Consider the following 57,671-nt stretch of genomic DNA (forward strand, 5'->3'; position numbering starts at 1 on the left):
TCCCTTTTCCTTCGGGTGATGGATATTCTTTCTCTTCGATCTCTCCTTTTTTAAACAGAACCGGTTCAGAAAAAATAGGACCGTCAAACACGAACGTATGAAACTCGCCATTCTCTCCACAGGGATCAGTATCATCCTTAATATCCTTTAATATCTCATTTGAATACAACTCTCCGGCATATTCAGAAACCGCCTTATTTTTATCAACACAGACTAAAACAGCTTTAAATCCTTCTTCAATAAATGATTTTGCAAGCTGATTGGTATCCTCACCCCAGATCGGAAAAATTGGTTTTATTCCGATTTTATCGAGCTGTTTCTCCCTGTATTCTTTCAAATCCTCAAGAAAAATATCTCCAAAGGCACAGTGAGTGAATCCTTCATTTAACAAGATATTCATCTTCTCTTTCATGATAGAATCGTACTCATTCATCGATGGATTTTCAGGAAGCCTCAAGTATGTAATTGGAATACCGAGAATCTCAGCTTGCCTCTCAATCAATTCCAAGCGAACTCCATGCATCGACACACGATTGGTGGATTCATTCACAGAAACCAGCAGTCGATCTACAGAAAACTGATCACCTTTCAGCAATCTTTGAAGAGTAATCGCACTGTCTTTGCCACCACTCCAGCTTAGGACAGTTTTGTGTTTTTGAGCGTCTGAATTCAAACTATATACTCTAAACAAGTTAAAGATCCGCGAAGTCTTTGGAGACTTCGCGGATCTGGTCATTTACAACGCAAACCGAACTCCTGCCCTTGCGTGAATTCCCATCGTGTTGTATCCGTACACTTCAGTGAAACCAGAATTAAACAGATTTCGAACAGTCCCGAATACCGTTAATGATTGATCGAAAACTTCATATTCAGCGTATAAATTAGCAAGTATGTAAGAATCCAAAGCCACTTCTTCGGGAGCGTAATTATTTGCAGGATTAAAGAACAGATCGGTTCGTTCGGTTGAAAATTCTCCGTCTGCTTTCACCATAAAACTGTTTGAAATTCGATACGAAGCGTTCAGTCCGAAATTGTGTTTTGGTAACCGTATCAATCCTCTCGAGGACTGTTTATTACCGGAATCATCAAGTGTAATTGTCTTACCATCCAGGTAATTGTAGAAACTTCCAAGTGTAATACTCTTCCCAGCAAACCAGTTTATCTGAATTTCCACTCCCCGTGTCTCTTCTCTGTCTCGGTTAATATAACCGGCCGATCCGAAGGCGATCAGATTATCAATCTTACGGTCAAAAAAGTGAGATTCAATTTTTAGATTTTGATTCAGCAGGTAGCTCTCAAATCCTATCTGGATACTTCTGCTCTCTTCTGGTTCCAGATCCGCATTAGCACCAAATTGGCCAAAAAGCTGGTCTAAAGTGGGTGCTTTGAACCCGGTTCCAAAAGATCCAAAGAGTTTAAGATTCTCCGATATTTGATAGGATGGCGAGAAACTGTAGGTAGAATTCGTGCCATACTCAGAGTGAATATTCATACGAAAACCCGCTTCTGCGCGAAGTCCGTTTCCGGCATCGAACAACAATGTACTGTAAGGACTTGTAAATGAAGCAGAGACTTCAGAAAGTTCGTTCTCTTCATCCGCCGGTAGTACCCCTTCTTGCCAATTCAAACCGGCCATGATATTTACAGACTGATTCAACTCATAATTTAGAAATGTATCAAAATTATGAAATGAGCCTTCTAACAACGTCTCCCCAAATTCCGATAAAAATTCACGTTCCGTTTTAGTAAACTGATAAGCAGAATTGAGTTGAAAATCTCCCATCTCCGCTAAAACCTGTACTCCCGGATTCCACATATTCGTATAAAATGTGTTTGGTGCGTCCGTAAATGCGTCAGCATCATAGTCACCTTCAAAAACAGAGTACTTCAGAAAAGGTTTGATGGTGATTTCCTTCACAGGCCGAACGGAGATATTTCCATAAAATGAATCTTTTTGATACCCGTCATTTTCAAATGATTCTGAACCTTCCGGGGTAGTAGCTGCACTGATTCCATCACTCGACTTTCTGCTGTAACCGATTGAATAGTTCAACCGATCTTGAACCGATCCACTGACATCCGCTGATCCTCTGAACGAATTATAGGCACCATATTCTATTGTTCCGTTTGGTTGAAATGTACCCCTGGCTTTTTCCTTTGTGATGATATTAATCACACCGGCAAGCGCATCTGAACCATATAAGGTAGATTGATTTCCTTTCAGTACTTCAATTCGTTCCACGTTATGCAGTGGCAGCAGCCGCAAGTCAATGGCACCGCCAATTCCGGAAGGATCGTTTACGGCAATACCATCCAGTAAAATCAGTGTGTAAGATGAACTGGCTCCCTGCAGGAAAAGGTCTTGATTGTTAGCGGGTGATCCCATCGAATTGTTTACCCGAATTCCGCTGTGCTGATGTAAAAGTTGTGCTACATTAATTCCGGAACTCTGCTCGATTTCCTTTCTGTTAATAATTAAAACCGGGCGTGATGTTTCACGGGCCGACACCGAGAGTTTGGAAGCTTGTACAACAATTTCGTCGAACTGAAGAGTTGTATCGGCAGGTTGAGAAGTGGTTTGTGCTTGTAATGATGAGGCACACAAAAAAGCCCCGACTATGAGTATTATGAATTGTTTGCTCATGGTTTTCTATTGAATTTAAAATTAAACCGATGAGCTTCCGATGAAAAAAGGGTAGGGATATATAGAATCCGGATATAGTGATTCTCTATTCCCGGCTCTTCCTCCGAAAGCCTGAATAATGATTAGCAAACAGGCAGGTCTTCTGACTTACTCATTGCCGGCTGCCTTCCCGTCCGAATTTTAGGACAGTGGCATGCAGAGCCAACAAAAAAATGAGTTTACAGCTACGGGGATAGTTCCGGATTCCCCATCCTTCGCATAAAACTATGGAGGACAGGCCACCGGATTCCCTTTTCAACCCGATCATAAATCGGGTACCTGTTGCTATTTTCATGGTAAGCTGATTTTTGCCAGAAGTCAACATCACTTTTCGATCATTTTCTCTTTAATTTTCGTTGATATAGTAGTCATCATTGAATAATAAGTGATCCGGTGAGTACTTTGACCAATGATTACTATTTACGCTTTCTTACTCATCGGATGAATCCCTCATTTTTTAAAACGAATAGAAGGAATTATGAATCAAAAGGAACAGGCTGTTCAGTTTTTTAAATCAATCTTGAAAAATGTAAATCCGAGAGAGTTTCTCCCGGATATTGTTAATTGGGATCCTGAAAACAGAAAGCTCAACATTTATGATGAAAGTTTTATTCTTGATGAAGATCAAAAAATATATGTGATTGGCACCGGGAAAGCCTCTCCAACCATGGCCATCGCCATGGAAAAGATTTTGGGTTCGGATCTTGAAGATGGATTTATCATTGCCCCGCCTGATACTGAGGCTGAACCATCAAAAATTGAGATGATGGAGGGTTCTCACCCCCTGCCGGATGAGAATAGTGAAAAAGCCACAGAAAGATTAATCTCTTTGATCAAAGAGATTCCAAATGATTCGATTGTGATTAATCTTCTTTCAGGGGGAACATCGGCTTTGCTTTGTAAACCGGCTGAAGATTTAAGTATTGAAGGTTTTCAAAAAACGTATAAAATTCTGCTTGACTCTGGAGCAGACATCCATGAGGTGAATACCGTTCGAAAAGCTCTTTCTGAAGTGAAGGGCGGGCGATTACTTTCTTTTTTTAATGACGTCTTACTGATAGATCTGGTCATTTCGGATGTACCGAATGATGATCTTGCATCTATTGGAAGCGGGCCGACCACACCCCAGGAAATTTCTTACGACAAAGCGTTCAAGGTCCTCAAAAAATATATGATCTGGAATGATCTGCCCCATGAAGTGAAAAATCACTTGGCGGATAAAATGGATGAAGAGAGCCAAAAAAGCGGCTCATTTAAAACTAAAGATCTCCCAACCCATCAAACATGGATCGTTTCATCGGCTTCCAAAGTTGCTCAAAAAACAACCTCCATGCTCGAAGAAAAAGGTTATCAAACAACGTTGATTAATCCGGCATGGACTGGGTTGGTCGATGATTTTGAAGACCATATCATGGATCATCTTCAAAATTTATTAGAAACCGAATCAGAAAAGAAAGCAGTGGTTTTTTACGGTGAGAGCACTGTAAAAGTCACCGGAGATGGCCTCGGTGGCCGAAACCAGGAAATTGCCCTCCGGATAGCAAGGCGACTCAAAGATTTCGACCATCAGATGCTCTTCTTAAGCGCCGGAACGGATGGAATCGACGGGCCCACGGATGTAGCCGGTGCGGTGGTTGACCAAAATACATATGAAGAGGCTGTTTCAGACGGAATCAATCCCGATGATTTTATAGAGAATAATGACAGTTATCATTTCTTTGAGAAGGTTGGCGGACACATCAAAACCGGCCCAACGGGAAATAACGTGATGGATATTCAGCTCGTCTTGATTGAAGAATGATTTTGAAAGACATTGTTTTTTTCGAGTCAATTTACGATTGCTAAACATGTAGAAACTTTAGCATGCATCTACATTACTAAATGGTAAGAGAAATACAATGTCTCATTTACGACAGCGCATCCAAAGAATTCAATAACTCTTGCGGACTGTAAACCGGCAGGGTACAATTTTTGAAATCTTTCTGATTTCGAGTCAATATTCCATCCAAACCGCTGTGTATTGCCACTTGGTGAAGAACCGAATCTTCATAGTCTGTAAATTTTCCGGTAATTGCATCTTCCAGTACAGCCCTATTGACTGGTGCAATGTGAAATACTTTGAGAATATTTTTCAAATGCTTGTCGGCTGATTTTTTGGATAGCCCCTTTTGAAGTAAATAATAGAGAGTAGTAACCGTGGTGCCACTGAGCCATCCTTCAATAACATTTCTTTCGGCAATTGCTACTGATGTAAACGAAGAATCATAAAAAGGTTCTCTTTCAAGAAATACATCCAGCAAAATATTTGTATCAAACAGTATTTTCACTTCAAATATTTCTCTTCGAGATGAGTTTTATAATCGTCTTCATTCAGATCACTCTTTTTCAAGATGCCGGAAAGTGAAGAACTAATTGGAGAGATTTTCTTTTCTCTTTTTGATGTAGATTTTTGAGACTTAATCATTGCAAAATAATCTGCCACAAGCTGAGAAACAGAGGTCCCCTTCTCATTAGCATATTTTTTTGCCTCTTTGATGAGATCTTTCTCTAACCGTAATGTGAGTTTATTCTTCATGACTGAATATTTTGTACGTATATAATATATCTAAATATACGTCTTAAGAATAAAAAATGGAAGTTCATAAAAGGCATTATATTTTTTCAATACGGCAATAAGTTCAAAAATGATTGATGTTCCATCGGCTTTACGACTTTTCTAACCGGTAAGAAAAATACAATGTCTCATTCAACAAAGGGATAAATTGAACCTTCACCCTTCCGTAATAATTCGTAGTTTTACACACTTCAGAAGTCAATAGAAAGCTACACATATTTCATGCAAAAATTTACGCTACAGCCGGAGTCCTCAAAACCAACATCGCCGCCTGATTTTCTTAAAGATTTAAATGAACAACAGAGACGGGCAGCATCGCACACTCATGGTCCGCTGCTGATTGTGGCAGGTGCCGGAAGCGGAAAAACAAGAGTACTCACTTACCGGATTGCATACTTATTGCAACAGCACCATGCTCTGCCTAATCAAATCCTGGCACTTACCTTTACCAATAAGGCTGCACGTGAAATGCAGGAACGGATTCAGAATTTGATTGGCGATAAAGCGAAGGGCTTATGGATGGGAACCTTTCACTCCATCTTCTCTAAAATTCTCCGGTTTGAGGCGGAAAAAATCGGCTTTTCTTCCAACTTTTCAATCTATGATACGAGTGATTCACAGAATGCTATCAAACTGATTTTAAAAGAGTTAAATTATGATCCGAGAGAGATCAAACCAAAAACCATTCACCGGAAAATCAGTGATGCCAAAAATCAACTAATTCTACCGGGTGCTTATCAATCACAGTTTGTTCACAGTACCCTTGATGATATCACTGCTAAAATTTACGAGATCTATCAAATACGACTGAAACAAGCGAATGCAATGGATTTTGACGATCTGCTAATCCGTCCCGTACAACTTTTCCAGGAGCACCCGGATGTTTTAGAAAAATACCAGGATCGGTTTAAACATATTTTGATTGATGAATACCAGGATACGAATCATGCCCAGTATAAAGTCACGAAATTGCTGGCGCAGAAATATCAAAATATTTGCGTGGTGGGAGATGATGCACAAAGTATTTATTCCTTTCGCGGTGCGGATATTGCAAATATCCTGAATTTTAAAAATGACTATGAAGATGCCGTTGAAGTACCGCTTGAGCAGAATTACAGGTCAACTAAATATATTTTGCAATGTGCTGATTCCATCATCAAACAGAATGAACAACAGATTGAAAAAACACTCTGGACAGATAATGATGAAGGTGATACGGTAACTCTCCTAAAAAATTTCGATGAACGGGATGAAGCTAATAGAGTTGTAAATCATATCAACAACCTCAAGCTTCGTTATGGATACCAAAACAACGATTTTGCTATTCTGTATCGAACCAATTACCAAAGCAGGATTTTTGAAGAGTCTTTGAGGCGAAAGGGAATTACGTATCAGCTGGTGGGCGGCCTGTCATTCTATCAAAGAAAGGAGATTAAAGATGTTCTGTCTTATTTAACGCTGCTTGTAAATCCCGAGGATGAACAGGCTCTTTTACGCATCATCAATGAGCCAAGCCGTGGTATCGGGAATAAAACCATGAATGATATCCTGAAAAAAGCAAGAAAGGAAGGAAGAAAAATCTGGAATATCATTCAAAATGTTGAAGAAGCAGATCTCTATAAACCAGCAAAGGCCAAAATTGGTGAATTTGTTGAGATGATTAACAACCTCAGGAAAGAGCTTGAATCAGGTGCATCCATTTTAGATGTAACAAAGAAAATGCTCGAACAGAGCGGGTATATGAAAGCTTTGGTTGAAGAGAACAGTGCTAAATCTTTAACGCGTCGCGATAACGTTTTGGAACTCCAAAACGCAATTGCCTATTTCCAAAAAAATAACAGCAATCCAAATCTTGCGTCATTCCTCCAGGAGATCAGCCTTATTACGGATACAGATAAATATGATGAAGATAAACCTGCCGTCACACTGATGACAGTCCACGCCTCAAAGGGACTGGAATTTCCTGCTGTCTTTATTGTTGGACTCGAAGAAAACTTATTTCCAATGGGGCCACGTGATGGCGAAGAAGCAAACATCGAAGAGGAACGACGTCTATTTTATGTAGCAATCACACGAGCAGAAAAACACCTGTTTTTTAGTTACAGTAAAATGAGATATCGGTATGGAGAGGAACAGCGGCAAGCTCGGTCCCGGTTCCTTGATGAAGTTGACCCGGGAATTGTTCGAACGGAATCCGGCTCAACGATCAAGCAAAAGAATCGAGATAACTCCTCATCTTCGAAAGATTCGTCTTCTTACGACCAAAAAATTGAATATGACTGGAAGCAGCCGCTTCATTCAAAAAATTCTAAATCTTCAACCAATGATTACCAATATGAATACGATGATGATCCATTTCAGACGGGAACTCATGTAATGCATCCTACGTTTGGTCCCGGTAAAATTATTCGTCGCAGCGGAACAGGAAAAGACTCAAGAGTTGTTGTATTTTTCAAAAACAGGGGGCAAAAAACCCTGATGCTTCGCGCTGCTAAGTTACAAGTCCTCAATCAATAGGATTTCTGAGTGACGATCCTGAAAAAAAAGTACGCTTTACTAATTCTTCTAACGCTATTTGTGTGTGTGATTCCAAAAATATCGCATTCACAAATTTCTCTGACAACCGAGAATATGGCTCTCGGCGGTGGAGGTACAGCCTACTTAACCGGATTTGAATCACTGTTTGTAAACCCGGCAAATCTTTACATACAGGAAAAAAATTACCGGTTCCAGATCTCCCTTCTCCAGGGCGGACTTTATCATGATACAATACTCCCCGTTCCCAATTACACAGACCGATGGAATCATTTCCAGGATCATACCGGTTTTTTTGATCAACAGACTCCTCTCCCGGATTTAAGCCCAAACGACTACGATACTCTTCTCGATCGGAATTACCCGAGAAATAATACGACCCGGGAATTTTTATCAGAAACCGATTTTTATTGGTTTGGCCTGAAATGGGTACGGCCGGAACGAAGCTATGCTCTGTCTTTTCGAACGAGATACGCTACCCGGTACGAACTCGGACGCGGTTTTTTTTCGATGAGTCCTGTGGACAGGAATGATAATATGATTCTTGATCGGTCCTTTTCTCAAAAATCGCAGGTGTTGCATGAACTATCATTTGGCTATGCTGAATCATTTACGTTTTTGAATGGGCTTATGCCTCAGCTTTCCGAATTCATCATCGGCATTGCACCTAAAGTTGTACTCTCCGGTGCTTCGCTGGACGCCAATTTTACGAACAGTTATGTTATGGATGCGGGTTCTTCAAACTGGATTCATCATGCGGAATATAGTCAGCAAACTTCGGGAGTATTGTCAACCTATGGGCAATCGTTTTTTAACTCCGGCAGTCTTCCCTCCCAATCAGATCATACATTCCGGGATTTACTGCAACCTGCCGGTATTGGTTTTGGGCTGGACATCGGTGTAACCTACCTGATAACATTTGGAGATGATCTTTCAATTCTCCGACAGCAAAATGAACCCACAGAAAAATCTCTGCGAATTGGATTATCCATAACCGATTTAGGAGCTGTTTATCAGTACAAATCACCTTTCCAGTATTCGTCGCAATCTGTAAATCGTACAACGTCTGAAATTGGATCAATTTCTGATACCGGCTTTACGGGAGCACCCAACGAGCATTATTTTTTCCTCTCTCAGGTCAGTGAATTCAGAAATTTATCAGAAGCTTCTCAAAATAATGGTTCATACGAGATGCTTCTGCCAACTTCCATACAAGCGGGAGCTCTGTTTCAATATCAACAGATAAAATTGATGGGAGATCTCAGTTATTCATTATCGCAAACGCCTTTTAGCCACTCAGGATTGGCCAGTTATATAGGCATTGAACTGCGACCTTTGCCCTTTTTGCCTATTCGTGGTGGCACCCGTTTTGCCCGTAAAATGTCTGGTTATTACAGCTTTGGAACAGGGTTGGAAACAAAATACTTCGACCTGAATTTGTCTGTACTACTAAAGAGCCTGAATGCAGCACCTACAACAGAAATTTTAGGAATGTCTTTCTTAGGACTTAAATTCTATTTACAATAGTGCAACCTGTCCAACTGTCATAAAAATATGAACCACTCACAAATTGGCAGAACCCTTTGATAACTTCTGACGTTCTGGTACTAATAACATATTTGGCTCTCATTTTGCCGATTTACGTGCAAAGTCTAAAAACATAAATTTACTAACATTATATGTTCGAACAACGAAATAGATTTCAGACGGCATTTGAAGATAAAAATGAAGGTTTCGATGATTTTGAACAGGCTATTCCTCTGATGAGTGAAGAAGAGGAAAAGAAACTGACTGAATCAGAAATACCGGATGCTCTTCCAATTCTGCCTCTTAAAAATACTGTTTTATTTCCCGGTGTAGTCGTCCCAATTACTGTAGGGCGAGACCGGTCCCTGGCCCTTGTGAAAGAGGCGTATGAAAATGACAAGACGATTGGTGTTGTAGCCCAAAAAGATGAATCCGTTGAAGACCCTGATCCACAAGATCTCTATAAACTGGGAACTGTTGCGCAGATTCTTAAACTGATTAAGATGCCCGATGGCAGCAAGAGTATTGTAATCCAGGGGAAAAGCACATTTGAAATTGAGCAATTCACACAATCAGATCCATTTTTTAAGGCTGATGTGAAGCCGGTAAAACAGAATATGGATCTTAGCGGTATTGAACGGGATGCTTCTATGCGTTCGGTAAAAGAGACCGCGTCCAAGATTGTAAACTTGTCTCCCAATATTCCGTCTGAGGCTTCAATTGCCATCAATAACATCTCCAGCCCAACATTTTTATTGAACTTCATCTCTTCAAATCTGCAGGTATCTCTTGCTGAAAAACAGGACCTGCTGGAGATCACAGATTTTTCTGAAAGACTCGATAAAGTGATGGAGCACCTGAACAAAGAGCTGCAGGTCTTGAATTTAAGCGAAGAGATTCGTTCAAAAGTAAAAACAGATATCGATGATCAACAGCGGGATTTTTATCTTCGCCAGCAGATGAAAGCGATCCAGGAAGCGTTGGGTGAAGACAGTGAACAACAAGATGTTACCCAACTCCGCAATCGCCTTGAGGCCAAAAAAAACATACCTGATGAAGTTGTAGAAGAGGCAGAAAAAGAGATTCAACGTCTCGAAATGACGCCAAATTCATCTCCCAATTATGGAATTATTCACAGTTATGTTGAGTGGATACTGGATCTTCCCTGGGGTGATTATTCCGATGACAAACTGGATCTTAAACGAGCCAAGAAAATTCTCGATGAAGATCACTATGGACTTGAAAAAGTTAAAAAGCGAATCATCGAATACCTGGCTGTACTGAAGCTAAAAGAAGATATGAAAGCGCCCATTCTCTGCTTCTATGGCCCTCCAGGTGTTGGTAAAACATCATTAGGTAAATCCATTGCGCGTGCTATGGATCGGGAATTTGAACGATTTAGCCTTGGCGGTATTCATGATGAGGCGGAAATTCGGGGTCACCGGCGCACCTATATTGGCGCACTTCCGGGCCGAATTCTTCGTGCCATGAAGAAAGCCGGAAAAGGAAATCCGGTGATGATGCTGGATGAGATCGACAAAGTTGGTTCCGATTTTCGGGGTGATCCAACCTCTGCCCTGCTTGAAGTTCTTGACCCTGAGCAAAATGATTCGTTCACAGACAACTATCTTGAATTGGAATATGATCTCTCGAAGGTGATGTTCATTGCCACGGCTAACTCTCTCGATACTATTCCTGCACCTCTCAGAGACAGGATGGAGATCATCAATATCAGCGGATATACGCAGGAAGAAAAAATTGAAATTGCGCGGAAATACCTGATCCCGAAGCAGATCGAAGAAAATGGTTTGACCAAAGATCGAATAAAAATTTCCAAGGCAGCCATCAACAGGATTATTGATGAATACACTCGCGAGTCAGGTGTACGAAACCTGGAACGGCGAATTGGTGCCGTATGCCGTAATGTGGCAGCACAAATTGCCAGAGAAGATATTGAAAAAAAGAGTGTTGGCGTAAACGACATAGAGGATATTCTCGGTAAACAGAAATTTTTCTCTGAGGTTGCTGAACGTACGACCGTACCCGGTGTGGCTACCGGCCTTGCATGGACACCTTACGGTGGCGATATACTCTTTATAGAGGCAAGCGTTAGCAAAGGCAGCGGTAAACTTCACATAACGGGTCAACTTGGTGATGTGATGAAAGAATCTGCCATGCTTGCACTCTCTTATTTAAAAGCTCACTCCGGGAGATTGAATATTCCTGAAGATGCTTTTAAATACTGGGATCTCCATATTCACGTGCCGAAAGGTGCGGTTCCTAAAGACGGACCATCTGCCGGTGTATCGATTTTTTCTGCTATTTCATCCATTTTTACGCAGCGGAAAGTAAAAGGTACTCTGGCTATGACCGGGGAGATCACACTACGCGGATTGGTACTTCCAGTCGGCGGTATCAAAGAGAAAGTGCTGGCGGCCAAGCGGTCTGGCATAGAAAAAGTGCTTCTGCCAAAGAAAAATGAGAAAGATGTCGATGAAATAGAATCTGAAGTTCTCGGCGATCTGGAGATTCAATATCTCGAGCGTATGGATCCACTGCTTGATATTGTGTTGGATGACGAACCTGTTTCAGATCCGCATGAGCGTTTCAAAGTTTCAGAAAAACATAAATCTCAAAACGGATCTGCCGGAAAAACGAAAGACACCAGTACAGAAAGCCTGGTGATGGAATAACCACTATCAGATCAAACAATGAATGAAAAGCCCCGATTTACGGGGCTTTTTTTATTTAAAATCAAAATGGTACGTTTAGGTTCTGAAGCTTAATAATTACACTGAAAAATCACTTGAAAGAAGGACGAATCATACAATCAACCGGAAAGTGGTATAAAATTGCCTCAAACGGTGATACCATAGAAGCAAGATTGCCGGGAAAATTTCGCCTTGATGCGAAAGAGGTCACAAATCCAATTGCAGTAGGCGACTACGTGGAATTTGAAATTGAGAATGATGGAACGGGAAGCATACGTGAAATAAAGGAGAGAAAAAATTATGTGCCCCGACAAGCAACTCACGGGCGCAGGGGTGAACAGATACTTGTCTCAAATATAGACCGGGCCTGGGTTGTGCAAAGCATCAGGCATCCAAAACTAAACACCGGTTTCATTGACCGTTTCCTTGTAACGTGCGAAGCTTACGAGGTGCCGGCCGGAATCATTATCAATAAAAATGACCTCGCCAATGTAAAAGACTCTCGTATGATTGAAGATAAAACGCAATTATATGAAAAACTTGGCTATAAAACGGCGGTAACATCCATTCATGATGAATCATCTCTCCAGGATCTTTCAGAACAGATAAAAGACCAAACCTCTGTTTTCATTGGACCTTCCGGGGTTGGCAAAACAAGTTTGCTGAATGCCATCGATCCTGAAATTAATCTGAAAGTAAACGAAATATCCTCTTACTCTAACAAGGGTAAACATACCACTACTTTCGCTAAACTCGTTGCACTGGAATCCGGAGGATTTATTGTTGACACACCCGGTATTCGGGAATTTGGAATTGTTAACATCGATAAGAGTGAGCTGTCTCTTTATTTTCCGGAGATGGCAGAACCAAGAGAACATTGCAAATACTATAATTGCACTCACTATCATGAACCGAAATGCGGAGTCGTTGAAGCATTTGAACAGGGTGAAATCGATCCCGACAGATACAATTCTTATCTAAACATTTTGGAAACACTTCCTGATTACTAAGCTATACCATATTGTTGCCGAGATCTCCAAAACAATTTTTCTGAACTTATGAAGTGGAATTTATCATCCTTTACTTATCTGAAACCGATAAATTTTCACCGCTACTGTTTTTTTCTTTTGCTGTTCTTTGTAGTTACTACACCAACATACTCTCAAGTTAGCAATGCCGGTGAAATATTTCGGTCCGGCACCGATGGCACAATTTTCTTTAGGGCTTCCCGGAGCTGCACAGGTAACACTCCGGTATTCTCCTGAAGTGGTTATCGACAATGACTATACACTACGGGTATTTGGAATTGGCGGTCTGGTTGGATTAAATCAACTTTTTTTTGATGACCAACTTCCTATTGATATATCGCTCCAGGCCGGTATCATGGACTTAAGCGGATATGCCAATTTAAACGTTTTGCCACCCGATGATGAGCAGATGGAAAACCAGTTTCCGGATTCACACTGGGATGGTCAGGCCATTAACCTTGATACGAATACATTTACTGCAAATGTAATAATTGGAAAAAAATTATCTTTTCTATCCCTGTTTGGCGGTGTTGGATATCAATATGCATCCACAAATATTACCTCAGAGGGTCGCTACCCATTTGTTGTCCCTGTTGAAGATGAAAGAAGTGCCAGTAGTACAACTCATGAGGTTCAAAGCATTAACGTGCCAGTTAATATCACTTTAGATGGGGCTAACAAGATGCATGGCGTTGCAGGCCTGCAATTAAATTTGGAAATATTATCTATATCGGCAAGTTATACAGTTGCCGAATATTCTACAGTAAAAGCAGGCATTGGAATCATGATCAGATCCTGATAGCCTTAGCCGATTTAATTGACCGGCTTTTTTTGATCCTGTTGCAGCATATAGAGTTGCCACAAATCAGCATTGTTCAATTTCAGCAACGGCTGGATAGCAAGCTTACCCGTTTTACCAATATTCTCTTCAAGATATTTCAGCTCTTCAAACTGTGCTTTTATTTCGGGATCTGGCGGGAGATCAAAATCGTTTTCTTTCATAATTAAAATTCCCTTTGCCTTAACAGACAACTCCAGGTAAACCCGCAGGTAACAAATAATATCCCCCACAATTTCAGCTGAAAATTTATTTTCTATCGACTTTAAATAAGTGCCAATTCGAGACTCAGAAATATTTCCTGCCATCAGCAATCGAAGCATCTCCATATCACTATCCAAACCCGTGCCAAGCCACACACGTGTGTTTTTTTCGCTCTTCTTGAAAATGAAATAAAGCAAAGGCGGAAGGATAATCAGAATTAAAAGGGTAACGGTTACCGGAGGCAAAAGGAATTGGTTAAACAGGCCATGAATAAACACAGCTGCCAAAAACCCGGGCAGATAAGTGAATAGATCCGGCCACTCTTTTCGGTCTGAAATATCTTTGATGAGTATCGCGGCAATTGCTGTAGTTCCGCCATGCATCACCGCTGTACCAAATCCGCGAACAAACCAGGTTAAGAGCCCCGCATTCGATAGGGCATTCAAATAGTAGATGTTTTCGATAATGGCAAAACCTGTGCCTACAGCAAATCCAAATATTGTTGCATCCACCGCAAACCCAACTTTTTTGGATTGAATCAAATAAACAACAAACAGAATTTTAAAGAACTCTTCAGATATCGGTGCAACAAATCTGGAATAGATGGATGATTCCATGCCAAGCCAAACAATAAGGTTATAGTTTGCAAATATGGTGATAAGTGCAGAAAATGCCCCCACAACAATTGCAACCACAGTTTGACGAAACGACACAAGTTTAAAACTGTCAATCACCCGCATAAAAATGAGAAACATCAGGATAGGCAGAAAGGCGATTGCTATTTCAAGTACTTCGTAGATATGTTTTGATCTATTACAGGTTAAATATTATCTCATCAACCGTAGTGATATCATCCATTCATCCCCGCGAGATCCGGTATCATAATTCCAGGCTGATCCATAACCCACCGAGAGTGTTGACTCAAGAATAGAAAACATCACCATACGAATATCTAATTGTGCTCCAACATTATAATATCTGCCTCTGAATAATTCATCATCAATATTGGTGACCAAACCGGTAGAGAAAAAGTTAAGCTGCGCCCAGTTTGCGTATAAGTTTAAAAACCCCGCCCTCTTAAATCGTATGGGAGGCGTTGCCCATTCAGCCATCAACTTGGCAAAATTTGTAGCTGGAATAGCATTCAGTTCTGCACCCGGAAATGAGTAAAAGCGACGGTACTGTCTGCTGTTTTGATTGTCGACCCAATTGTTTCCAAATCCGCCAAAATAGAAATTACCAAGAGGTTCCTCCCTTGGAGAAAACGAGATACCTGCTGAAGATCTCAGCCAAAGCGATGAGTGATTAATTGGCAGTTCAAACCCTGCATCAAAATTTTGATTGATACGGGGAAATAGTTTTCCATCTCCATAATTGTTTGAACTGGTCAGCTCCCACTCAAATCCCTTCTCATAATCCACAGCACCCAACGAATTTTGCAGTGCCTGGTACGATACTGAACTATTCAGTGCCACAAATTCGCTGAAAGATGTAGTAATATTTTGGAAATCGGGTAAGCGCTCCATTCCTCCATAATAGGCCGAGGCGATGTCGAAATGCACTGTTTTTTCCACATCTTTATAAAGTTCGGTATTGTATCCCATCCCCACTGAGTAACCTTTTCGGCTGCGTTTTGTGGGACCAAAAAGATCATAAAAATCTGCACCGTTATAATTTCCAAAAAAACGCCAGGATGGGGTTTCGTACAGAAATGAAGCATGAAAATGTTCATCTTCCGCCAATCCCGAATGAGGGGAATATGAACCCGTTATTGCTAAATCGTGCAGTCGCAGATTATCTGTAAAGTTAAACCGGAGTCCGCCGGCCACATAATCTTTAAACCCCTGAACAATGGGATACGCAGAAACCAATGACAGATTCCCAATTGAAGAATAGTCAGATCGACCGGTAATTAAAGCTTCTGTATCCATGCGGTCTGAATCCGGAGGAGGAAGCATCCAATCAATGACTTCAGGGTGATTTTCGACAATTTCCTGTCCTAAAAAATGTATAGAACTAACGTTGCTTACCGGCTCATTCTTGATCTTAACGGGTAAAAAACCGGTTCCTGTATATTCAAATGCGATCAGCGTATCCTCTGAAACCGGAATTGGTTTGAAGTAGCCGGTCTCTACATTTGTAAGCCATCGAATCTCTTCACTCTCTATATTGTACCGAACAATATTAGAGACCCCGCTGTAGTAGGTTGACCCAAAAAGGTATTTACCATCACCTGAGAATTGAAAATTGGACGGGGAACTGACCTGAAAATCAAAGAGTTCTCTCGGCTCAAACGTACCGGCTCTCAATGAATCTGTATGGAGCATTACAAGCCGCTGATCTCCGCTTACATTTCCAAGTGCTGCACTCATCCACTTTCCATCCGGTGAGAGATCGATATCAAAAATATCTTCGCCATAAGGCATGGAATAAATTCTATTCCATTGATCATAAGGAGGAGGAATTCGCACGATCGATGCAATTCCATTCAGATGGCGTACGCCCCACAATGATTTATCATTTTCGTTGAGTACAAGGTCTCCTGTACGAACATCTTCCATCAACATTTCAGAGTTGCCGGTATGTACATTTACGGAGTAAAGATCGCGCCACTCGTTATTGTCGTTAGTGTAAAACAGAGTTGCGGAATCCGGATCGTATGCAAGCGAGCTTACAAAATAGAGCGCCGAACCACGGATATCAGTTATCCGGTTCATCTCCCCTGTATTGGGATTTAATGAGGTAAGATGTGAAACTCTGCCCGGCAGATCTACAGCCATGTAGATACGGTCGTTCACCTCATCGTAAATACCGCTGGAAACTCCGCCAAGTGGCCGCGGTGTAAGAACTTCTCGTTCTGTTATGGGATTTTGTCGAATTCTTTCCAGGTTTTGTTGTTGCCATCTGTTTTCCCACTCAACCCAATTCGACCATTCATTATCAAGAGAAGTGCCATATATATTTTTGAACTGACGGGCGTAAAACGCTTTGCTGTCATTGGACCGGCTTACCCAATCGAGCAGAGACTGCGGACCATACTGAAGCGACAGATAGCTCATAAAACGAGTTCCATACATATACGAGTTTGCACCAACCTGGAAATCGGCGGTTGTGCCTTCCGATTCAAGTCCAACAGCATCATAAATGTAAGATGAATCCCGTACCATCGTCCGAAACATCATTTCGTCGTAGGCTCCCATTACCCGGCCAATTCCGCCAGACATCCAGGTTGTCATGTATTCTGCAATTCCCTCGTGATACCATCTCGGCGCAAAAATTCTTGGAGCTGTTAAATACGTATAAAACATCGACACAGGATTATCGCGGCTTGGATAAACTTTTCCGGCAAACAATGTTCGAAAAAATTGATCCGAATTATTGGGTTTATCCTGGGCTATAATGTGAACCAGCTCATGATTCATCAAAACATTGATACGTTCATTTGCGGGATTTGTCTCATAAGCATAACTGTAGGGCGCAATTCCCATTAGAATAATATTATTAGGAACGGCGGATGCTCCCCCATTTGCAAAATCACCATAATCGGACATGATGACACTTACCGGTTCAGAAAGATTGTAATTGAATTTTTCTTTGTGAAATCGAAGAGAGTTAGTATAGCTGCGAACAGTGTGATTGAGCAGGTATTGATGCCCAAAATTGTAGTAGATGAGATTGAGATCTTCTGTTTCAACGGTCTTAAACTGCCCTGTTGCCCTGGCTTGTAATACAAGTACAATAAAACATCCACTAATAAATATAATTAACAACTGTTTTAGTATATGCCCCATTGTGTACAGGTTTAATCGTGCCTGTTGAATTTTTTCGCCAAGTAAATTTAGCCCTAAAAACTTTTGGTTATTTTTACACAAATACAAATAAAAAAAGAAAAATGCCTCATTTCACTGAGACATTTTTGTCTTTTTGCTCAACTATATTTTTGAATTTTCTTTTAGGCGGCCGACTCCTCAACAAGCCGGCCGATAAAAAAGCAGATCTTTTTAATTAAGATCGGGGCTTGCCAGCAGTTGATGAAAGTCTGGGCTGGCCAGTAATTGATTGAAATCTGGACTTGCAAGTAACTGATTGAAGGCAGGACTCGCCAACAGTTGATTAAAATCTGGACTTGCAAGTAATTGGTTAAAGTCTTGATTTGCCATTAACTGAGCAAAATCGGGACTTGCCATAAGTTGACTAAAATCCGGGCTGGCCACTAATTGATTGAAGGCCGGGCTGGCTACCAACTGGTTAAAATCCGGACTCGCCATCAGCTGGGCAAAATCGGAACTTGCCATTAATTGACTGAAATCCGGGCTGGCCACCAACTGTTGGAAGGCCGGACTTGCTACCAACTGGTTAAAATCCGGGCTCGCCATCAGCTGAGCAAAATCGGAGCTTGCCATCAGTTGATTAAATGATGAACTGGCAAGCAGTTGATTAAATTCAGCACTGGCAATCAACTGGTTAAACGCCGAACTTTCCATCAACTGATTAAAATCAGAACTGGCCATCAATTGATTAAACTCCGCACTTGCTGTTAACTGATTAAAATCAGAACTGGCAATTAATTGTTGAAAATCCGAATTGGCAACCAACTGGTTAAAATCAGAGCTGGCCATTAATTGTGTAAAGTCTGCACTGGCAACCAATTGTTGAAAATTGGAGTTTGCCATTAACTGATTGAAATCTGCAGTTGCAAAAAGTTGATTAAAGTCAGAACTGGCCATTAACTGAGTGAAGTCAGAATTTGCAATCAACTGGTTAAATTCAGCAGTTGCAAAAAGTTGATTAAAATCAGGGCTGGCAAGTAATTGATTGAAGGCAGAGTTAGCCATCAATTGATAAAATTCAGGACTTGCAAAAAGCTGATTAAAATCAGGGCTTGCCATCAATTGTGAGAAGGTTTCGTTTTTGGCAATCGCCTGTAATTCGCCCGTTTCTACTAAGCGCTGAAAATCATCACTTTGTAATATTTGCTGTGTTTCCTCGCTGTCAAGATCTACATCGGCTTCTGTAATTTGTGTCCCCCTGTAGCGTTCTGCCTGTTCAACTCCATCTGTTCCGATTGTACCGGAAACATCACTTTGTTGTGGTTGTTGGAAATCTGTAGTAACAAAAACTACAATTACAACTGCGGCTGCGGCTGCAAGAATTGCGGCTGTCTTACCCGAAAATAATTTTGAATCAGGCATATGTTCCTCCTTTTTGATTTTGTGGATTTTATTCTGTTGTACGTCCTTAGTTTCAGATTTTTTAGCTATTTCCTCTTTAATATGCATTGAAAGTCCGTCAGGAAGCTCAATTTCTTTCTTTAACTCATCCATTTTCTTTGCCATCTCCTGTAGATCATTGTATAGTGAACGAGCTTCTTCGTTTTCTTCAAGGATTGATTGAACTCTTCGGCTATCCCCGGGTGAATTTTCACCGTCGATTTCAGCCTGGATTAATTTTACAATCTGATTGTCCATCGCTTTCAGTCTTTAAATTGAATTCTCTTCGTTGCCCAAGAGACGACCATTCTGTCTTTTACTTTAAGTACACACCAATCCTGAAAAAGTTGGTGAGTTTTTTAAATTATTTTGAAAAGTGTATTTGAAGCGATTCAACGATTTTAACAGAGTCGTTCTCGCAGTTTCATTCGGGCTCCATACAAACGTGATTTTACTTTTTTCTCTTCAATATCCAACACTTCAGCAATCTCTTTATAACTGAGTTCCTCAAAGTGCCTCAAATATATTACAGAGCTGAATTTTTGATCTAACGATTCTATCGCTTCGTAAAGTTGACGGTTTTCCTCTTTTCTGATGACTATGCCAACCGGAGTTTCTCCATCTGTTTCATTGGGAGAAATTCTCTCTGTTTCTGTTACCCCTCTCATTTTATTCAAAGCCTCGTTCATTATAATCCGATAGAGCCAACTATAAAATTTATAGTCTGAATTATAAGACTTCAACTTCTCCCAGGATTTTATGAACCCGTTTTGTGTTACATCTTTAGCAGCTTCAGGATCTTTTACAACAGATAGAGCGGTCCTGTACATGGTCAGTTGATATCGATCAACCAACTCATCAAATGCCCCGTTATTTCCTTCCAGACACTGTGTTACAAGTTCTTTATCACTCGCCCCAACCATGAAGAGCTATTTCTTTAAATTAAAATTGACCCCTAAACATTATTTTTAAACCACTCAAAGGAAAATTGAATAATCTTTTTAATTATTCAATGGTAAAAATCTGATCAAGTCGTGTAAATTTAAATACATCCCTTACGTGGTCATTCATATTCTTCAATCTAACTGTATGTCCGTTTTTTTCCAGTCGTTTATATGTATTCACGAGAATACTTAATCCCATACTTGAAATATAATCCAGATCCGACATATCAATCGTAACCGTTTCTTCACTTTTTGAAAGATGATTAGCTGCTTTTTCAGCCTGACTTGCATCCAAACGGCCTTTAAATTTTAGCTCATTGGCACTTTTCTTTTCGATAGTCAACATTCTAAATCCTCAAACATTTTTAATTATCGTAATTTTTGAGATCCCATTTTGGTGTTCAAATTTCACTTCATCCATCAATTGTTTTACAAGAAAAATACCCAAACCACCCGATCTCTTCTTTTTAATATAATCATCAAAATCGATCTTGGTTGTTTTAGTCAAATCAAAGGGGTGCTCTTCATGATCCGTCAGACATGTTAATATCTGACCGTTAACACTTTCAATAGATATTTCTATGGCCTGACTTGAACCGGAATTGTGCCGAACCATATTTGTAAAAATCTCTTCAACCGAAAGCTCAATATCATGTAAAAGCCTCTCACCCAGATGAAATTTTTCCCCGTTTCCTTCCAGGAAATTGAAAATATTTTCCAGTTCCTTAATACTTCTGCTAAATTTTTTTTTGTTTTCCATTAATTGAGCAAATAATTGTTTAAAGAACCATCTATCTCAATTTAATTGCCAATATAATAGAAAAATTATACCATTTTACTCTTTTAATTTATTATGTTTGTTTTTCCAGGTTCTACTTCAATTATTATTTGAAAATCTATTATTAGCTTTTAATAATATTAATTGTAGTTTTTATTCATAATCCAATGAAATCCAAATAAGGAAACCATGAATTACAGTATAAACGAAAAGTACAACTGCGTAGTTATCAATTTAAAAGGCAGAGTTATGGGCGGGCCAGATGCCGAAACATTTTCAAATGAAATTCACAAACTTATTGACGAGGGTAAGAAGCAGATTATAATCAATTTGGAGGATGTTAAATTTATGAACTCTTCCGGTTTAGGAATTCTAATTGGAGGACTCAATACTGTGCGAAAAAATGATGGAGATATAAAACTGTGCAATGCAGATAAACGAATTTCAAGTTTATTGATGGTCTCCCAGTTGAACACAGTATTCGACCACTATACCAGCCTGGATGAGGCACTTGAAGCCTACAACGACTAATGCAATCATCTAAATTGATTGTTAAGATTTCTACAAGACTCATCGGGGGAAAATTTTAATAAACTACCGGCGGGTCTTGTTTGATTCCCTTTCTCCTCATGGCTGAATCTTATTTTGCTGATCAAACTTTTAAAGGTGTAAAGTCCATACAAATAGGAGATTTTGAAAATTGTCACTTCATAAACTGTATCCTGCCAAATTCAGATTTATCCGATATCAGTTTTGTTGAATGTGAATTTGAGAATTGCGATTTCAGCTCATCTAAGCTCTACGACACCTCTTTCAAATCAGTATTCTTTATTGAATCCAAACTGGTAGGTTTGCGATTTGAAGAGTGCAATGAATTTCTATTTTCAATTGATTTCCGGAGCTGCTACCTAAACCTCTCCTCTTTTTACCAGATGAATCCTCAAGGAATTTCATTCCGGGAATGTAATCTAAAAGAAGTGGATTTTACAGAAGCAGAACTGGCTGAGACCCTATTTGAAAAATGTAATCTCAACTCAGCCATCTTCAAAAATACCAATCTTGAAAAAGCTAACTTTAGATCTGCTTACAATTTTCTGATCGATCCTGAAATCAATAACATTCAAAAAACAAAGTTTTCCTTGATGGGATTACCCGGATTATTAGACAAGTATGATCTTGAGATAGAATAAACCTTGATGCTCTTCACTTTCATCTACACCATAAGTTTGATGATTTCGGAATTTGATATTTGAAATTTTCCCTAATGTGCCTCCAGCCAATTCTCGCCAATTCCGGCTTCTACCTTCAGCGGTACATCAAGTTCAAAAGCTGATTCCATCATCTCTTCAATTTGATCCGGAACTTCATCCATTTCACTCTCGTGGATCTCAAAAATCAGCTCATCATGAACCTGCAAAAGCATTCTGCTTTTCTTTTCATTCTCTTTTAACCAGTGATGAATATTGATCATCGCCAGTTTGATGATATCCGCAGCTGTGCCCTGTATCGGCATATTAATCGCCGTACGTTCGGCAAATCCGCGCACATTCCAATTTCCAGATTTGATATCGGGAATATAACGCCGGCGGCCCATTAATGTTTTTACATAGCCATGCTCGCGGGCAAACGCCTTTGTGTCGTTGATATAGTTCAGAATATTCGGGAAGCGCTCAAAATACTGATCAATCATCTCTTTCCCTTCGCTGTTTTCAATACCTAACCGTGATGCCAGCCCATATGCACTCACTCCATAGGGAATCCCAAAATTCACCTCTTTGGCTTTGCGCCGGTGATCGGGAGTCACATCATCAATCGAGTCGAGGTTAAAAATCTCTTTTGCCGTTCTGGAGTGGATATCTTCATCATTCATAAATGCTTCAATCATCGCATCATCTTTAGAAATATCAGCAATTACCCGAAGTTCCACCTGGGAATAATCAGCAGACATGAGTTTAAACCCATCTTCAGCTATAAACGCCTTCCGAATTTCACGTCCGCGTTTCGTACGAATCGGGATATTTTGAAGATTCGGATTCGATGATGCCAGCCGCCCAGTAGCAGTTACCGTTTGGTTAAATTCAGTATGGATGCGCTCTGTTTCCGGATTGATAAGCGCCGGGAGGGCATCCACATACGTTGATTTCAACTTTTTTAACTGACGATAATCCAGTATAAGACTGGGTATCTCATATTTAACTGCAAGCTTGGTTAATACCGATTCTGCCGTGGAATACTGTCCGGTTTTTGTCTTCTTCCCTGCCGGCAGCTCAAGCTTTTCAAAAAGTATTGTACCGAGCTGTTGCGGAGAGTTGATATTGAACTCTTCACCTGCTTTTTCATAAATTTCTGTTTCAAGTTTTTTCAAATCCTCAGCCAACTCTTCCGAGAATTGTGTAAGCATTTCTTTGTCCAGCCTCACCCCCTCGTACTCCATATCTGCCAGGATTTCCATCAACGGAAAATCCACTTGATAGGCAATCTCTTCCAACTCATCTTTTTTAAGCTGCTCGTTCAGTATTTCGTACAATCGAAGCGTGATGTCCGCATCTTCGCATGCATACAAATAAATATCGTCCACATTCAGGTCTGCCATCGACTTTTGCTTCTTCCCTTTACCAATCAACTCTTCGATGGATACAGGTTTGTAATTTAGCAAGCCTTTTGAAAGTTCATCCATTTTTAACTTTTGGGTGGCATCCACAAGATACGCAGCTACCATCGTATCAAATGCTTTCCCACTGATCTCAATCCCCGCCTTCGATAACATCATGTAATCGAACTTGTAATTATGCGCTATTTTTGTTGAATCGGAATTTTCAAATATTGGCCTGAGCAGTTCAAGAACTTCTTCCTGATTCAATCCTTCCTCAACATTTACGGGTATGTAATATCCCGATCCCGCTGTTGCCGAAAAGGAGATCCCCACAAGTTCTGCCGATACCGGATCGGGACTGTCTGTTTCTGTATCAAAACAGATCTCTTTTTTACTTTTTAAAATATCAACGACTTTTTTAACCCGATCTATGGTGTTGACCAATTCATAACTAACCTTTTCCTCATCCAACTCCTGCTTTGGCGCTTCCTCTTTAAATGATCCAAAAAGATCCACCTGGTCACCATTTTTTTCAGCGACAGGTCCCTCCTCACCAAGATATTTTTGAGTGAGTGTTCTAAACTCCATTCGCTTGAAGAAAAGGCCCAATTCTTTTTTATCGGCACCTTCCCACTCCAGGTCTTCCCAGTCTTGTACATCAGGTACATCTGTTTTTATTGTAACCATCTCTTTTGCCTGGAGGGCCTGATCAGCAAAATCAGTTAACCCTTCGCGGGCTCTTTTTCCTGAGATGTTTGGAGCATCTTCTATCGCCGCTTCCAGTGTTCCATATTTTTTGATCAGTTTGGGAGCCCCTTTTTTCCCAATTCCGGGCACGCCGGGAATATTATCGGATGTGTCTCCAATCATCGCTAATACATCAATCACTTTCTCAGGATATACACCAAAATAATCCTTCACCCCCTCCCTGTCTATGATATTAAAACCCCCATTTTTATTATCGGGTTTCATCATTTTTATATGATCGTGAACCAATTGCATAAAATCTTTATCCGGAGTGACCAACATTACATCTACATCGTCTGCATTGGCACCATTTGCTATTGTCCCGATAATATCATCCGCCTCAAATCCATCTTGCTCGATATTTGGTATTCCCCACGCCTTGAGCATCTCTTTCATCAGTGGTATTCCAACTTTAAGTTCTTCCGGTTGTGGCGGGCGATTAGCTTTATACTCTTCATCAATTTCGTGCCTGAAGGTAGGTTCATGAGTATCCCAGGCCACTGCTATGTGCGTTGGTTTATCCTCCTCCAACATTTTTTCAACTGTATTGGCAAAGCCCAAAATTGGCCCGGTTGGAATTCCCTCTGAATTTTTTAATCGACTGTTGATAAATGCAAAATGTGCCCTGTATGCAAGAGCCATTCCATCGAGTAAGAAAAGTTTCTTTTTTGACATTTGTATTCTTTTAAAACCTGATTTTTTGTTCAATATCAAGAGACCTGACAGAGTGTTTCCGCTCTTTGGAAACTCCTGTCAGAGTCTGGTAATTCTTCAACATCTATACAACTCTGACAGGACTTCGCTTTGCTCAGACTCTGACAGGTTGTATACAAACAACCATGAAGCGTGCGATGGCTCCTACAAGAGTTTTTTTGTAATTATTTAGAACTATTCAAGGACCTTCGGACTCTTGAAGGTTCTCCTTAATTCAAGGCCGGCCCACTCTTTCAACTGTTGAATCTCCTTCGCCCATCGGTCTGTATTTGGTGTTTCCAAAATCAACGGAATTCCATCAAACCGGATATCTTCCATAATTAGCTTGAAAGGAGTCCAGCCAATCAAACCATCACCTAAACTTTCATGGCGATCCACTTTAGAGCCGAGTTCCTTCTTTGAATCATTCAAGTGCATACCCATTAATTTGTCGAATCCAACAATCTGTTCAAACTGAGAAAAGGTCTCTTCAAACCCATCCCCGGTGGAAAGATCATATCCTGCTGCAAAGGCATGAGCCGTATCAATACAAACACCTACCCGATCTTTTTGATCAACTTTGTCAATCATACCGGCAAGATGTTCAAAACGGTAGCCCATATTCGTTCCCTGTCCGGCTGTATTCTCAATAACCGCGTTCACAAATTCGGTTTTATCGAGTGCTTCGTTAATCGACTCTGCAATAATCTTAATGCAATCTTCTTCGCTGATCTTATTCAGATGGCTTCCCGGATGAAAATTCAATTTTTGAATCTCCAACTGTTCACACCTTTGTAGTTCATCCAGAAAAGCATTTCGGGATTTGGTCAACCCCTCCTTTTCCGGGTGCCCAAGATTAATCAAATAGCTGTCATGCGGCATCACAGCTTCCATTGAAAAATTATAGTTATTACACTCCTCTTTAAATCCAGTAATATTTTCTTCTGATAATGGTTTTGCTTTCCACCTGCGTTGATTCTTTGTAAAAAGCGCGAAACCAGTTGCCCCAATTTCATGTGCCCGTTCGGGTGAGTTTTGTACACCACCGGCTGCGCTTACATGTGCTCCAATATATTTCATTCAATTAAATTCAGTTATAATTTTGGAACAAAATACGAATGACAACCGGCTTCCTGAAATTAAATCAATTGTGTATCTGTTAGATAAGCACAATACAAATTTGCAAATCATAAAAAAAGAATCTACAATAATAATTGATTCGATTTCCGGTATAAACCAGATGAAATCTTATGAGCACTAAACAAAGCGATATTTCACCCCGCAGATCAAAAATTATTGATGTACTCAAGGAGGCAGGAGAAGAGCTTCAAATCCGGGAAATTGTAAAAAGAACCGATCTTGACTATAACAATGCCCGAAGTGCTCTTTCTGAAATGACATCAATGGGATTAATTGAGAGAGTACACCGCGGTGTGTACGACCTTCCTGAACGTGTTCAAAAAAAAGAGATAGAAAATCCGGATCATCCCATTCAAAAAATTCTCCAAAACCAGCAAATTCTCAAAGTCTTATTGAATACGGTAATCACAAATAAAGCTTTAATGGAAGCTTTGCTGCTTGGACAGCAAGAGATTATCCAGGCGCTTCGTACCATAAGTTCTAATAACGAGGAAGACGAAGAAGCGATTAAAAACCTGGAAGAGGTGTTTGCCAAACGAATTGAGTGGCATTTTGATGTTGCCGCCGAACAGGTTACTGCCCAATACACAAAACTTCCTGAAGAAGTTTTTGATGTACTTGTTGCCCCCCTTACTCGAGACAAAGATTCCAAAAACAAAATGTGGGATCGGCTGAAAAATAAAGAGTCCAAAAAGAAAAAAGACCGAATGAAGAAAGCAGATAAGTCAGGATAAAATCCCCTTTCTGAGCCATTAAATCCCACCTTAAGTATCAAATTCTAAAAACAATTACTTTTGATCTATTAGTTCAGTAGACAATTGACAGTAGGCAACTGTTACTTTGCCTACTGTCAATTGTCAACTTTTTCCGCGAACACCTGTACCTACACTGTCAACCTCTTGTCCATTGCATCCTGTAACCTACCTCCTGCCCGATAGTTTTTCTCAATTTTTTGATACAGAATTAGTATCATGTTTGGGAATTTGAACCAACCCGATCTACTCCTTGAAAATAAAAATACCGCATACTCTTGCTCTTCTCTTTTTATTGATGATTGCCGCGCTTGTACTCACATGGATCGTGCCATCTGGTCAATTTGAAGCAACCGTGAATGAAGCTGGACGAGAAGTTGTGATTCCCGGATCGTACGAAACAATTCCTGATAAGGAGTATTTGCCGATTACGGCTCTTTTCACTGCTATACCACGAGCATTTGCGGATGCACAGGGAATTATTTTCTTTGTGCTGATCATTGGTGGTTCGCTCGCCGTTATTCGGGAAACCGGGGCGATTGATGCTCTTCTCGGTAAAGTTCTGAACCGTTATGGCAAACAACCCGGGCCACTCCTCTTTGTAATGATGATGGCTTTCGCCGTAGCCTCTGCTACACTTGGAATGGCGGAAGAGTATATTCCATTTGCCATCATTTTGGTTTCGCTCTGTATTGCTCTGAACATGGATGCCATTACGGCAATTGGAACAATGGTTGTTGGCTACGGAATTGGTTACGGAGTTGCCATTCTCAATCCGTTTACACTTCTGATCGCCCAGGATATCGCGGAGCTACAACCAACATCCGGGATGTGGTATCGGCTCGTTATTGCGGTTCCGCTTTTAATTGTAGGTTTTCATCACGTTTGGAGTTATGCCAAAAAAGTACGCAATAATCCCGATTCCAGTTTAATGAAAGACATTGAACAGGATGAGCATGAGATCATTGAATATCCGAATATGGATGTCAGGAAGATGATTGTTCTTGGATTAACCATTGCCGCACTCATTCTGGTAGTGGTGGGAATCGGTTTGTGGCACTGGTACATTATTGAACTTGGAGCCGTTTTCTTTGCACTGGCAATATTTGCAGGATTATTTGGGGGGATGGGAGTCAATAATACAGCATCTGTATTTTCTAAAGGAGCCGCAGAACTAACCGGTACTGCCCTGTTAATTGGCTTCGCACGCTGCATCGCTCTCTTGATGGAAGATGGTGAAATCCTCCACACGGTTGTAAACGGACTGGCCACTCCCCTCTCCTATGCCGGGGCAGAAATTGCCGGTATCGGTATGCTGTTCGTCCAAAGTATTCTAAACTTCTTTATTCCTTCAGGAAGCGGACAGGCATTCGTCACGATGCCCTTAATGGCTCCAATCGGTGATATTGTTGGAGTTTCGCGACAGGTTGCCGTCTTATGTTACCAGCTTGGTGACGGATTAATGAATATGATCGTTCCCACCAACGCCGTCTTAATGGGCATACTCGGCCTGGCAAACATTCCCTATGAACGCTGGTTCCGGTTTATCTATCCGCTGATAATTAAATTGATGGTGATTTGTTCGATCGCAATCGCTGTTGCGGTATGGATTGGCTATTCGTAAATCCCCTTAATTGTCAGTAAACGTATCACTGGTTTTCAGACTCAATTTGTTCTAAAAGCACCTCAACAGCTTTTTTGAGTTGAGTATCTTCACCTGTTCGATAATCTGGAGTGTTATCTACTTCATAATCAGGCACAGCACCTCCGAAGTCCATATTTTCATCTGAGTTCTTCACATACCAACCACGGAACGGCAATCGAATTAATGATCCATCAATAAGTCTTGCTCCACCCGTTGAAATAACGGCACCAAACGTTTCAACCCCCACAAGTGAACCAATTTCAAGACTCTTGTAAGCGTGAGAAAAGATCTCTGCATTTGAATAGCTGCTCTCATTTGCGAGTGCAATGGATGGTTTTGTCCAGGCAGACAATGGTAAACGTTCCGAAAATGGATAATAGTCACGGAACTCACTCTTATTTTCACTTAGATTATCACTGGCCCCTCTCGGAATGGTGTATGCGTGCTGTTCAACATTTAAAACAGTCATCAGGTAATCTGTAGTCCAGCCACCGCCATTGTAACGAACATCAATCAGAATTCCATCTTTGCCATAACCCGATGCCATTAGCTCCCGTTCAAAACGTTCAAAACTTGGCATATTCATCCCCCGGATGTGAATGTATCCAAGACGCCCGTTGGAATATTCTTCCGTTAATTTCCTGCGTTCCTCCGTCCACTGCTCGTACAAAAGATCGCTCAGCGAATTTGTGGGACGAATAACCACTTCAGTTTCCTCTCCCTCACGGATTATATCCAATAAAATTTGATCCTCAGCAGTATTGTTGAAATGCTTATAGAAATTTTCTGCCTGGGTTAATTCTTTTCCATTCACATGAGTAATCACATCTCCGGCATATAATTTACTGTGTTCACGATCCGCAGGCCCGTTTGGAATGACATGAACTATTTCCATGCCATTATCTGCGGGTTGAATTTCGGCCCCCAGTAACCCGGTTTGATTTTGCTGCGTTTCGGCCCGGTCATCACCATACATTCCCATATGACTTGCATTGAGCTGTCCCAACATCAGGTTAAACATATACCTAAAATCTGTGATTGTTGAAGCAGCCAATGTCAGCGGTTCATAGATCTCCCGTAGTTCCCTGAAGTTCTGTCCGTGGAAATCCGGATCATAAAAGCCCATATTCAAAATACTCCAGGCTTCCTCGAACATCTGTTGCTTCTCTTGTTCAAAGTCTCGTTCCATCTCAGCATTAAATGCTACCATTTCAGCATTTTCGCTCGCAATATCGAGTTGAGCCAATCTTCCATTACTGATATAAAACAGGGATTCTCCATCATTTGAGATAGTCAGATTTTCAGGTGATGCTCCGCCCCTTGTAACTTGCTTCAATTCTTGTCCATCCCATTTAACTTTGTAGAGATCCGATTGATCACTTTCTATAGAAGACCCTGTGAAGTAGATATATTCCCCGTCAGAGTCAAAAACAGGAGTGAACTCATTTCCACTTGCACGAGTCACCTGCATCAGCCGGTTATGAATTTCATCCAGGTCGATATCAACAACAACCTCTTCATCTTCGCTGTTCTTTTCCTCATCCTCAGTTGCTTCCGAAGAATCAAAATAAAGTCCTTCCTCTAAATCATTTTGTGTTTTATCCCAATCATCTTCATTCAACCAGGCAAACCAAACATCATAATCCTGGTTATTTCTCTCGCTAACAAACGCAAGCTTCTTACCATCCATACTCCAGTGCGGCATAGAATCTCCTTTGGGATGCATACTCACATTTACCGGTTCACCTTCACCATCAGCAGATCGAATAAACACCTCAGTGTTGAAATAAAGGTCATCCTGATTATAAGCAAACCATTGTGAGTCGGGACTCCAGGCTACATTCTCCGGCAAATTCCACCACTCATCGTGCAGCACTTGTTGATTGGAGATTGTACCGGTCTCATCAATATCAGCCAGAATAAATTCCGATCCACTTATATAGGTGATACGCGTACCATCCGGTGAGATTACCGGGTTTCTCTCGTCAGCTTCTGTATCTGTAATATTCCTTACCTGATGCTTCAGTGTTTCAAGCAGCATGGGTTTATTCTCATCCGTAGAAGCTGCTGCGTATAGTTCATAATTTCCGGTTCTGTCTGATACAAATACCAGTGTCGAATCATTTAACCAGGATGCATCACGATCTCTGTAGCCATGTTGAGAAATATTTCGTGTTTTTGATTTTTCAGAATCATTTTCGGTCACAAATATTTCACCGTGGATACCCAATGCCGAATATTTTCCATTTGTAGTAACTGCAAACTCCGTTAAATCTGATGATTTTGACATTGCTACCACCGGATCAAATCGGTAATCTCCTGTATGATTTAATTCCAATACTTCTGAGGATTGGCCTGATGCCCTATAAACCAATCGACCCCCGGAAGTATAAACGATATCGCCGTCCTCAGAAAGATCAAAATGACGAACTCCAAAATCTCGCTCGTTTGTCATCTGCTCAGTATTTGAAATAGATCCGTCATCATTGAGATTTAGCCTCTTCACATTATATCGGCCTCCTTCAGAACTTATATACCACAACGTATGGTCATCCTGCCAGCGGGGCATATAATCATTTCCATTAAAGGTTGTAAGCTGAATAAAATCTCCCGATTCCATATTCATCAGCCAGATATCCAGATTAGCTGAGCCTCGATAGGCTTCTCTTGAGATTCTGCATGAACCTCTCACAAATGCCAGCCACTCACCATTTGGCGATAATGTTGCAAACTCACCGAATGCATCCGAAATCCGGAAAGGTGTTCCACCATTTTCATCAACACTATAAATTTCGGAATCCCACTCTACGGCATTGAAATCACGTTCTGTAATAAATATCAAATTTCCATTTTGCCAGTCCGAAATCATATCATCACTGCTTCGCCAGGTTATTCTTTGCACATCGCCACCTGCAACCGGAACTTTAAAAATGTCATCATTTCCATATCGGTCACTGCTGAACGCAATTTCATCTCCTGCCTGGTTAAATGTTGGATTCGACTCATATCCCTCGTGAATTGTTAATCGTCGGGGTTCTTTTTGATCGAGATCAACAAACCAGATATCTCCTTGTAAACTATAACTGAGCAAGTTTCCATCCGGTGAAATTGCAGGATTCCTGTAGATCTGTTGCCCTAAACTTTGATGACTAAAAAAAATTAGAAATAGAGAGGTGATCAGAAACGTAAAATGAGATTTCTTCATCATATAATCGTTGGATAATTGCAATAAATAGTAAATAAAAGGTAAATATTTTCTTAAAAATATTAGAACCCGGTTTAAAAACCCACTCGCATGAATACAGTCCTGTAGCAAATCGTTCTTGGTAGACAAAGCAATTCTTCACCTGAGGTTTTCAGACGGATCCCAAAAGTGCTTTTCAATATCAGTGGTGTATTCTTCTTTGAAATCAACTCCCTCCTGTTCTAATCGCTCTTTCATAGAGTCACCGGGAAAATAGGACCTGCCTGTTAATTGTCCTAACCGATTGACAACTCTGTGAGCCGGATACTGTTCTCCCTCTGCTGATATCAAATTGTTCAAGGCATATCCTACCATCCTGGCACCCGACCGAACGCCCAGATAACCTGCAATGGCTCCGTAGGTGGTCACTTTCCCCGGCGGAATTTCCGCTACAACATCATAAACTCTCTGATAGAAATCTTCACGATTCATTCTGGTGTTATCTGCGGCCAAATTTTCGTGTCAGAAATTTAATAATTACCCAATTCATCCTATTCCAACCCATAATATTTTTTCAAACGATCATATAAAAGTTGGAATGTTTTATCACGATCAATGTCTGAACATCTCAGTAGTGTCCCATTAGTATCGTAAAAATTATAGTCCATATAATGCGTAACTGTTGGTGCAACTGACTCTTGACATGTTGCAATTTCAGGATCAAGTAAAGCGGCCATATCCCCAAGATCAAAAAACCCTTTATTCGGATCCATAAAATAATCACTATTGTACCGGTACTCATGTAAATATTCTCCAAGATCACCATGGGGTTTTACCTTTCTCTCCGACTCCTCCATTGTTATACTGAGGTGAGTTCCCGTATCAAAAAGAACAAGAGGTAATGGTGAATGAAACATTATTCTGGAAGCACGTATATCTCCCTTTATGTTAAAGTTATGAGCTCTGAATGGCCATGTATTCTCTGTTCGGGCATGCCAGTACATTATCACTTTGTCTTTAATTTTTGGCTCTTTTAAGTACGCCGATGCAAGATCAGTCGGGCTGCCCAAGCCGATTACCCACAACGGATTTTCTGATGATCCAGTCATTGCTCGTTCAATAATAAAATCAACCCCCTCCGATTCACTGGGTTCAAAAACGTACTGCATGGGATGGCCTCCGCGCAAAATTGGGATCTCTCCTTCCATACCTGCTTTTTCTAAAATTGTGTGGGCTTCTTCAAATGAGTTTTGAATGCTCTCAGGTCCAGATCCACTGTAATAACTATCATGATTACTTGTAACAATTCCTTCTATATCAAACCGCTCCGGTGATAGAATAGCCAAAGAAATTGCCCATATATCATCAATTTCATTTGTTACATCACTCACAATGATTACTCTTATCTTTTCATCTTTTGCCGGTATTTTAGGTGTAACTTTCTTTTCACTATAATACAAACTTCGCTGGGCTTGTACGTTTTTGGTGGGTAATATTAATAAAAAAGGAAGTACAAAAAATATGACAGTTGGGATATTTATTCTATTCATTCTACTTAAATTAGTTTTCAAGTAATCTTTCTTTATCATTGTCAACCTTCAATATTATTCTGAAAAAATCCAGTAGTTCTTATTTTTAAATGAATACTTTTTTCAAATAACTCATCTATTTACAATTTTTTTATGAAATATTTTAAATCTACAATTGGCCTAATTCTACTTCTTATTTTAAGCATAAGCTGCATTGATCAAACAAACGACCGCACAGAAAATGCTTTCCTGTTTGAAGAAATTACTATAAGTAATCTTCAACAGGGGTACACCAGTAACGACTTCACAATCAAGGAGGTCGTTCAAGCCTACCTCAATCGAATTGAACAAATTGATCAAAGCGGTCCCGCCTTAAACGCAATGATCTATCTGAATCCAGATGCCATTTCAGTAGCTGAAGAATTAGATCAAGAACTTCAAAATGGTAACTCTCGAGGTCCTCTTCATGGAATTCCTATTGTGTTAAAAGACAATATCGATACTTCTGATATGCCCACCACCGCAGGATCGCGATTCATGGAAGGGTCAATACCCCCGGATGATGCCTTCATCGTGCAGAAACTGCGAGACCAGGGAGCCGTTATCATTGGTAAAGCGAACCTGAGCGAATGGGCCAATTTCCACAGCGATTTTTCATCCAGCGGATGGAGCGGATTAGGCGGACAGACCAAAAATCCGTACGATATCACCCGCAATCCATGTGGTTCAAGTGCCGGTTCGGGAGTGGCAGCTTCCGCAAACCTGGCTGCAATTGCCATTGGTACAGAAACAAACGGTTCGGTTGTCTGTCCCTCCAATGCCAATGGAATTGTTGGAATGAAGCCTACAGTTGGATTGTGGAGCCGAGACGGAATTATTCCCATCTCCTATCATACCGACAGTGCCGGCCCAATGGCCCGAACTGTTCGGGACGCTGCAATTCTGCTGGGTGCGCTGGCGGAGTCTGATCCAAATGATCCGATTACAGAACCGAGTAACCAAAACAGGCACGAGGATTACACTCAATTTTTGAACGAAAATGGTCTAAAAGGAAAGAGAATTGGGTTTTATACCGGTCCCATGGGAAATCACTTTCGTGTTGATACTCTCATGAACCAGGCCGTTGATTTCTTTGAAAACCAAGGAGCTGCAATTGTTGAATTAGAAGAGATAACTGAAGAAAATATTGGCGGAGATGCATTCCAGGTTTTACTGTATGAATTTAAAGACGGCTTGAACAAATATTTTGCATCTCTCGGTGAAGATGCGCCGGTATCGAGTATTGAAGAACTTGCAGAATTAACAAAAGAGACTCCGGTTGAAACCGAACGTTTCGACAGAAGTTTAATCACAATGGCAGCAGAGAAAGGAGATCTCAATTCTGAAGAGTATCAAAACGCACTTGAACGAATGTTAACGGAGAGCCGGGAAAACGGTATGGACCGGGTGATGGATGAACATAACCTGGATGCCATTATTTCTCCAACAGGCTCACCCGCCTGGAAAACCGATTTGATCCTTGGGGATAATTTTTCACTCTCTTCAAGTTCTCCTTCAGCCAGGGCTGGCTATCCAATTATAACTGTCCCGATGGGAGATATTGAAGGATTGCCGGTCGGTCTTTCCATTTTTGGAAGAGCCTGGAGTGAACCGGTTTTGCTTGAAATTGCTTTTGCTTATGAGCAGGGAACTAAACACCGGATTGTACCAAGGTTTGAGGAATAATTTGACTCTCATATCAAAAATCTTCTAAGATACGTCCCGAAAATTTTAGGTTTACTAAACGTTTTTCTTAAAGTGTCCCCTTTCCCCTCGTACCGTAGGTCCCCTTCGGTACGCCCCACTGAAGCTCCGCTTCAAAACCAACGGCCAGCAAGCCGTTTTACCGGATTTTATATCCACTCTGTAGAAAAACATCTACTTTTCTGATCACAAAAAATTAATCTTTAGCTGTTCAAATTATTGCTTAGAAAAACGGTATTTATTCATAATTTTACATCCTGAAAATCAGTCAACCTACTTATACAAACTAAATGAAAAATTCATATTTCGAACTGGTTGATCAGACCTACGACTTTCCACAGAATGGTTTCGAGTTGATCAACGGAACTTTAAGTTTTCATAATGTTGACCTGGTTCGGTTGATCGAGAAATATGGAACTCCGTTTCGGCTTACTTATCTCCCCAACATCCAAAAGAAGATTGAAACAGCCCGCAGGCTATTCAATAACGCGATTCAAAATCACAACTACTCCGGGAATTACGAATTTTGTTATTGCACAAAATGCTGTCATTTTAACCATGTGGTAAGCAAAGCTCTCAAAGAGAACGTTTCCCTGGAAACCTCATCCTCGTTTGATCTCGATTTGATTGAAAACCTGTATCAAAAAGGCAAGTTTGATAAAAACGGAACGATCGTCCATAACGGGTTTAAAACGGATAACTACGTCAAAAAAATAGGACAGTTAATCAATAAAGGATTCTCCAATTCCATTTCAGTGCTTGACAACACACGCGAACTGGAAAAACTAAAAACCATTGAAACGGATAAGAAGATAAAGATTGGGATTCGTATCTGTATTGAGGAGGATCCACAGGCTGCATATTACACCTCAAGAATGGGAATTAACAAGCGTGAAATCCTGGATTTTGTCAGCGAAAATATTGTTGATGATGATCGTTTTGAGCTCACAATGGTACACTTTTTTGTAGATTCGGGCATCAGCGACAATATGTATTACTGGAATGAATTCAAGAAAGCTCTCACCCTCTATACAAATATCAAAAAAATGGTCCCATCCGTTAGATCCCTGAATATTGGCGGCGGATTTCCGATTCAAAATAGTCTCAATTTCAATTACGACTATGAATATATGACCCATGAAATTGTTGGGAATATTAAAGAGACCTGTGCCGATGCCGGTGTTGATGAACCTGATATTTTTACAGAATTTGGAAGATATACCGTAGGTGAAAGCGGTGCGGTAATCTTCCAGGTTTTAGAACAAAAGCAGCAAAATGATACTGAACTTTGGTACTTGATTGATAACAGCCTGATGAACACGATCCCTGATGCATGGTCTATAAACGAGAAATTTATCTTGTTGCCTCTCAACAAATGGAAAAATCAGTATAAAAGAATCAACATCGGGGGAATTAGTTGCGATCATTCCGATTACTACAACTCAGAGGAACTGAATCAGCAGGTGCTGCTTCCGGCTTATTCTGATGACGACCGGGAACCGCTCTACATCGGTTTTTTTCACACGGGGGCCTACCAGGATTCCATCAGTGGGTACGGGGGTATCAAACACTGCCTGATTCCATCCCCAAAACATATCGTTGTAGATATTGATGAGGATGGAAATATGTACGATTATTTATACCGGGATGAACAAAATGTTGATAAAATGCTTGAAATTTTAGGATATCATGATTGATCAAAAGCCTCTTTACGCAGGAATTGAAGGCGACCATAATCTCTATGAAAATGCAGAGATTCTGCTACAATCCATTCCCTACGACGGTACCAGTACCTGGGGAAAAGGTGCGGACCGTGGATTCAAAGCTTTCCTGAATGCCACCGAAAATATGGAAATTTATGATATTGAAACGGACAGCGAGGTCTATAAAAAGGGAGTTCATATCTTAGATCCGATTTTGGAGGATTCATCGCCTGAAGCCGTTTTTGAAGCTGTTTACAAGAATACAAAAGAGCTTCTGAATAGCGGGAAATTTCTGACCTTTTTCGGGGGAGAACATTCCATCAGTATCGGCATTATCAAGGCGTTTTATGAGGCCCATCCCGATATCACAATATTGCAACTGGATGCCCACGCCGATCTCCGTCCCGAGTTTCACGGATCGCCATACAACCACGCTTGTGCGGTAGCTGATGCTTCAAAAAACGCAAACCTGATCCAGGTTGGAATCAGGAGCATGGACAGCTCTGAACTTCCCTATTTGGATCGCGAAAAATGCTATTTTGCAGAAGATATGTATGGTACAACCGACTGGATGGAGAATTCAATATCGAAAATCACTGATAAAGTGTACATCACTCTGGACTTAGATGTGTTTGATCCCTCCATTATGCCCTCCACCGGAACGCCAGAACCCGGGGGAATGCAGTGGAATACGATGATTCAATACCTCCGAAAAGTGTTTGATCAAAAAAATGTACTGGGATTTGATATTGTTGAACTCGCCCCGATTGAAGGACTCAATGCACCCGACTTTTTGGCTGCAAAACTTTACTACAAAATGTTAAGCTATAAATTCGCAAACTCATGAGTGGCATGTTAACTACAGAATTACGAGTTATTGTCTGTCGGTTGGATAAGACTTCCGAAGTCTTTCAGAACAAGATCAGAAACTCCCGTTATTGTTACGAAAAGTTAACTTTCGTAACGGCTTGAGAGACTTCGGAAGTCTATAAGTATCAATTATCCCAGTGTTGACAACTATCTACAAATAACTTAGACCCAAAAATCCTAAGCTGACACACCAATGAGTACAAAAGGACCTGTTTCCAATTTTTTAACTCACCATTTTCGCCATTTTAATGCCGCTTCGCTGGTTGATGCAGCTAAAGCTTATGAAGATCAGCTCAACAGTGGGGCAAAAATGATGATTACACTCGCCGGTGCTATGAGTTCGGGTGAGCTTGGCTTATCTCTTGCGGAGATGATTCGGCAGGACAAAGTTCATATCATCACCTGTACGGGTGCCAATCTCGAAGAAGATCTCTTCAATCTCGTGGCGCACAATCATTATAAACGCATTCCAAATTACCGTGATTTAAGTCCGGAAGATGAACAGAAACTTCTCGAAGGGCATTTTAATCGCGTTACGGACACCTGTATTCCTGAAGAAGAAGCGATGCGACGGATTGAAGATCATCTGGTAAAACGATGGATAAAAGCCACGGAAGAAAATAACCGATATCTCCCTCACGAATATTTTTATGACCTTCTTTTGAGTGGTGATCTGGAGGAGAGTTATCAAATCGATCCGGATGATTCCTGGCTAATGGCTGCCGCAAAAAAGGATATCCCGATTATCGTGCCGGGCTGGGAAGATTCAACTTGTGGTAATTTTTTTGCGTCCCACTGCATTCATGGTGATGCTGACCCCATGGCCGTGAAAAGCGGTATTGAGTATATGATGTTTTTGACAGACTGGTATCAAAAAAATTCCAAAAATGGAGTCGGGTTTTTTCAGATTGGCGGTGGAATTGCAGGAGATTTCCCCATCTGTGTGGTACCGATGATGGAACAGGATCTTGGGCTGAAAGACACACCACTCTGGTCCTATTTCTGCCAAATTAGTGATTCCACAACCAGTTACGGATCCTATTCAGGAGCTGTTCCCAATGAAAAAATTACCTGGGGCAAACTTGGTATTGATACACCGAAATTCATCATCGAATCCGATGCCACCATTGTAGCTCCGCTGATTTTTGCGTATTTGTTGGGGTGGTGAAAATCTCCCCGACGGGAGTGAGGCTGTCCAAAAGGATGCAAGGGATGATCAATATCTCATTTTGTCATACGGACTCGATGATATTCACACTGATTAACAATTGAGATTCTGAATAAGTTCAGATGACATCTTTTGGACAGCCTCGTGGGAGTATACACCTGACTACATAAGTGAGGATCGAAATGACTTAAGTCCGCGAAGTCTTCAAGACTTCACAGATCTACATTAACTAAACTAGCGTGTGATCCAAACCGACAAAAAAATATCAAAAGACGAAGCGGAGAAAATCTACAAAGCCCTTCTCCTCCCGCGGCTAATTGAGGAGCGAATGTTGAAGCTTCTTCGTCAGAATAAAATCAGCAAATGGTTTTCCGGCATTGGCCAGGAAGCGATCTCTGTTGCCACTGCCCTCACTCTCGATGATGACGACTATATCCTCCCAATGCACCGCAATCTGGGAATCTTTACAACACGCGGCGTGCCTCTCTACAAACTTTTTTGTCAGCTTTTGGGGAAAGCAGATGGCTTTACGGGAGGACGAGACCGCTCGTTTCATTTCGGATCAACCAAACACAATATTTTTGGAATGATCTCCCATCTCGGCGCAACGATGCCTGTGGCCGATGGAATTGCCCTGGCTCAGAAATTAAAAAACAGAAACCGGGTGAGCGTAAGTTTTTGTGGAGACGGAACCACCAGTGAGGGCGATTTTCACGAAGCTCTAAATCTCGCCGGAGTCTGGAAGCTGCCCGTTATTTTTATCATCGAAAACAACGGTTACGGGCTTTCCACTCCTGTATCGGAACAATATGCCTGCGAACATCTTGTAGACCGGGCGGAGGGATACGGATTGAAGGGAATCCAACTTGACGGAAACGATTTTTTCGCGGTTCAGAATGCCATTCAGGAAGCTCGCGAATCAGCTTTGAATGGAACTCCGGTTTTGATAGAGGCTGTCACTTTTCGCATGAGAGGGCATGAAGAGGCATCCGGAACATTTTATGTACCTGATGAAGAGTTCGAAAAATGGAAAGATGAAGACCCTATTCTGCGATTTGAAAATTGGCTTTTAGATCAGAAATATTTTGACAACCGGAAATCATTTGAGAAAACTAAAGATGAGGTCAATCAAAAATTTGAAGATGAATTAAAGAGAGCTCTCAAAGCTGATGAACCTGTTTTTGATGAGAAGACGGAACTCAAACGAGCCGGACTTTCCCCTCAGCCCAAATTCTCAAAATCATATAGTGGAAAAACTTCTGAGAAACGCTTCATTGATGCTACACATCTCGCCCAAAAACAGGCCTTTTCTGAAGATGAATCCTTCATCCTGATGGGGCAGGATATCGCCGAATACGGTGGAGTATTTAAAGCTACGGAGGGATTTATTGAGGAATTTGGCAAAGATCGGATTCGAAATACACCGATTATTGAATCCGGAGCAATTGGTGCGGCGATTGGCCTTGCTATTGAAGGATTCAAACCCGTTGTTGAGATGCAGTTTGCGGATTTTATCTCTTGTGGATTCAATCAAATTATCAACAACTTGTCCAAGGCGCGCTACCGCTGGATGCCGGAATTGAATATTACCATTCGTGCGCCGCACGGTGCAGATGTTGGTGCTGGTCCTTTTCATTCTCAAAGTCCAGAAGGCTGGTTCATGCAGCATCCGGGATTACGGATTTTGGTTCCCTCATCTGTTGAAGATGCTCAACATATGCTTTACACAGCGTTATACGATCCAAACCCGGTACTGTTTTTTGAGCATAAACGGTTGTACAGAAGCATCCGGGCTACGACTTCAGACCCATGCAGACTCATCGATATCGAAAAAGCCAATATCGTTCGGGAGGGCTCGGATATTTCCATTATCACCTATGGTTTGGGTGTTCACTGGGCATTGGAAATTGCAGGGGAGTATGCTGATAACAGGAACGGAAATTGAAATCATTGACCTCAGATCACTCGCTCCCATCGATTGGAAAACGGTTCTTCAATCCGTTCAAAAAACGGGTAAAGTTTTGTTATTACAGGAACCATCTGAAATTTTAGGTCCGATGAGTGAAATATCATCGGGTATTATTGAACGAGGATTTGAATATTTAGATGCCCCTGTGATGCGGTGCTCCTCCCTTCATACACCGGTTCCCTTCAACAAAAATTTAGAGAAAGGATACTTAGCAAAATATAGGTTGAAAGAGACGCTGGACCAGTTGATTGAGTATTGATATAAACTAAGAATGGTTTTGCTGTCCAGTGCACATTGTACGACGACATTTTACTCATCGAAGCTTTACGCGTAGTTGAGCCTGCCCGTCACTGACCAACTTCATCAAAACCAGTGTGGGTGGTTATATTAGGTATCTTTCCGAACATTTAAGAAATCAATCCACGATAAACGGTAAATTCAGTATTCCGAGGGGCCGGACAGGCTGTCCGGCGTACATTTTAATCTTTCCCGGATTGTTCTTCCTTGTCTGATGCGACCACTTTTCGCGGAATTCGAATATCCTCTACCAGATCCTGGATATCCTGCGGCGGTTCTTTGGTAAACTTCATCACGGTGAGGGCCACCACAAAGTTCAAAATCATTCCCAATGTTCCGATACCTTCCGGAGAGATTCCAAACCACCAGTGTTCTGCATTGTTTAATTCAGGATTGATAAATGTAAAGTATATGATGTAAGAAGCTGTCAATGTAATTCCGGCAATCATTCCTGCAATTGCACCCTCTTTATTCATCCGTTTAAAGAAAATACCCATCAAAATGACGGGAAAGAATGAAGCTGCCGCCAGACCGAACGCAAAGGCCACAGTTTGGGCTACAAAACCCGGGGGATTGATTCCAAAATAGCCTGCAATAAGTACGGTAAAGAATACGGTAACTCTCGCTACAATCAACTCGGTCTTCTCCTTCATGGTTGGAATAAATGTTCGCTTCAGGAGATCGTGTGCAATTGCAGTAGCAAGAACCAGTAGTAAACCCGCTGCAGTTGAGAGCGCCGCTGCCAATCCGCCTGCTGCAACCAACCCAACTACCCAATTCGGCAAATCGGCAATTTCCGGGCTGGCAAGAACCATGATATCCGGATCCACCGTGAGTTCATTAATGGATGGATCTGAATGGTATTGAATCAGACCATCGTCATTCGAATCTTCATATTGAAGCAATCCTGTAGCCTCCCAGTTGTGGAACCATTGTGGTGCCTCGGTGTACGCAACCTTATCTACATCATTAATCATATTGGTCTTAACAAAAGCAGCAACGGCCGGAGCGGTGCTGTAGAGAAGTACTATAAAAATCAGAGCATATCCTGCAGATATCCGGGCATCCTTAACTCTCGGGACAGTAAAGAAGCGAATAATCACATGTGGCAATCCGGCTGTTCCCACCATCAAAGCGGCGGTTATGAAAAAGACATCTATCGGGAGCTTTGTCCCATCGGTATACGCCGTAAATCCAAGGTCCGTCATCAAACCATCCAGCCTGTCCAAAAGATAGACACTCGGTTCATCCACCAAAGTACCACCAAATCCCAGTTGCGGAATGGGGTTTCCGGTCATTAAAATCGAAACAAATATAACAGGTACGAGATATGCAAAAATCAACACACAGTATTGGGCAACTTGTGTATAGGTAATTCCCTTCATCCCGCCTAAAACGGCATAGAAGAACACAATAATCATCCCGATTATCACACCCTGGTTGATTCCTACATCTAAAAACCGGGAGAAAACAATTCCCACTCCGCGCATCTGTCCGGCCACATAGGTAAACGAAATAAAAACGGCACAAAGAATTGCCACAACCCTCGCGGTACTTGAATAGTAACGATCCCCCACAAAATCAGGAACGGTAAACTTGCCAAACTTGCGAAGATATGGTGCCAGCAGAAGTGCTAAAAGAACGTAACCGCCGGTCCACCCCATCAGGTAAACCGATCCGTCGTACCCAAGAAATGCAATTAAACCGGCCATGGAGATGAATGAGGCAGCCGACATCCAGTCTGCAGCTGTTGCCATCCCATTCGCCAATGGATGAACCCGGCCACCTGCTACGTAAAAATCACTTGTAGATCCCACGCGTGCCCAAACGGCAATACCGATATAGAGCGCAAATGTGATTCCTACAATAATGAACGTCCAAACTTGTATACTCATCCGGCTAACTCCGCTAAATTATTTTTTCCATTCTGAGATTCATCATTTTTCATCAAAATCGAACTCTTTATCCAGTTTATTCATGCGATACACATAAATGAAAATCAATATCACGAACACATACTGGGAGCCCTGCTGAGCAAACCAAAAACCTAATTTAAATCCACCTAATCGAAATTGATTTAACTCATCGACAAGTAGAATCCCAAAACCGAAGGAGACGATAAACCAAATCGTTAAGAGAATAGCTAACAGGGTAAGATGTTTCTTCCAGTATTCTTTGGCTTTTTCATTCATGGCTTGAACCGAGCAAATTTATTAAAGCTTTTAAGTCCCCTATCAAACACAAAGATTATAACGAATTCTTATGATTCTCAAAAATGAAGTTCTTATTTGTTAGGCAGCAGTCATTTTTAATTGAATAAATTCGCGTTTAAACTGAATTAAGGATAATTATTGTATCAGAGAATTCCCTATTTTCATTTTAGATTACTGTTAATACATTAAAGTGAAGGTTAACTCAATTTCTTCCCTATGATTAAACGAATTCTAATCGCTCTTGATCCCGATGAAGACACTCCTATTGCAACTCAGTATGCCATTTCACTCGCTAATAACAGCGACGCATCTGTAACCGGTTTGGCCGTTGTTGATACAAGCAATATCTATCCTACAGGAATCATTGGCGATCCGGACGAAACTCATCATGCCCGAAATTTATGGGAAGAATTGACTGAAGAGAGCCGAAGTGTAGCTGATAGACTTTTACAAAAATTCAGAAACAGCGTTGAAAAATCCGGCGTCAGACATTCTGAAATCAAGAAAGAGGGAGCATCTTACGAGCGTATTATTGAGGGGATGAAATACCACGATCTGCTTGTTGTGGGCCGGGATTCTCATTTCTTTTACAACGAACCCAAACAAAACACTAAAACACTTGCTCAGGTTGTAAAATATGGTGTCTCCCCAACCCTGATTGTAACACACCATTTTGAAGAAGTAAAAAAAGTACTTATTGCTTTTGACGGGAGCCGACCGGCAGCACGATCATTAAAAAGCTTTGCGCACCTCAAACCATTTGGTGAAAAAGTAGACATTGAACTGCTTCATGTTCAGAATGAAGATGACTCAAACGAAGAAATTTTAAATTATGCAGCCGACTATCTAAAAGAGCACAACTTTAAAACAATTACCACAAAAGTTCTGAAGAAAGAAAAGATCAGTGAGCAAATTTTGGCCCGAAGTCGTGAAATAGACGCCGATCTGATTGTACTTGGTGCACATGCGGTTTCGGCCATCAAGCGATTAACATTTGGTTCAACCACTCACGATCTGATTACAAAAACCCATTTGCCGCTTTTTATGACACCCTGAGCAAAACCCGTCTGACCGCTCCAAGCGGTCTGACGGGTATCTTTATAGCCAGCACGACTCAAAACTGGCGCAAGTCTCCGTACATGTTTAGCGGTTTAAGTCAAACAACCTGACAGAGCACCGTGCTTTTCGGTTCCTGTCAGAGTTGTGGGATAAGGTATTCCCCTCGAAAACCGATCCACGCGACTCTGGCAGGAGCTATCGCACTCTGCCAGGACGCTAAACAGATACAAGTCTCCAGACTTGTGCCCATACCCCATTCTCCAAACTTTTTATTCAATATCAATGCCCGATGAGCTGTGAACCAAGTTCATTTTTTGATACATTCACTTTGAATGAAAACCCAATTCCGTTCCATGAAAAAATTCCTGATTCTACTCCTGATTCCACTCTTCCTTTCCTTACCCGATCAAATCGCAAAGGCCCAAAAAACCAATTTTGATTATCTGGATATCTTCGATCTTCAGTTTGTGGATGAACCACAAATTTCACCTGATGGAAATACTATCATCTACCTCCGTCACCAGTTTGATGTGATGACAGACAAACGCTACACCAACTTGTGGAGCATCTCTTTCAGCGGGGATGATCACGAACCGCTGACATCCGGAAAATCAAGCTACGGATCACCAATTTGGTCACCCGACGGATCAAGAATTGCCTACACATCATCTGAAGAAGGATCAAACCAGATCTTTATTCGATGGATGGAGAGCGGAACAACTTCTTCCATCACCAACCTGACTCACAGTCCGGCAAATTTACAATGGTCACCCGATGGTACTAAGCTGCTTTTCACAATGAATATTCCAGCAGATCAACCTAAAATAGCCGATCTTCCATCCCCTCCCGACGGTGCGGAATGGACCAAAAGTGCTACTGTAATCGACTACGTTCAATTCAAAGCCGACGGTAATTTCGACATCCTTGAGGAAAGCTATTCCCACATCTACCTGATTTCAGCCGAGGGTGGCGCTCCGCGAAAGCTGACGAATGGAAATTTCGATCACTCCTCTCCCACCTGGGCACCAGATGGAGAAAGCATTCTTTTTACGGCTGATCGATCCGGTAATGCCGATCTTGATCCCAATAATGCTCAAATTTATGAGATGAATATAGAATCCGGAGAAATGACTCAAATCACGGACAAACGGGGTCCGCACAGCAATCCGAAAATTTCGCCGGATGGACAGTATATCGCCTATACCGGCTATGAAGATCAATTTGTGGGATACCAGTTGACCGATCTCTACATCATGAACCGTGACGGCTCGAACCTGCAAAAAATTTCCGGTACCCTCGACGTAGATGTCAGTGATATTACCTGGGCCAGTGACAGCCGCTCGCTGTTCTTTCGATACGATGAGGAAGGAAACAGCAAACTTGGTAATATTCGACTGAATGGCGATATCATAACCGTTGCATCGAACCTGGGTACCTCAAGCATTGGGCGGCCGTATGGTGGCGGAGCATATTCTGTAGCAGACAATGGTCGTTTTGCTATTCCTCTTGGATCCACCGAACGACCGACTGAACTTGCTGTAGGCCATTTTCCCACCCGGATGGCTATTACTCAGCTAACAAATATTAATGAGCTCTTTTTACAGTCTAAGAACCTGGGAGAAACCACCGAGTTTTGGGTTGATTCATCCGTTGATGATTTTGAAATCCAGGGCTGGATCCTTACCCCGCCAGACTTTGATCCGAATCAAAAATACCCCATGATTCTCGAAATTCACGGGGGTCCGCACACCAATTATGGACCGAGATTTACTCCTGAACTTCAACTAATGGCTGCCAAAGGTTACGTGGTTGTATATACCAATCCAAGAGGTAGTACAAGCTACTCCAGTGATTTTGCCGCTTACATTAATCAAAACTATCCAAGTGAAGATTATAACGATCTGATGGATGCTGTGGATTATGTAATTGACCGCGGCTATATCGATGAGGACAGGCTGTACATTACCGGCGGAAGCGGCGGAGGTGTTCTGAGCTCCTGGGCCATTGGAAAAACGGATCGTTTTGCGGCTGCAGTTGTAGCCAAACCGGTTATAAACTGGTACAGTTTTGTATTGACTGCTGATGTTTACCCATTTTTTAGCAAATATTGGTTTACAGAATACCCCTGGGATGATCCCGAGCAGTACCTTGAAAGATCCCCGATTTCGCTGGTTGGCAACGTAACGACACCTACCATGCTACTTGTTGGTGAGTATGATTACCGAACTCCCGTAAGCGAAAGCGAGCAGTATTACCAGGCGTTAAAACTCCGGGGAGTGGATGCCTCGATGGTTAAAATCTCCGAATCATCACACTCCATCGCCTCCAAACCCAGCAATTTGATACGAAAAGTGGCGTATATTTTAGGATGGTTTGAGAAGTATTAGTTGTGAGTCCTTAGTACGCCGGGCAGCTTGCCCGGCCCTGAGCCTGTTTACTCGCTCCGAAGGTCTCCTTCGGAGTCTTGATTTGAGGGCAAATTTGAAATCCCCTCTTGAGAGGGGACAAAGGGGTGTGTAAAAAAGATTTTGTAAGGATTCATGGTTTGTCGGTTCATACAAATAGATATGAAAAGACCAATCATCCCATATAATCCAAGGCTTAAAGAACTCGCAAGAAGACTCAGAAACAATAGCACCAAATCAGAAAAAATTCTTTGGCAATATCTAAAAGGCAAACAAATTTTAGGATTCGACTTCCATCGACAAAAACCTATTGACCAATTTATTGTAGATTTTTACTGTTCTGAACTATTTCTGGCTATTGAGTTAGATGGATACTCGCATGAACATTTTGAAATTGCTCAAAAAGACAAACGAAAGAAGAAGCGGCTTAATGAATTAGGTGTTTATTTAATTCGTTTTTGGGATGAAGAAATATTTAATGATTTGGATAATGTTTTAAGAGTAATTGAGATCACAGTGGAAAAACGGAAAATAAAATTTGGTCTATAAAAACAATTCTAACACACCCCTAAATCCCCTCTCAAGAGGGGACTTCTAAGGTCCTACTCTTCTCAATACTTGCTACTCAATTTTCTGGTTCCGAAAGTCTCCTTCGGAACTCTCATTTGAAACTCCGCTTCTATTCAATAATCTATATTTGGGAAGAGCATCCAGTTGGCGTTTTGAAACAAGAGCTTCGGAACCATCAAAGGATCTACGGAACGAATTAACGAGTAAAATTAACATTCCGAGGTAACGGGCAGGCTGCCCGGCGTACATTTTCACGACTCCGCATTAATCGCCTGCATTAGCTTTCGTTTGGCAACCGGCAGAATGGTTTGGTTGAACGGAAAATCCAGGCTGGTATCAAAGGCGTACGTGGCCGGATTTGGAAGTTCTTTTTGCTCGCGAATTAGTTCCAGTTTTATAGAACCGGGTGAAAGGTGTGCCTGCCCCTGCTTTAGTGCTTTCAAAAATTTTGTTTTCAGAGATCTGTACTGATCTTCCGTACTCTGAAAAATAGAAACCTCAAATCGAAACAGGTTGATCTTAAGTTCCTGGTTATCCGGTACAAAAAAGTAGCCTTCATCCTTGTAATTTGGAACAATCCCAACATGTTCAACAGAAAGCTCCTTTTCTACATACTCGTGGATAGCAATTCCCTCGTGAATTACCTTGTCCATCTTTGGAAGCGCCCAGTTGATCAGCTCTTCTACAGTTTCCAAATCCGTTCCATTTACAAAAACAACTTCATGCTCTATCGTGCGGTTCACCCAGTCGATTTTGCTGATGCGTTTCGGAAATTTATTACGAAGGTCGGCCAAACGGTCAATGACATCTTGCAATGTTCGCCGAATCTCAATCAATCTGCTTAAATGAGGATATACTTTGTAATACTGAAACTCGGATGAGATTTTTTTGAGTTCAGCAAGCACAATGTACTGACGTTTTTCCAGATCATCTCTTACTTTCGTAAAAAGATTTAGATTCAGACGTGATTCTTTCATCGTATGCCTCCTGTGATGATTTGATGAGGTATGATTAATAAACGCTATTTAAAAGCGGGGATTTTGTCAAGTAAGAATTTTTAAGCCTTTAAGATCCGCGAAGTTTTGGAAACTTCGCGGATCTTTCACTTTACTCGTTCCAAAGCTCCTGCTTTGGAAAGGCCTTAGGAAGCTCCCGCTTCCATTAATTTAAAATCCTTTTTTTTTTTGATGAGAAGAGAGCTTCAATCAGGCGTACCGAAGGAGGACCTTCGGTACGAGTTTACAGCCTCAGATTAATTTTCCCCCTTTGAAGGGGGCGCAGGGGGATGGCTGTTTATCCAATGCTCTAAAACTCTACTTACATTCTCAATCTCTTTGGAGATTAATATTTTAGCCATGATAGTTGAATTTTTTCAGGCCAACGTTTCTTGCTTTGCCATCCCCCTCTTTCCCCTTCAAAGGGGGATTTTTACTCAATCCCCAAAACCTCTTTCCCTTGCTCAAACACAATATCCGTGGGAATTCCTGCTTCCGCGAGACGGTCGAGGGAGTTTTGAAGTTGCTCGCCGACATGGCCATACTCTTCCACAAAAGCAGCGACACCTTCATAATCGCCGTCACCCTGGAAGGTTAGAATTCGGTTTGATAAGGAGTTCGTGACCTCATCCATTTGGTCATACTCCACTCTCCACGCTTCCTGATCTTCGTCGTACGTGATGGCGCCATTTTCTACGAAATAATTAAACCGAATCAGGTTCGCCATTCCGTGAGCGCTGCTGGTTCCGAATCGGATCGACCGGAAAATACTGGCAACAAATGTGGTGTAGTTATCTTCAATGACACCATCAGTCACCGTTCCGTCGTTTCGGAGTTCGGAAATCATGTACAATCCAAGAACATCGGCTTTACCCTCTTCGAGTGCCGATGAATGTTCTCTGAGAGCTTCCCGAACGGTTCCGCTGCCGTTAATGGTATTCTTAATTCCCAATCCGTGAGCTACTTCATGAAACATCGTGTTGGCAAAAAAGGCGTCAAATGTCAGGTGTTCGCGCTGTTCTTCCACAATCAGCATATCGGCGATATCCACCAAAATCTTGTCGTACTTGGCACGCATCGCGTTTTTCAACTGGAGTCTTCGTGTTCCTTTTGCAAGCTGAACTTCCTCGTCATTCGGCAGGTTGATGGCGATGGTTTTTGAGCCCGCATTGGCATCTCCGGCGTAGTACACAGCATCGTAGGCGTTGAGGTCCGAATCGCGACCCGGTTCTTCCTGTTTGTATTCGTCGGGAACCGGCAGACCCTCCTGGAGTTCGGGCAGCACTTCGGCATATCGCGAGAGGCGGTCGCTCCACTCCTGGTCTTTGATCAGCACAAATGTTTCGTGTGCGGCTTTGTACCCGTAGAGCTGATCTTCATACGTTTCAATCGGCCCGATCACCACCTCAATCGTGTTCTCTTTCATATCCAGCCACGCCATATCGCTGGCCTGATACTCGTCGGTCAGCAGCGCTTCCGCCCGTAAATTCAGGTACCGCTTCAGTCCGGGATCTTCCGCCAGTTCGGCCGCTTCTTTCAACTTCTCAGATGCCAATTGATGCTGCTCGGCAAACGCCTCGTGATACGGAACCGTCATTAAGTTGCCGGAATCATCTCTCCGGACCAGCGTGTACAGATCATCCTTCGTTTCAGAATCCCACGCATCAAACTCCTCTTTCGTCATATCGGCGGGATAGAAATTGGCGCCAAGTGGTTTTTGCCCAAAACCTTCTACAAACGGTTCATCCCCGTTCAGGCGGTCCCACGGACCATAATTGATCTCCGCAAACTCCCTCAACGACTCACTACCCAGCATATCCATCAGCTCACTCTTATCTCCATACGACTCCATCCAGAACACCTCATCCATCGCCTGTCCGGCGTCAATCAGCAGCGAAATCATCTGCCGCTGGTTGTCGGAAAGCTGACTCAAATCTGCATTCAGCTCAAACGTGGTGTATTGGTCGAGGCGGTCTTCGATGGTCATTTCATCTGAGGATGACTCTGACATCTCCCCTGATTCCTGCCCGCCGCATCCTGTTAGCAAAAGTCCTGTGAATAGTAATGATAGAATTGAAAAAGTGGTTGCCAAGCGTTTCATCATGGTTGGTTGAGTCTGTTGAAATTTGTTGATTTCTGAAAGCTATGAAATTTGGTGGGATGTCATTGAAAGAATCCACGACTTACTGAAAAATACTTGTGGACTTATTATTTTAAAATGAGACTCCAAAATTACTCAAAGATAAAAGTTCTGATGAATTATTGCAATTCCCTGGTAATTTTAAGCTATCATTAAAATAATGTATTCATCACTGGAAAAAATTATTGTAAAAGGACTTTCTACTCTTCATCAAAGAAGAATAGAGAGACTACGTCCAATGTCAACTTTAAAGTAGAATTAGAAAAAGGTTTGAATGCGGATGTATTCAGATTAATTGACATAGGAAAAAAATGTCTATGTAATCTTGGATCAATAACATCTCCAGCATCTAATGGTTTCATTAATATCAGTCAAAGATAATTGATACAATCCCGAATTTTCGAAGAAGTATGCCTGATCAATACAAAGAAACAGTATTGGAGATTCATCAACCTTGGGAATTGGGCTTAGAAAAAAATCCAATTTGGTGGAAAGCTTACAATGATGTCAAGCATCATCGAAACGAACACTTCTTGAGGCAAATCTCATAGAATACTTTATTCTCTATGGCTGGGTTACATATTTATTTGGTGTACTATTACAAAGAGATTACAAGAAAATCTATATGATTTGCCTACTTCGATATGAAACTGATTTAAGTTCTGAATTACAACCACTCCACTCAATCATGATTCAATTTCTCTTGTTCAGTCTGCATTAGATTCAAAAATTAGTCCTCTAATTGCACTAAGATATTTGCATAAGGCCAAAGAAGAAAACATTTCACATCATAAATGGATTGATGCTACAATTGCTGCATGAACTTGCAATTAAAGAAGTTTTGATAATCCATAACCCTAATACTTGAGCATTCTTTTAATGGAAATTCCTTCACCCTTTATAACAAAACTATATGGCTCTATACTCGAGGAATATTTAGGTGAACGCATCACCTGTATTTATAATAAATTTCAGAAAAGGTGTGAGAAATCAGACAATACAGCTTGTCAATAAACACAAATGAATATGAAATAGATGCTCTAAAACATACATGATGAATGAGAATATTATTCATTCAGAATTAGAAGACATAAATGGATCTTTAAAAATTATCGGTTGGCAATACTCAAAATATAATTGACCAAACTTTATTAGTTACCTACAAATACAAACATAAAAATATGACCAAAGGCATTGCTATAAAAATATTCATACAAGTAGTCAGATCTTATAAGGCGTGTGATATTATCTCCTATCATTTCAGACTTGAATCATACTTAAGCAGTCCTTTCCCTAAATCCTTGAATTCATTTGAAATTTTTCAAGAATTATTTGTCGCAGCTTTCGATTATGATGACAACATTTAATAACTCTTCTCGACTGTGTAAGATCATTTCGTAAACATCTTGACAGAATAGTATCTGAAACGAAGGTTATTCTGCAAGTGAATTTGAACGGTACTCCACAAACGATACATCGTCATAGATTAGTCACATACCAGCTCATAAGTAATTATCAATGATTTTTACTACCATTTTCTATGTCTAACAATATTGGAAGAGCCGGACATTACAGAATCACTATTCGGTGCCCAAATTGCCAATCCGTTACTATTTAGATAAACTCAACAATGCCACGATCACCATCCATAAAATCTCTTATTAAAGATCTTGAACCTGACGAACTTCGTGAAGTGATCGTTGAACTTTGCAAGCTCAACTCCAAAAACAAGCAATTTTTACAGCTTTATCTGCAGAGTTCGGATTCCGTTGATATCGAATCCATTGTGAATGAAGCAAAGGCCAAAATTCATAGATATTTCTATGGCCAATCAGTGATTCCAAAAGTAGATTTATCGAGCGCCCGAAAAACCGTCAACGAATACAGCAAAGTACTCAAAGAATATCCGGGACAGGTTGCTGAACTTAAACTCTACTACGTTGAAACCGGTACAGATCTGACAAATGATTTCGGAGATATGTATGAAGCTTTTTACTCATCATTGGAGTCTATGTTTAAAAGTTTTTGCAAACACATTATCAAGCATCCCACCTATTTTAATCAGTTTGAAGATCGAATAAAAAATCTGCAAACTGCCTGTAAAGATATCGGCTGGGGCTATCAAGATATCATTGATGATCTTGCTTTTGAGCTGGAGGAGGCAATGAAAGCGAATCAAAAGAAATAATTGTTGTGCTGTGAGTATACCATCACTATGCAGTATCTCATTATTTTTTATCTTCGGATATGATTAAAACTTCTTTGTGTAAAGAACATATTATAATGGTTGGACCGAATGGTGAGCTCACTACATAGAAACCTAAAGTGCAATCTAAAACTGTAATACGTTTACGAACAAAGAAATACCATGAGTACCTTAAGCGTAAGATTACCCGATTCACTGCACAAAAAATTAAAAGAGCTTGCTGAAAAGGAAGGGGTTTCTATGAATCAGTTGATCACTCTGGCTGTTTCGGAAAAGATGTCTGCACTATTAACGGTAGATTATCTGAGAGAAAGGGCAGAAAGAGGAAACCGAAAAAAGTTTGAAGAAATAATGTCTGAAGTACCCGATGTGGAACCGGAGGAGTATGATAAATTATAGGCCGGTTTCCAAAAAGCATTATCCAGTATCTCTTAACCTTAAAATGAAAAACGATGAGTGATAAACAAGTAACAGGAATTCTTTGGTGGACACCTGAACAGTGGGAACGAGCGAAACGAATCAGCGACGACAGCCATGCTATTTGATGATACGTTCCGAAGATTGGCAAGAGAGTGCAGAACAGGCACTTAAAAAATTTTCACGACCTTGGTATGAAAGCCTATAAAATTGAGATTGATTTGGACGAATTGATCAAATGGTGTAACAGAAAGAATAAACCTCTTGACGGTAAAGCCCGTTCAGAGTTTGTGTCTGGTAAAGTTAAGGAGATATGCATCGAATCACAATCGAGAATCACGAAGTGATCAGACAAACTCGTCAGGAGTGACCACTGCTTGCTGATGAACTGTTTACTGAATAAGCGGCCTTGATTCGTCGGTAAACGAATGACGATCGACCTCAAGAATCTCATGTCGCTTCGAGTTCAACAATTTATCAATCATATCAATGTAAACCTACCAAGGTTTCATAGTCCATTGTCTCGCGAGATTATCCCGCGGTGTGATCCTCCGCCAAGATTCACAGACTTTTTGTCCGGCTTGCTAATCCCAATACTTTGGGATGGATCAAGTCAATACGAGATCTAATAGATTGAAAAGTCTGAGCTTTTATTAAATCGCTATCAAGTGGAAAACCAACTTGAATATTTCAGTTCGAACATCTAATTCAATCCGACTTAATCAGCCAAAATTGCCTTAGCACAATGATATCATAGGGTACCAGTTACTAGTTCACGACTTTTATGATATAATCCATATTATGAGAATTGTTTACACTGATACATCTGTTTTTGGTGGTAAATTCGATGAGGAGTTTGGGTACTGGACTCAAAGATTTTTTGACCAAGTAATATCTGACGATATAAAGATTCTAAAATCTGATGTCGTAGATGATGAGTTGACCGGAGCTCCTGAATTTGTTCGGAAGTTTGTGAATTCACTGCCAAAAAAGAATATTCAACATATTGAATTATCTGAAGAAGCCATTTGGTTGTCTGAACAATATATTCATGAGAACGTGGTGGGGAAAGCCAGTAGGGCAGACTGTTTTCATATTGCAATTGCAACCATTTATAAAGTTGATCTGCTTGTGAGCTGGAATTTCAAACACATAGTTAATATTGAACGAATTCACGGATACAATTCGGTAAATCTTAAACACGGTTTTCAGACGTTAGAAATAAGAAATCCAAGAGAAGCTTTTGATTATGACGACAACAACTAAAAAAAAGTTCGACTGTGTAAAGTCAGTTCGTAAAGAACGAGACAGAATTGCATCTGAAACGGAAGGAAAATCTGCAAGTGAAATATTGGAGTACTTCCGCAAACGAAGTAAGAAGGTGAAAGCTCCTGATGAAAGTTAAAATCTCATCTTTATCCATCTTTAAAAAAAGGCAGCCCGTTGCCAGGCTGCCTTTTCTAATTCTTAGTATGCCGAACGTCAGTTCGAGCCTTTCGTCAAGCTCAAGACAGGCGTAGTTCCGCTGCTTTTGCGGAACGTAGTCGAGAACTCGTTCCAGTCATTAGTGACTTCTCGTCTTCATTCCACTTCGTTACATTGCGCTCGAAGTGACGTACTTGTGGATTTATTTCAGATCAAACCGATCCAACTCCATCACCTTGGTCCAGGCGTTTACGAAGTCGTTCAGGAACTTCTCTTCAGAGTCTGCACTTCCATACACTTCAGCGAGTGCGCGGAGTTCAGAATTGGATCCAAAGATCAGGTCTGCACGGGTTGCGGTCCATTTTGCTTCACCGGTGTCGCGGTCGCGAACTTCAAATTCCAGCTTATCATCCGAAACGGGTTTCCACTCATACCGGAGATCGAGCAGGTTCAGGAAGAAATCGTTGCTCAGTGCACCGGGATTGTCTGTAAAGACGCCGTGATCGGAGCCATCGTAATTGGTATCCAGCACACGCATTCCTCCCAGGAGCACTGTCATTTCCGGAGCTGTCAGTGTCATCAATTGTGCCCTGTCCACCAGCATCTCTTCCGGTGTGGCATTTCGCCGCGGGCTGGGTTTGTAGTAGTTTCGGAACCCATCTGCTTCCGGCCGCATCCATTCAAAAGACTCCACATCCGTTTGTTCATCGGTGGCATCGGTTCGTCCCGGAGTAAAAGGAACGGTAATATCATGTCCCGCCTTCTCCGCCGCTTTTTCAATGGCAGCAGATCCGCCAAGAACAATCAGATCGGCGAGTGATACTTTCTTATTGCCGGATTGAGCATTTGTTGAACTCTTCCTGGATTCCTTCAAGCGTCTCAAGCACGTTCGCCAGTTGCTCAGGGTTGTTTACTTCCCAGTCTTTCTGAGGAGCTAAACGAACACGAGCTCCGTTGGCACCGCCACGCTTATCTGAACTACGGAAGGTGGAGGCAGATGCCCACGCTGCAGAAACCAGTTCTGAAACTGAAAGGCCTGAATCAAGAATTTTCCCTTTCAATTCATCAACATCTTTATCATTGATCAGCTCATGGTCCACCTCAGGAATGGGATCTTGCCAGATCAGGTCTTCCTCAGGAACTTCAGGCCCGAGATACAATGACTTTGGCCCCATATCGCGGTGAACAAGCTTGAACCAGGCGCGTGCGAATACATCTGCAAATTCATCCGGGTTCTCATAAAATCGCTTTGAGATTTTCCTGTACTCAGGATCTGCTTTCAGAGCAACATCCGTTGTAAGCATCATGGGAGCATTTTTCTTATCCGGATCGTGGGCATCTGGTACAGTGCCGTCTCCAGCCCCGTCTTTCGGTGTCCATTGATACTTCCCGGCAGGACTCTTGGTCAATTCCCATTCGTATTCAAACAGGTTTTCAAAAAAGCCCATATCCCACTCAAGTGGTTTATTCGTCCATGCACCTTCCAATCCACTGGTAATGGTGTCGGGTCCTTTACCCGTTCCATAATCGTTTTTCCAGCCAAGTCCCTGTTGTTCAATAGGTGCAGCTTCAGGATCAGGACCGTTGTGCTCTTCGGGTGCGGCACCGTGCACTTTCCCAAATGTGTGTCCGCCCGCTATCAATGCAACGGTCTCCTCATCATTCATCGCCATACGTTTGAACGATTGACGAATAAATTGAGCTGATTTCTCCGGATTCGGCTCACCGTTGGGTCCTTCGGGGTTCACATAAATCAATCCCATATGATCTGCTGCGAGCCGCCCTTCAAGATTTCCATCTTCGTCGTGGCGTTCACTTCCCAGCCACTCATGCTCGGGGCCCCAGTTAATATCCTTCTCGGGTTCCCAGGCATCTTTTCGTCCGCCGCCAAAACCAAACGTCTCAAATCCCATAGATTCCAGGGCAACATTACCGGTAAGAATCATTAGATCAGCCCAGGACAGTTTCTTTCCATATTTTTGCTTAATGGGCCAAAGTAAACGGCGTGCTTTATCAAGGCTTACATTATCGGGCCAGCTATTTACGGGTGCGAAGCGCTGGTTCCCTGTTCCGGCTCCGCCACGTCCATCAGCCACACGGTAGGTACCCGCACTGTGCCAGGCCATTCGAATAAAAAGCGGACCATAATGTCCCCAATCTGCAGGCCACCACTCCTTGGAGTCTGTCATCAAATCATGCAGATCCTGCTTTACCGCTTTCAGATCCAGTTCTTTAAATTCCTCTGTGTAATCAAAATCCTCTCCCATTGGATCTGACAGAGATGAGTGCTGACGTAGTATATCGAGATTTAGTTTGTTCGGCCACCAGTCACGAATTGAGGTTCCGCCGCCGGCAACCTCTCTTTGAGACCCATTGCCATTATGAAACGGACATCCGCTTTCACTTTCATTTGTTTCCATACTTGATGCATTCTGTTTTTTTTCACTATCCATTAGGCGACTGTTTTGTGGTTAATTGTAGGTTTGCAAATTATGTCAATATCATGATGATTATATGAATAATTTCCACCAATGCACCAATTGATGTTTACTATCAGTTGTATTTGACTTGGTTATTACATCAACATTAAACAGTAAAAAAATTAGGAACTTCTGTGTAAAACGGAGGATTGCTTAATAAAAATCCTGGGAATGGCTTAGTCCCTCTTCTCATCCACTTCCAATGTTATCTCAGGATACTCTTTACCCAGATCTCTCAAATCGATATTTCGATCTCCGCGTAAATATTTATTAAAGAATGCGACTGAATAATCGTTGATCAATTCCGTGGCATTATACGGATCTGCTTCTCCGGCTTCGTTTATTGACTGAATCGGTATCAAAAAGGGAATATCACTGAAATTACTGTGACCAAAACCATTTACTTTTAAATCGTACATAGCTGTTTCACTTCCATTGTGATAGATTAGATCATTCGGAGCAAACGTTGCAGAATCCCGAACAGCTTCAATTCTTAAAAAGGGTTTATTGAGTGTTGAATCGATCATATCTGCCCATTGAGCTCCATCCCAATTAATCCCGGCTTTCACCCTGGGATCGGTTAGCATCAATTGACCGGCTGTTGCTCCTCCTGCTGAGTGACCAAACGCTCCGATCTTATCAAGATTCAATTTGTT

45 protein-coding genes and 1 riboswitch (2 of these 46 cut by a window edge) are annotated in these 57,671 nt (G+C 41.4%); of the genes, 23 read left to right on the forward strand and 22 right to left on the reverse strand.

What is annotated here, in order from left to right; translation table 11 throughout:
• A protein-coding gene (locus U5K72_12160) for an ATP-binding protein (protein ID MDZ7719562.1) crosses the window boundary here: on the reverse strand, positions 1–673 show its 5' portion. It extends 44 nt beyond the left edge of the window; only the first 673 of its 717 coding nucleotides appear in the window; it begins with the start codon at positions 671–673; its stop codon lies beyond the left edge, outside the window.
• A 63-nt stretch (positions 674–736) separates the two neighbouring features.
• A complete protein-coding gene (locus U5K72_12165; GenBank protein ID MDZ7719563.1) occupies positions 737–2,644 on the reverse strand; it encodes a TonB-dependent receptor in 1,908 nt (635 codons plus the stop codon).
• 114 nt (positions 2,645–2,758) lie between these two features.
• Positions 2,759–2,981: riboswitch (cobalamin riboswitch) on the reverse strand.
• Positions 2,982–3,161: 180 nt separating this feature from the next.
• On the opposite strand from U5K72_12165, the gene U5K72_12170 reads away from it, so the two are divergent.
• Entirely contained in the window at positions 3,162–4,484 is a 1,323-nt protein-coding gene (locus U5K72_12170; GenBank protein MDZ7719564.1) for a DUF4147 domain-containing protein, read from the forward strand.
• 106 nt (positions 4,485–4,590) lie between these two features.
• On the opposite strand, the gene U5K72_12175 is transcribed toward U5K72_12170, so the two are convergent.
• The gene (locus U5K72_12175) at positions 4,591–5,010 is read right to left on the reverse strand and encodes a PIN domain-containing protein (GenBank protein MDZ7719565.1); all 420 of its coding nucleotides are present in this window, start codon (positions 5,008–5,010) and stop codon (positions 4,591–4,593) included.
• The gene (locus U5K72_12180) at positions 5,007–5,258 is read right to left on the reverse strand and encodes a DUF6364 family protein (GenBank protein ID MDZ7719566.1); all 252 of its coding nucleotides are present in this window, start codon (positions 5,256–5,258) and stop codon (positions 5,007–5,009) included. The genes U5K72_12175 and U5K72_12180 overlap by 4 nt, the downstream gene beginning before the upstream one ends.
• 261 nt (positions 5,259–5,519) lie before the next feature.
• Between U5K72_12180 and U5K72_12185 the strand changes: the two genes are divergently transcribed.
• The 5 genes from U5K72_12185 (at position 5,520) to U5K72_12205 (ending at position 13,897) form a co-directional block, all read left to right on the forward strand.
• Entirely contained in the window at positions 5,520–7,814 is a 2,295-nt protein-coding gene (locus tag U5K72_12185; GenBank protein ID MDZ7719567.1) for a UvrD-helicase domain-containing protein, read from the forward strand.
• 9 nt (positions 7,815–7,823) lie between these two features.
• Positions 7,824–9,359 carry a DUF5723 family protein gene (locus U5K72_12190; protein ID MDZ7719568.1) on the forward strand — a complete coding sequence of 512 codons (1,536 nt, stop codon included), beginning with the start codon at positions 7,824–7,826 and terminating at the stop codon, positions 9,357–9,359.
• A gap of 152 nt (positions 9,360–9,511) precedes the next feature.
• Entirely contained in the window at positions 9,512–12,052 is a 2,541-nt protein-coding gene (gene lon / locus U5K72_12195; protein MDZ7719569.1) for an endopeptidase La, read from the forward strand.
• A 113-nt stretch (positions 12,053–12,165) separates the two neighbouring features.
• Positions 12,166–13,080: a ribosome small subunit-dependent GTPase A gene (gene rsgA, locus U5K72_12200; protein MDZ7719570.1), complete on the forward strand. Its 915-nt coding sequence runs from the start codon at positions 12,166–12,168 to the stop codon at positions 13,078–13,080.
• 193 nt (positions 13,081–13,273) lie between these two features.
• The gene (locus U5K72_12205) at positions 13,274–13,897 is read left to right on the forward strand and encodes a DUF6588 family protein (protein MDZ7719571.1); all 624 of its coding nucleotides are present in this window, start codon (positions 13,274–13,276) and stop codon (positions 13,895–13,897) included.
• Between the two features lie 14 nt (positions 13,898–13,911).
• Here the strand turns inward: U5K72_12205 and U5K72_12210 are convergent, their stop codons facing one another.
• The 6 genes from U5K72_12210 to U5K72_12235 form a co-directional block, all read right to left on the reverse strand.
• Positions 13,912–14,895: a PrsW family glutamic-type intramembrane protease gene (locus U5K72_12210; protein MDZ7719572.1), complete on the reverse strand. Its 984-nt coding sequence runs from the start codon at positions 14,893–14,895 to the stop codon at positions 13,912–13,914.
• 72 nt (positions 14,896–14,967) lie between these two features.
• Entirely contained in the window at positions 14,968–17,931 is a 2,964-nt protein-coding gene (locus U5K72_12215) for a hypothetical protein (protein ID MDZ7719573.1), read from the reverse strand.
• A gap of 210 nt (positions 17,932–18,141) precedes the next feature.
• Positions 18,142–19,608, reverse strand: coding sequence for a hypothetical protein (locus U5K72_12220; GenBank protein ID MDZ7719574.1), 1,467 nt, complete (start codon positions 19,606–19,608; stop codon positions 18,142–18,144).
• Positions 19,609–19,751: 143 nt separating this feature from the next.
• Entirely contained in the window at positions 19,752–20,273 is a 522-nt protein-coding gene (locus U5K72_12225; GenBank protein MDZ7719575.1) for a sigma-70 family RNA polymerase sigma factor, read from the reverse strand.
• An 82-nt stretch (positions 20,274–20,355) separates the two neighbouring features.
• Complete coding sequence (locus U5K72_12230) at positions 20,356–20,640, reverse strand: STAS domain-containing protein (protein MDZ7719576.1); 285 nt, start codon at positions 20,638–20,640, stop codon at positions 20,356–20,358.
• Between the two features lie 9 nt (positions 20,641–20,649).
• Positions 20,650–21,054 carry an ATP-binding protein gene (locus U5K72_12235; GenBank protein MDZ7719577.1) on the reverse strand — a complete coding sequence of 135 codons (405 nt, stop codon included), beginning with the start codon at positions 21,052–21,054 and terminating at the stop codon, positions 20,650–20,652.
• A 207-nt stretch (positions 21,055–21,261) separates the two neighbouring features.
• Here U5K72_12235 and U5K72_12240 point away from each other — a divergent pair, with 207 nt between their 5' ends.
• Together U5K72_12240 and U5K72_12245 are read left to right on the forward strand one after the other, a co-directional pair.
• The gene (locus tag U5K72_12240; protein MDZ7719578.1) at positions 21,262–21,603 is read left to right on the forward strand and encodes an STAS domain-containing protein; all 342 of its coding nucleotides are present in this window, start codon (positions 21,262–21,264) and stop codon (positions 21,601–21,603) included.
• 98 nt (positions 21,604–21,701) lie between these two features.
• Positions 21,702–22,262: a pentapeptide repeat-containing protein gene (locus tag U5K72_12245; protein MDZ7719579.1), complete on the forward strand. Its 561-nt coding sequence runs from the start codon at positions 21,702–21,704 to the stop codon at positions 22,260–22,262.
• A gap of 71 nt (positions 22,263–22,333) precedes the next feature.
• Here the strand turns inward: U5K72_12245 and polA are convergent, their stop codons facing one another.
• Positions 22,334–25,087, reverse strand: a complete 2,754-nt coding sequence (polA, locus tag U5K72_12250; GenBank protein ID MDZ7719580.1) for a DNA polymerase I — start codon at positions 25,085–25,087, stop codon at positions 22,334–22,336.
• 213 nt (positions 25,088–25,300) lie between these two features.
• Positions 25,301–26,185: a deoxyribonuclease IV gene (nfo, locus tag U5K72_12255; protein ID MDZ7719581.1), complete on the reverse strand. Its 885-nt coding sequence runs from the start codon at positions 26,183–26,185 to the stop codon at positions 25,301–25,303.
• A gap of 170 nt (positions 26,186–26,355) precedes the next feature.
• On the opposite strand from nfo, the gene U5K72_12260 reads away from it, so the two are divergent.
• Positions 26,356–26,979 (forward strand): hypothetical protein, encoded by a 624-nt coding sequence (locus U5K72_12260; protein ID MDZ7719582.1) that lies wholly within the window; start codon positions 26,356–26,358, stop codon positions 26,977–26,979.
• Positions 26,980–27,250: 271 nt separating this feature from the next.
• A complete protein-coding gene (locus U5K72_12265) occupies positions 27,251–28,621 on the forward strand; it encodes a TIGR00366 family protein (protein ID MDZ7719583.1) in 1,371 nt (456 codons plus the stop codon).
• 25 nt (positions 28,622–28,646) lie between these two features.
• Here U5K72_12265 and U5K72_12270 read toward each other — a convergent pair whose 3' ends face one another.
• The 3 genes from U5K72_12270 to U5K72_12280 form a co-directional block, all read right to left on the reverse strand.
• A complete protein-coding gene (locus tag U5K72_12270) occupies positions 28,647–31,850 on the reverse strand; it encodes a S41 family peptidase (GenBank protein MDZ7719584.1) in 3,204 nt (1,067 codons plus the stop codon).
• A gap of 135 nt (positions 31,851–31,985) precedes the next feature.
• Positions 31,986–32,318 carry an MGMT family protein gene (locus tag U5K72_12275; protein MDZ7719585.1) on the reverse strand — a complete coding sequence of 111 codons (333 nt, stop codon included), beginning with the start codon at positions 32,316–32,318 and terminating at the stop codon, positions 31,986–31,988.
• Positions 32,319–32,377: 59 nt separating this feature from the next.
• Positions 32,378–33,376: a nucleoside hydrolase gene (locus U5K72_12280; protein ID MDZ7719586.1), complete on the reverse strand. Its 999-nt coding sequence runs from the start codon at positions 33,374–33,376 to the stop codon at positions 32,378–32,380.
• 132 nt (positions 33,377–33,508) lie between these two features.
• Between U5K72_12280 and U5K72_12285 the strand changes: the two genes are divergently transcribed.
• From U5K72_12285 to U5K72_12310, 6 genes are all read left to right on the forward strand, one after another.
• Positions 33,509–35,080, forward strand: coding sequence for an amidase (locus U5K72_12285; GenBank protein MDZ7719587.1), 1,572 nt, complete (start codon positions 33,509–33,511; stop codon positions 35,078–35,080).
• A 308-nt stretch (positions 35,081–35,388) separates the two neighbouring features.
• A complete protein-coding gene (locus tag U5K72_12290; GenBank protein MDZ7719588.1) occupies positions 35,389–36,795 on the forward strand; it encodes an arginine decarboxylase in 1,407 nt (468 codons plus the stop codon).
• Entirely contained in the window at positions 36,788–37,648 is an 861-nt protein-coding gene (gene speB / locus U5K72_12295) for an agmatinase (GenBank protein MDZ7719589.1), read from the forward strand. The genes U5K72_12290 and speB overlap by 8 nt, the downstream gene beginning before the upstream one ends.
• A 216-nt stretch (positions 37,649–37,864) precedes the next feature.
• Positions 37,865–38,839 carry a deoxyhypusine synthase family protein gene (locus tag U5K72_12300; protein MDZ7719590.1) on the forward strand — a complete coding sequence of 325 codons (975 nt, stop codon included), beginning with the start codon at positions 37,865–37,867 and terminating at the stop codon, positions 38,837–38,839.
• 241 nt (positions 38,840–39,080) lie between these two features.
• A complete protein-coding gene (locus U5K72_12305; protein ID MDZ7719591.1) occupies positions 39,081–40,784 on the forward strand; it encodes a thiamine pyrophosphate-dependent enzyme in 1,704 nt (567 codons plus the stop codon).
• A complete protein-coding gene (locus U5K72_12310) occupies positions 40,759–41,067 on the forward strand; it encodes a transketolase C-terminal domain-containing protein (GenBank protein ID MDZ7719592.1) in 309 nt (102 codons plus the stop codon). The genes U5K72_12305 and U5K72_12310 overlap by 26 nt, the downstream gene beginning before the upstream one ends.
• 220 nt (positions 41,068–41,287) lie before the next feature.
• Here U5K72_12310 and U5K72_12315 read toward each other — a convergent pair whose 3' ends face one another.
• Together U5K72_12315 and U5K72_12320 are read right to left on the reverse strand one after the other, a co-directional pair.
• Positions 41,288–43,000, reverse strand: a complete 1,713-nt coding sequence (locus U5K72_12315; GenBank protein MDZ7719593.1) for a sodium:solute symporter family protein — start codon at positions 42,998–43,000, stop codon at positions 41,288–41,290.
• Positions 43,001–43,042: 42 nt separating this feature from the next.
• On the reverse strand, positions 43,043–43,297 hold the full coding sequence (locus tag U5K72_12320) for a DUF4212 domain-containing protein (GenBank protein ID MDZ7719594.1): 255 nt from the start codon (positions 43,295–43,297) through the stop codon (positions 43,043–43,045).
• A gap of 237 nt (positions 43,298–43,534) precedes the next feature.
• On the opposite strand from U5K72_12320, the gene U5K72_12325 reads away from it, so the two are divergent.
• The 3 genes from U5K72_12325 to U5K72_12335 all read left to right on the forward strand — a co-directional run bounded on the left by U5K72_12325 (position 43,535) and on the right by U5K72_12335 (position 47,331).
• On the forward strand, positions 43,535–44,374 hold the full coding sequence (locus U5K72_12325; GenBank protein MDZ7719595.1) for a universal stress protein: 840 nt from the start codon (positions 43,535–43,537) through the stop codon (positions 44,372–44,374).
• 356 nt (positions 44,375–44,730) lie between these two features.
• On the forward strand, positions 44,731–46,764 hold the full coding sequence (locus tag U5K72_12330) for a S9 family peptidase (GenBank protein MDZ7719596.1): 2,034 nt from the start codon (positions 44,731–44,733) through the stop codon (positions 46,762–46,764).
• A 180-nt stretch (positions 46,765–46,944) separates the two neighbouring features.
• Entirely contained in the window at positions 46,945–47,331 is a 387-nt protein-coding gene (locus U5K72_12335; protein MDZ7719597.1) for a DUF559 domain-containing protein, read from the forward strand.
• A 272-nt stretch (positions 47,332–47,603) separates the two neighbouring features.
• Here U5K72_12335 and U5K72_12340 read toward each other — a convergent pair whose 3' ends face one another.
• Together U5K72_12340 and U5K72_12345 are read right to left on the reverse strand one after the other, a co-directional pair.
• Entirely contained in the window at positions 47,604–48,329 is a 726-nt protein-coding gene (locus U5K72_12340) for a hypothetical protein (protein MDZ7719598.1), read from the reverse strand.
• Between the two features lie 451 nt (positions 48,330–48,780).
• A complete protein-coding gene (locus U5K72_12345; protein MDZ7719599.1) occupies positions 48,781–50,451 on the reverse strand; it encodes a Zn-dependent hydrolase in 1,671 nt (556 codons plus the stop codon).
• A 1,666-nt stretch (positions 50,452–52,117) separates the two neighbouring features.
• On the opposite strand from U5K72_12345, the gene U5K72_12350 reads away from it, so the two are divergent.
• From U5K72_12350 to U5K72_12365, 4 genes are all read left to right on the forward strand, one after another.
• Positions 52,118–52,675 carry a DUF6155 family protein gene (locus U5K72_12350; GenBank protein ID MDZ7719600.1) on the forward strand — a complete coding sequence of 186 codons (558 nt, stop codon included), beginning with the start codon at positions 52,118–52,120 and terminating at the stop codon, positions 52,673–52,675.
• Positions 52,676–52,855: 180 nt separating this feature from the next.
• Positions 52,856–53,092 (forward strand): toxin-antitoxin system HicB family antitoxin, encoded by a 237-nt coding sequence (locus U5K72_12355; GenBank protein MDZ7719601.1) that lies wholly within the window; start codon positions 52,856–52,858, stop codon positions 53,090–53,092.
• An 819-nt stretch (positions 53,093–53,911) separates the two neighbouring features.
• Positions 53,912–54,376 carry a hypothetical protein gene (locus U5K72_12360; GenBank protein MDZ7719602.1) on the forward strand — a complete coding sequence of 155 codons (465 nt, stop codon included), beginning with the start codon at positions 53,912–53,914 and terminating at the stop codon, positions 54,374–54,376.
• The gene (locus U5K72_12365; protein MDZ7719603.1) at positions 54,360–54,515 is read left to right on the forward strand and encodes a hypothetical protein; all 156 of its coding nucleotides are present in this window, start codon (positions 54,360–54,362) and stop codon (positions 54,513–54,515) included. Before U5K72_12360 ends, U5K72_12365 begins: the two co-directional genes overlap by 17 nt.
• A gap of 222 nt (positions 54,516–54,737) precedes the next feature.
• Here the strand turns inward: U5K72_12365 and U5K72_12370 are convergent, their stop codons facing one another.
• The 3 genes from U5K72_12370 to U5K72_12380 all read right to left on the reverse strand — a co-directional run.
• A complete protein-coding gene (locus U5K72_12370; GenBank protein ID MDZ7719604.1) occupies positions 54,738–55,418 on the reverse strand; it encodes a peroxidase family protein in 681 nt (226 codons plus the stop codon).
• Positions 55,363–56,988 carry a catalase/peroxidase HPI gene (gene katG, locus U5K72_12375; GenBank protein ID MDZ7719605.1) on the reverse strand — a complete coding sequence of 542 codons (1,626 nt, stop codon included), beginning with the start codon at positions 56,986–56,988 and terminating at the stop codon, positions 55,363–55,365. The genes U5K72_12370 and katG overlap by 56 nt, the downstream gene beginning before the upstream one ends.
• 203 nt (positions 56,989–57,191) lie before the next feature.
• A protein-coding gene (locus U5K72_12380; protein ID MDZ7719606.1) for a hypothetical protein crosses the window boundary here: on the reverse strand, positions 57,192–57,671 show its 3' end. It continues 804 nt past the right edge of the window; 480 of the gene's 1,284 nt are visible here — the last part of the coding sequence; its start codon lies beyond the right edge, outside the window; it ends in the stop codon at positions 57,192–57,194.

It is taken from the genome of Balneolaceae bacterium, assembly GCA_034521495.1.
GTDB lineage: Bacteria > Bacteroidota > Rhodothermia > Balneolales > Balneolaceae > Rhodohalobacter.

What these genes read in the sequence shown, in the direction of transcription:
- U5K72_12240 (MDZ7719578.1), top strand. Translation starts at nt 21,262, where the DNA reads ATGAATTACAGTATAAACGAAAAGTACAACTGCGTAGTTATCAATTTA.
- polA (MDZ7719580.1), bottom strand. Translation starts at nt 25,087, where the DNA reads ATGTCAAAAAAGAAACTTTTCTTACTCGATGGAATGGCTCTTGCATAC.
- U5K72_12360 (MDZ7719602.1), top strand. Translation starts at nt 53,912, where the DNA reads ATGAGAATTGTTTACACTGATACATCTGTTTTTGGTGGTAAATTCGAT.
- U5K72_12300 (MDZ7719590.1), top strand. Translation starts at nt 37,865, where the DNA reads ATGAGTACAAAAGGACCTGTTTCCAATTTTTTAACTCACCATTTTCGC.
- U5K72_12285 (MDZ7719587.1), top strand. Translation starts at nt 33,509, where the DNA reads ATGAAATATTTTAAATCTACAATTGGCCTAATTCTACTTCTTATTTTA.
- U5K72_12230 (MDZ7719576.1), bottom strand. Translation starts at nt 20,640, where the DNA reads ATGTTGACTATCGAAAAGAAAAGTGCCAATGAGCTAAAATTTAAAGGC.
- U5K72_12280 (MDZ7719586.1), bottom strand. Translation starts at nt 33,376, where the DNA reads ATGAATAGAATAAATATCCCAACTGTCATATTTTTTGTACTTCCTTTT.
- U5K72_12345 (MDZ7719599.1), bottom strand. Translation starts at nt 50,451, where the DNA reads ATGATGAAACGCTTGGCAACCACTTTTTCAATTCTATCATTACTATTC.
- U5K72_12365 (MDZ7719603.1), top strand. Translation starts at nt 54,360, where the DNA reads ATGACGACAACAACTAAAAAAAAGTTCGACTGTGTAAAGTCAGTTCGT.
- U5K72_12290 (MDZ7719588.1), top strand. Translation starts at nt 35,389, where the DNA reads ATGAAAAATTCATATTTCGAACTGGTTGATCAGACCTACGACTTTCCA.
- U5K72_12205 (MDZ7719571.1), top strand. Translation starts at nt 13,274, where the DNA reads ATGGCACAATTTTCTTTAGGGCTTCCCGGAGCTGCACAGGTAACACTC.
- U5K72_12220 (MDZ7719574.1), bottom strand. Translation starts at nt 19,608, where the DNA reads ATGGACAATCAGATTGTAAAATTAATCCAGGCTGAAATCGACGGTGAA.
- U5K72_12325 (MDZ7719595.1), top strand. Translation starts at nt 43,535, where the DNA reads ATGATTAAACGAATTCTAATCGCTCTTGATCCCGATGAAGACACTCCT.
- U5K72_12335 (MDZ7719597.1), top strand. Translation starts at nt 46,945, where the DNA reads ATGAAAAGACCAATCATCCCATATAATCCAAGGCTTAAAGAACTCGCA.
- katG (MDZ7719605.1), bottom strand. Translation starts at nt 56,988, where the DNA reads ATGGATAGTGAAAAAAAACAGAATGCATCAAGTATGGAAACAAATGAA.
- U5K72_12350 (MDZ7719600.1), top strand. Translation starts at nt 52,118, where the DNA reads ATGCCACGATCACCATCCATAAAATCTCTTATTAAAGATCTTGAACCT.
- U5K72_12185 (MDZ7719567.1), top strand. Translation starts at nt 5,520, where the DNA reads ATGCAAAAATTTACGCTACAGCCGGAGTCCTCAAAACCAACATCGCCG.
- speB (MDZ7719589.1), top strand. Translation starts at nt 36,788, where the DNA reads ATGATTGATCAAAAGCCTCTTTACGCAGGAATTGAAGGCGACCATAAT.
- U5K72_12225 (MDZ7719575.1), bottom strand. Translation starts at nt 20,273, where the DNA reads ATGGTTGGGGCGAGTGATAAAGAACTTGTAACACAGTGTCTGGAAGGA.
- U5K72_12355 (MDZ7719601.1), top strand. Translation starts at nt 52,856, where the DNA reads ATGAGTACCTTAAGCGTAAGATTACCCGATTCACTGCACAAAAAATTA.
- lon (MDZ7719569.1), top strand. Translation starts at nt 9,512, where the DNA reads ATGTTCGAACAACGAAATAGATTTCAGACGGCATTTGAAGATAAAAAT.
- U5K72_12310 (MDZ7719592.1), top strand. Translation starts at nt 40,759, where the DNA reads ATGCTGATAACAGGAACGGAAATTGAAATCATTGACCTCAGATCACTC.
- U5K72_12210 (MDZ7719572.1), bottom strand. Translation starts at nt 14,895, where the DNA reads ATGTTTCTCATTTTTATGCGGGTGATTGACAGTTTTAAACTTGTGTCG.
- U5K72_12170 (MDZ7719564.1), top strand. Translation starts at nt 3,162, where the DNA reads ATGAATCAAAAGGAACAGGCTGTTCAGTTTTTTAAATCAATCTTGAAA.
- U5K72_12215 (MDZ7719573.1), bottom strand. Translation starts at nt 17,931, where the DNA reads ATGGGGCATATACTAAAACAGTTGTTAATTATATTTATTAGTGGATGT.
- U5K72_12270 (MDZ7719584.1), bottom strand. Translation starts at nt 31,850, where the DNA reads ATGATGAAGAAATCTCATTTTACGTTTCTGATCACCTCTCTATTTCTA.
- U5K72_12245 (MDZ7719579.1), top strand. Translation starts at nt 21,702, where the DNA reads ATGGCTGAATCTTATTTTGCTGATCAAACTTTTAAAGGTGTAAAGTCC.
- U5K72_12340 (MDZ7719598.1), bottom strand. Translation starts at nt 48,329, where the DNA reads ATGAAAGAATCACGTCTGAATCTAAATCTTTTTACGAAAGTAAGAGAT.
- U5K72_12235 (MDZ7719577.1), bottom strand. Translation starts at nt 21,054, where the DNA reads ATGGAAAACAAAAAAAAATTTAGCAGAAGTATTAAGGAACTGGAAAAT.
- nfo (MDZ7719581.1), bottom strand. Translation starts at nt 26,185, where the DNA reads ATGAAATATATTGGAGCACATGTAAGCGCAGCCGGTGGTGTACAAAAC.
- U5K72_12260 (MDZ7719582.1), top strand. Translation starts at nt 26,356, where the DNA reads ATGAGCACTAAACAAAGCGATATTTCACCCCGCAGATCAAAAATTATT.
- U5K72_12275 (MDZ7719585.1), bottom strand. Translation starts at nt 32,318, where the DNA reads ATGAATCGTGAAGATTTCTATCAGAGAGTTTATGATGTTGTAGCGGAA.
- U5K72_12320 (MDZ7719594.1), bottom strand. Translation starts at nt 43,297, where the DNA reads ATGAATGAAAAAGCCAAAGAATACTGGAAGAAACATCTTACCCTGTTA.
- U5K72_12330 (MDZ7719596.1), top strand. Translation starts at nt 44,731, where the DNA reads ATGAAAAAATTCCTGATTCTACTCCTGATTCCACTCTTCCTTTCCTTA.
- U5K72_12165 (MDZ7719563.1), bottom strand. Translation starts at nt 2,644, where the DNA reads ATGAGCAAACAATTCATAATACTCATAGTCGGGGCTTTTTTGTGTGCC.
- U5K72_12315 (MDZ7719593.1), bottom strand. Translation starts at nt 43,000, where the DNA reads ATGAGTATACAAGTTTGGACGTTCATTATTGTAGGAATCACATTTGCG.
- U5K72_12180 (MDZ7719566.1), bottom strand. Translation starts at nt 5,258, where the DNA reads ATGAAGAATAAACTCACATTACGGTTAGAGAAAGATCTCATCAAAGAG.